Annotated in this window: 57 protein-coding genes; 33 read left to right on the top strand and 24 right to left on the bottom strand. The window is 70.5% G+C overall.

Annotation, left to right across the window (positions count from 1 at the left end):
- Nucleotides 1–26 precede the first annotated feature (26 nt).
- The 5 genes from ACIBSV_RS45145 to ACIBSV_RS45125 form a co-directional block, all read right to left on the bottom strand.
- A complete protein-coding gene (locus tag ACIBSV_RS45145) occupies nt 27–914 on the bottom strand; it encodes a helix-turn-helix domain-containing protein (protein ID WP_395873386.1) in 888 nt (295 codons plus the stop codon).
- A 230-nt stretch (nt 915–1144) separates the two neighbouring features.
- Complete coding sequence (locus ACIBSV_RS45140) at nt 1145–2083, bottom strand: TauD/TfdA dioxygenase family protein (RefSeq protein ID WP_395873337.1); 939 nt, start codon at nt 2081–2083, stop codon at nt 1145–1147.
- Complete coding sequence (locus tag ACIBSV_RS45135) at nt 2080–2817, bottom strand: helix-turn-helix domain-containing protein (RefSeq protein ID WP_395873336.1); 738 nt, start codon at nt 2815–2817, stop codon at nt 2080–2082. Before ACIBSV_RS45135 ends, ACIBSV_RS45140 begins: the two co-directional genes overlap by 4 nt.
- 85 nt (nt 2818–2902) lie before the next feature.
- Nucleotides 2903–3334 (bottom strand): hypothetical protein, encoded by a 432-nt coding sequence (locus tag ACIBSV_RS45130; protein ID WP_020556484.1) that lies wholly within the window; start codon nt 3332–3334, stop codon nt 2903–2905.
- A gap of 203 nt (nt 3335–3537) precedes the next feature.
- Nucleotides 3538–4530, bottom strand: a complete 993-nt coding sequence (locus ACIBSV_RS45125) for a hypothetical protein (protein ID WP_395873335.1) — start codon at nt 4528–4530, stop codon at nt 3538–3540.
- Nucleotides 4531–4824: 294 nt separating this feature from the next.
- On the opposite strand from ACIBSV_RS45125, the gene hemL reads away from it, so the two are divergent.
- The 6 genes from hemL to ccsB all read left to right on the top strand — a co-directional run bounded on the left by hemL (nt 4825) and on the right by ccsB (nt 11148).
- Complete coding sequence (gene hemL, locus ACIBSV_RS45120; protein WP_395873334.1) at nt 4825–6141, top strand: glutamate-1-semialdehyde 2,1-aminomutase; 1317 nt, start codon at nt 4825–4827, stop codon at nt 6139–6141.
- A 2-nt stretch (nt 6142–6143) separates the two neighbouring features.
- Nucleotides 6144–6824, top strand: coding sequence for a histidine phosphatase family protein (locus ACIBSV_RS45115; protein ID WP_395873333.1), 681 nt, complete (start codon nt 6144–6146; stop codon nt 6822–6824).
- 178 nt (nt 6825–7002) lie between these two features.
- Complete coding sequence (locus tag ACIBSV_RS45110; protein WP_395873332.1) at nt 7003–7617, top strand: TlpA family protein disulfide reductase; 615 nt, start codon at nt 7003–7005, stop codon at nt 7615–7617.
- Between the two features lie 26 nt (nt 7618–7643).
- On the top strand, nt 7644–8378 hold the full coding sequence (locus ACIBSV_RS45105; protein WP_395873385.1) for a cytochrome c biogenesis CcdA family protein: 735 nt from the start codon (nt 7644–7646) through the stop codon (nt 8376–8378).
- Complete coding sequence (locus ACIBSV_RS45100; protein ID WP_395873331.1) at nt 8378–10090, top strand: cytochrome c biogenesis protein ResB; 1713 nt, start codon at nt 8378–8380, stop codon at nt 10088–10090. Before ACIBSV_RS45105 ends, ACIBSV_RS45100 begins: the two co-directional genes overlap by 1 nt.
- Nucleotides 10091–10134: 44 nt before the next feature.
- On the top strand, nt 10135–11148 hold the full coding sequence (ccsB, locus tag ACIBSV_RS45095) for a c-type cytochrome biogenesis protein CcsB (protein ID WP_395873384.1): 1014 nt from the start codon (nt 10135–10137) through the stop codon (nt 11146–11148).
- Nucleotides 11149–11259: 111 nt separating this feature from the next.
- On the opposite strand, the gene ACIBSV_RS45090 is transcribed toward ccsB, so the two are convergent.
- From ACIBSV_RS45090 to ACIBSV_RS45080, 3 genes are all read right to left on the bottom strand, one after another.
- Nucleotides 11260–11637, bottom strand: a complete 378-nt coding sequence (locus tag ACIBSV_RS45090) for a hypothetical protein (RefSeq protein WP_395873330.1) — start codon at nt 11635–11637, stop codon at nt 11260–11262.
- A 329-nt stretch (nt 11638–11966) separates the two neighbouring features.
- Nucleotides 11967–12899: a menaquinone biosynthesis prenyltransferase MqnP gene (gene mqnP, locus ACIBSV_RS45085; RefSeq protein ID WP_395873329.1), complete on the bottom strand. Its 933-nt coding sequence runs from the start codon at nt 12897–12899 to the stop codon at nt 11967–11969.
- Nucleotides 12878–14329 carry a menaquinone biosynthesis decarboxylase gene (locus tag ACIBSV_RS45080; protein ID WP_395873328.1) on the bottom strand — a complete coding sequence of 484 codons (1452 nt, stop codon included), beginning with the start codon at nt 14327–14329 and terminating at the stop codon, nt 12878–12880. The genes mqnP and ACIBSV_RS45080 overlap by 22 nt, the downstream gene beginning before the upstream one ends.
- A 92-nt stretch (nt 14330–14421) precedes the next feature.
- Between ACIBSV_RS45080 and ACIBSV_RS45075 the strand changes: the two genes are divergently transcribed.
- The 3 genes from ACIBSV_RS45075 (at nt 14422) to ACIBSV_RS45065 (ending at nt 18669) form a co-directional block, all read left to right on the top strand.
- The gene (locus tag ACIBSV_RS45075; protein ID WP_395873327.1) at nt 14422–16533 is read left to right on the top strand and encodes a DUF4139 domain-containing protein; all 2112 of its coding nucleotides are present in this window, start codon (nt 14422–14424) and stop codon (nt 16531–16533) included.
- 2 nt (nt 16534–16535) lie between these two features.
- Nucleotides 16536–18140, top strand: a complete 1605-nt coding sequence (locus tag ACIBSV_RS45070; protein WP_395873326.1) for a mucoidy inhibitor MuiA family protein — start codon at nt 16536–16538, stop codon at nt 18138–18140.
- A 91-nt stretch (nt 18141–18231) separates the two neighbouring features.
- The gene (locus tag ACIBSV_RS45065) at nt 18232–18669 is read left to right on the top strand and encodes a PLD nuclease N-terminal domain-containing protein (RefSeq protein ID WP_395873325.1); all 438 of its coding nucleotides are present in this window, start codon (nt 18232–18234) and stop codon (nt 18667–18669) included.
- Nucleotides 18670–18821: 152 nt separating this feature from the next.
- Here the strand turns inward: ACIBSV_RS45065 and ACIBSV_RS45060 are convergent, their stop codons facing one another.
- Nucleotides 18822–19724 carry an IclR family transcriptional regulator gene (locus ACIBSV_RS45060; protein ID WP_395873324.1) on the bottom strand — a complete coding sequence of 301 codons (903 nt, stop codon included), beginning with the start codon at nt 19722–19724 and terminating at the stop codon, nt 18822–18824.
- A gap of 94 nt (nt 19725–19818) precedes the next feature.
- Here ACIBSV_RS45060 and ACIBSV_RS45055 point away from each other — a divergent pair, with 94 nt between their 5' ends.
- Nucleotides 19819–21594, top strand: coding sequence for an amidohydrolase family protein (locus ACIBSV_RS45055; RefSeq protein ID WP_395873323.1), 1776 nt, complete (start codon nt 19819–19821; stop codon nt 21592–21594).
- A 226-nt stretch (nt 21595–21820) separates the two neighbouring features.
- Here ACIBSV_RS45055 and ACIBSV_RS45050 read toward each other — a convergent pair whose 3' ends face one another.
- Nucleotides 21821–22810: a hypothetical protein gene (locus ACIBSV_RS45050; protein ID WP_395873322.1), complete on the bottom strand. Its 990-nt coding sequence runs from the start codon at nt 22808–22810 to the stop codon at nt 21821–21823.
- Nucleotides 22811–22898: 88 nt separating this feature from the next.
- On the bottom strand, nt 22899–23504 hold the full coding sequence (locus tag ACIBSV_RS45045; protein ID WP_395873321.1) for a rhomboid family intramembrane serine protease: 606 nt from the start codon (nt 23502–23504) through the stop codon (nt 22899–22901).
- A 53-nt stretch (nt 23505–23557) separates the two neighbouring features.
- Here ACIBSV_RS45045 and ACIBSV_RS45040 point away from each other — a divergent pair, with 53 nt between their 5' ends.
- A complete protein-coding gene (locus tag ACIBSV_RS45040; protein WP_395873320.1) occupies nt 23558–24241 on the top strand; it encodes a UbiX family flavin prenyltransferase in 684 nt (227 codons plus the stop codon).
- A gap of 37 nt (nt 24242–24278) precedes the next feature.
- Here the strand turns inward: ACIBSV_RS45040 and ACIBSV_RS45035 are convergent, their stop codons facing one another.
- Entirely contained in the window at nt 24279–24413 is a 135-nt protein-coding gene (locus ACIBSV_RS45035) for a hypothetical protein (protein ID WP_395873319.1), read from the bottom strand.
- A 180-nt stretch (nt 24414–24593) separates the two neighbouring features.
- On the opposite strand from ACIBSV_RS45035, the gene ACIBSV_RS45030 reads away from it, so the two are divergent.
- The 6 genes from ACIBSV_RS45030 to ACIBSV_RS45005 all read left to right on the top strand — a co-directional run bounded on the left by ACIBSV_RS45030 (nt 24594) and on the right by ACIBSV_RS45005 (nt 30787).
- Nucleotides 24594–25052, top strand: coding sequence for an Lrp/AsnC family transcriptional regulator (locus tag ACIBSV_RS45030; protein WP_026219445.1), 459 nt, complete (start codon nt 24594–24596; stop codon nt 25050–25052).
- A gap of 106 nt (nt 25053–25158) precedes the next feature.
- A complete protein-coding gene (locus tag ACIBSV_RS45025; RefSeq protein WP_395873318.1) occupies nt 25159–26118 on the top strand; it encodes a threonine/serine dehydratase in 960 nt (319 codons plus the stop codon).
- Nucleotides 26119–26198: 80 nt separating this feature from the next.
- A complete protein-coding gene (gene mqnE / locus ACIBSV_RS45020) occupies nt 26199–27362 on the top strand; it encodes an aminofutalosine synthase MqnE (protein ID WP_395873317.1) in 1164 nt (387 codons plus the stop codon).
- A gap of 93 nt (nt 27363–27455) precedes the next feature.
- The gene (locus tag ACIBSV_RS45015; protein WP_395873316.1) at nt 27456–28523 is read left to right on the top strand and encodes an SUKH-4 family immunity protein; all 1068 of its coding nucleotides are present in this window, start codon (nt 27456–27458) and stop codon (nt 28521–28523) included.
- A gap of 130 nt (nt 28524–28653) precedes the next feature.
- Nucleotides 28654–28965, top strand: a complete 312-nt coding sequence (locus ACIBSV_RS45010) for a DUF4229 domain-containing protein (protein ID WP_395873383.1) — start codon at nt 28654–28656, stop codon at nt 28963–28965.
- Nucleotides 28966–29386: 421 nt separating this feature from the next.
- Entirely contained in the window at nt 29387–30787 is a 1401-nt protein-coding gene (locus tag ACIBSV_RS45005; protein WP_395873315.1) for a dicarboxylate/amino acid:cation symporter, read from the top strand.
- 61 nt (nt 30788–30848) lie between these two features.
- Here ACIBSV_RS45005 and ACIBSV_RS45000 read toward each other — a convergent pair whose 3' ends face one another.
- Nucleotides 30849–32000, bottom strand: coding sequence for a helix-turn-helix transcriptional regulator (locus tag ACIBSV_RS45000; protein WP_395873314.1), 1152 nt, complete (start codon nt 31998–32000; stop codon nt 30849–30851).
- A 74-nt stretch (nt 32001–32074) separates the two neighbouring features.
- On the opposite strand from ACIBSV_RS45000, the gene ACIBSV_RS44995 reads away from it, so the two are divergent.
- The 3 genes from ACIBSV_RS44995 (at nt 32075) to ACIBSV_RS44985 (ending at nt 35031) form a co-directional block, all read left to right on the top strand.
- On the top strand, nt 32075–33814 hold the full coding sequence (locus tag ACIBSV_RS44995) for an MFS transporter (protein WP_395873313.1): 1740 nt from the start codon (nt 32075–32077) through the stop codon (nt 33812–33814).
- A gap of 144 nt (nt 33815–33958) precedes the next feature.
- Nucleotides 33959–34477, top strand: coding sequence for a GNAT family N-acetyltransferase (locus ACIBSV_RS44990; RefSeq protein ID WP_395873312.1), 519 nt, complete (start codon nt 33959–33961; stop codon nt 34475–34477).
- 50 nt (nt 34478–34527) lie between these two features.
- Nucleotides 34528–35031: a DUF4186 domain-containing protein gene (locus tag ACIBSV_RS44985; protein WP_395873311.1), complete on the top strand. Its 504-nt coding sequence runs from the start codon at nt 34528–34530 to the stop codon at nt 35029–35031.
- Between the two features lie 121 nt (nt 35032–35152).
- Here ACIBSV_RS44985 and ACIBSV_RS44980 read toward each other — a convergent pair whose 3' ends face one another.
- From ACIBSV_RS44980 to ACIBSV_RS44970, 3 genes are all read right to left on the bottom strand, one after another.
- Nucleotides 35153–36160, bottom strand: a complete 1008-nt coding sequence (locus ACIBSV_RS44980) for a fibronectin type III domain-containing protein (RefSeq protein WP_395873310.1) — start codon at nt 36158–36160, stop codon at nt 35153–35155.
- 115 nt (nt 36161–36275) lie between these two features.
- Nucleotides 36276–36572 carry a multiprotein-bridging factor 1 family protein gene (locus tag ACIBSV_RS44975; RefSeq protein ID WP_395873309.1) on the bottom strand — a complete coding sequence of 99 codons (297 nt, stop codon included), beginning with the start codon at nt 36570–36572 and terminating at the stop codon, nt 36276–36278.
- 49 nt (nt 36573–36621) lie between these two features.
- Complete coding sequence (locus ACIBSV_RS44970) at nt 36622–36864, bottom strand: hypothetical protein (protein WP_395873308.1); 243 nt, start codon at nt 36862–36864, stop codon at nt 36622–36624.
- 60 nt (nt 36865–36924) lie between these two features.
- On the opposite strand from ACIBSV_RS44970, the gene ACIBSV_RS44965 reads away from it, so the two are divergent.
- The 3 genes from ACIBSV_RS44965 to ACIBSV_RS44955 all read left to right on the top strand — a co-directional run bounded on the left by ACIBSV_RS44965 (nt 36925) and on the right by ACIBSV_RS44955 (nt 39907).
- On the top strand, nt 36925–37764 hold the full coding sequence (locus ACIBSV_RS44965) for a hypothetical protein (protein ID WP_395873307.1): 840 nt from the start codon (nt 36925–36927) through the stop codon (nt 37762–37764).
- Between the two features lie 73 nt (nt 37765–37837).
- Nucleotides 37838–38629, top strand: coding sequence for a hypothetical protein (locus tag ACIBSV_RS44960; RefSeq protein WP_395873306.1), 792 nt, complete (start codon nt 37838–37840; stop codon nt 38627–38629).
- A 129-nt stretch (nt 38630–38758) separates the two neighbouring features.
- Nucleotides 38759–39907, top strand: a complete 1149-nt coding sequence (locus ACIBSV_RS44955) for a cystathionine gamma-synthase (RefSeq protein ID WP_395873305.1) — start codon at nt 38759–38761, stop codon at nt 39905–39907.
- Nucleotides 39908–40225: 318 nt separating this feature from the next.
- Here ACIBSV_RS44955 and ACIBSV_RS44950 read toward each other — a convergent pair whose 3' ends face one another.
- From ACIBSV_RS44950 to ACIBSV_RS44940, 3 genes are all read right to left on the bottom strand, one after another.
- Entirely contained in the window at nt 40226–40720 is a 495-nt protein-coding gene (locus ACIBSV_RS44950) for a hypothetical protein (RefSeq protein ID WP_395873304.1), read from the bottom strand.
- A gap of 183 nt (nt 40721–40903) precedes the next feature.
- On the bottom strand, nt 40904–41596 hold the full coding sequence (locus ACIBSV_RS44945; protein ID WP_395873303.1) for a hypothetical protein: 693 nt from the start codon (nt 41594–41596) through the stop codon (nt 40904–40906).
- The gene (locus ACIBSV_RS44940) at nt 41593–42168 is read right to left on the bottom strand and encodes a hypothetical protein (protein WP_395873302.1); all 576 of its coding nucleotides are present in this window, start codon (nt 42166–42168) and stop codon (nt 41593–41595) included. The genes ACIBSV_RS44945 and ACIBSV_RS44940 overlap by 4 nt, the downstream gene beginning before the upstream one ends.
- Before the next feature lie 337 nt (nt 42169–42505).
- On the opposite strand from ACIBSV_RS44940, the gene ACIBSV_RS44935 reads away from it, so the two are divergent.
- The 4 genes from ACIBSV_RS44935 to ACIBSV_RS44920 all read left to right on the top strand — a co-directional run bounded on the left by ACIBSV_RS44935 (nt 42506) and on the right by ACIBSV_RS44920 (nt 46813).
- Nucleotides 42506–43003 (top strand): MarR family winged helix-turn-helix transcriptional regulator, encoded by a 498-nt coding sequence (locus ACIBSV_RS44935; RefSeq protein ID WP_395873301.1) that lies wholly within the window; start codon nt 42506–42508, stop codon nt 43001–43003.
- 383 nt (nt 43004–43386) lie between these two features.
- Complete coding sequence (gene ilvA / locus ACIBSV_RS44930) at nt 43387–44610, top strand: threonine ammonia-lyase (RefSeq protein ID WP_395873300.1); 1224 nt, start codon at nt 43387–43389, stop codon at nt 44608–44610.
- Between the two features lie 311 nt (nt 44611–44921).
- On the top strand, nt 44922–45953 hold the full coding sequence (locus ACIBSV_RS44925) for an ATP-binding cassette domain-containing protein (protein ID WP_395873299.1): 1032 nt from the start codon (nt 44922–44924) through the stop codon (nt 45951–45953).
- Nucleotides 45953–46813: an ABC transporter permease gene (locus tag ACIBSV_RS44920; protein ID WP_395873298.1), complete on the top strand. Its 861-nt coding sequence runs from the start codon at nt 45953–45955 to the stop codon at nt 46811–46813. Before ACIBSV_RS44925 ends, ACIBSV_RS44920 begins: the two co-directional genes overlap by 1 nt.
- Before the next feature lie 105 nt (nt 46814–46918).
- Here the strand turns inward: ACIBSV_RS44920 and greA are convergent, their stop codons facing one another.
- Entirely contained in the window at nt 46919–47416 is a 498-nt protein-coding gene (gene greA, locus ACIBSV_RS44915; protein ID WP_395873297.1) for a transcription elongation factor GreA, read from the bottom strand.
- Nucleotides 47417–47677: 261 nt separating this feature from the next.
- Nucleotides 47678–48064 (bottom strand): DUF4307 domain-containing protein, encoded by a 387-nt coding sequence (locus tag ACIBSV_RS44910; protein WP_395873296.1) that lies wholly within the window; start codon nt 48062–48064, stop codon nt 47678–47680.
- A 170-nt stretch (nt 48065–48234) separates the two neighbouring features.
- On the opposite strand from ACIBSV_RS44910, the gene mca reads away from it, so the two are divergent.
- Both mca and ACIBSV_RS44900 read left to right on the top strand, forming a co-directional pair.
- A complete protein-coding gene (mca, locus tag ACIBSV_RS44905) occupies nt 48235–49089 on the top strand; it encodes a mycothiol conjugate amidase Mca (RefSeq protein WP_395873382.1) in 855 nt (284 codons plus the stop codon).
- 121 nt (nt 49090–49210) lie between these two features.
- Nucleotides 49211–49450, top strand: a complete 240-nt coding sequence (locus tag ACIBSV_RS44900) for a hypothetical protein (protein ID WP_395873295.1) — start codon at nt 49211–49213, stop codon at nt 49448–49450.
- Between the two features lie 80 nt (nt 49451–49530).
- On the opposite strand, the gene ACIBSV_RS44895 is transcribed toward ACIBSV_RS44900, so the two are convergent.
- The gene (locus ACIBSV_RS44895; protein ID WP_395873294.1) at nt 49531–50241 is read right to left on the bottom strand and encodes a hypothetical protein; all 711 of its coding nucleotides are present in this window, start codon (nt 50239–50241) and stop codon (nt 49531–49533) included.
- Nucleotides 50242–50327: 86 nt separating this feature from the next.
- On the bottom strand, nt 50328–50549 hold the full coding sequence (locus ACIBSV_RS44890) for a hypothetical protein (protein WP_395873293.1): 222 nt from the start codon (nt 50547–50549) through the stop codon (nt 50328–50330).
- Nucleotides 50550–50742: 193 nt separating this feature from the next.
- Here ACIBSV_RS44890 and ACIBSV_RS44885 point away from each other — a divergent pair, with 193 nt between their 5' ends.
- The 3 genes from ACIBSV_RS44885 to ACIBSV_RS44875 all read left to right on the top strand — a co-directional run bounded on the left by ACIBSV_RS44885 (nt 50743) and on the right by ACIBSV_RS44875 (nt 52112).
- Nucleotides 50743–51615, top strand: a complete 873-nt coding sequence (locus ACIBSV_RS44885) for a helix-turn-helix domain-containing protein (protein WP_395873292.1) — start codon at nt 50743–50745, stop codon at nt 51613–51615.
- The gene (locus ACIBSV_RS44880) at nt 51612–51800 is read left to right on the top strand and encodes a DUF397 domain-containing protein (protein ID WP_395873291.1); all 189 of its coding nucleotides are present in this window, start codon (nt 51612–51614) and stop codon (nt 51798–51800) included. Before ACIBSV_RS44885 ends, ACIBSV_RS44880 begins: the two co-directional genes overlap by 4 nt.
- 114 nt (nt 51801–51914) lie before the next feature.
- Nucleotides 51915–52112, top strand: coding sequence for a DUF397 domain-containing protein (locus ACIBSV_RS44875; RefSeq protein WP_395873290.1), 198 nt, complete (start codon nt 51915–51917; stop codon nt 52110–52112).
- Nucleotides 52113–52207: 95 nt separating this feature from the next.
- Here the strand turns inward: ACIBSV_RS44875 and ACIBSV_RS44870 are convergent, their stop codons facing one another.
- Nucleotides 52208–52759, bottom strand: coding sequence for a class IV adenylate cyclase (locus ACIBSV_RS44870; RefSeq protein WP_395873289.1), 552 nt, complete (start codon nt 52757–52759; stop codon nt 52208–52210).
- A gap of 190 nt (nt 52760–52949) precedes the next feature.
- On the opposite strand from ACIBSV_RS44870, the gene ACIBSV_RS44865 reads away from it, so the two are divergent.
- Entirely contained in the window at nt 52950–55013 is a 2064-nt protein-coding gene (locus ACIBSV_RS44865; RefSeq protein WP_395873288.1) for a thioredoxin domain-containing protein, read from the top strand.
- Nucleotides 55014–55155 lie beyond the last annotated feature (142 nt).

Here is a 55155-nt window from a genome sequence, read left to right as displayed (position 1 = left end):
CTGCCACTACGCCGTCCGCACATGGTCTACTCGCCGCCGGTGGGCGGGTGTCCCGCGGCGGGGGCGAAGCGTTCGAGGGCGGTGTCCAGCAGGGCCGGCGCCAGGTCGCGCGAGGCCAGTTGCTCGATGCCCCAGAACGTTTCCAGATAGGACAGCGGCGAGACGGCCGGCGGATCCTCCTGGTTGCCCTCGCGGATGATCATGTCGCCCGAGGGGTTCTCGATGAACAGCACCGCCTCGTCCTCGATGTCCGGGAACTCCAGGAGCTGGTAGGCGATCCGGGCCCGCGAGTACAGGCCGGCGGAGAACGGGATCACCCGCAGGGTGATGTTCGGCCACTCCCCGAAGTCGCGCATCCGCCGGATCTGGTTGCGCATCACCGCCGCGTTGCCCACGGTGCGGTGCATCACGCTCTCGTCCACGATGAAGTGCATGGCCGGGCCGTCCGGTCGGATCAGCCGCTCCTGCCGCTCCATCCGCAGTGCGACCAGGTCGTCCAGGCCGGGGGTGTCCGGCGGGGACATGATCCGCAGCACCTCGCGCGCGTATTCCTCGGTCTGTAACAGGCCGGGGACCAGGAGCGGTTCGAAGTTGCGGATGACGGTGGCCGAGGACTCGTAGCCGAGCAGCACCTTGAACTCGTTGGTGATGTGGTTGCGGTACTGGTACCACCAACTGCGCTGCTTCGAGGCCCTGGCCATGTCGATGTACTCGGCGACCCGGGCGGGCTCGACCACGCCGTAGTGCTGGAGCAGCGCCTTCAGGTCGGTGGTCGAGATGTTCACCTGGCCGGTCTCGATCCGGATCAGCTTCGAGAGCGACCAATCCATTTCCAGCGCCACGTCCCGCTGGATGTACCCGCACGCCTCGCGTGTCTGGCGAAGAAACGCTCGGAGCCTGCGCCCCTGGAACATCGGGTCCCGTGTCGGCATCGGCCGCCCCCCAAGGCTGTCGGCAGCGATCTCGCATCTAGCGAGGGCGCAAAACGGGTGGTGCACAAACGCCACCCGGAGAACAGCATCGCGTCGAATCGGCCGACCCGACAAGCCCCCTCGCTGATGTCCGACCGGCAGATCCGACGCCCCGTCAGGTGGCGGAGCGTCGGATCCGGACGCGCGGGGTCGATCGGTGTCCCTCGGGGTGCTCAGGTGTTCAGGACGTAGGATTCCGCGCCGTCCGGGCCGACCGAGTTGGCGCCCTGGAGGGTCACCCGCTGCATCGAGCGGCGCATGCCCGGCGGCACGTCCGTGGGTACCAGATGCACCGTTGCCCGGTTGTCCCAGAACGCGATGCTGCCCGGCTGCCAGCGGAAGCGCACGCTGAACGCGGCGTCGGCGATGTGCGCGTAGAGCATCTCCAGGATGTGCGCGCCCTCCTGCCGGGTCAGTTCCAGGATGTGGCTGGTGAAGTTCGGGTTGACGAACAGCACCTTCTCGCCGGTCTCCGGGTGCACGCGCACCACCGGGTGCACCGCGCGCAGCCCGTCGCCGAGGAAGCGCTTGGCGAGTGCGCCCGGCAGTTCGCCGCGCTTGATCGGCAGCGTGTTGTGGTGCACCGCGTGCAGTCCGTCGATCAAGTCCTTGAGCGGGTCGGACAGTTGCTCGTAGGCCAGGGCCAGGTTGGCCCACTGGGTGTCGCCGCCGTACGGCGGCACGATCACCCCACGCAGGATCGAGGCGGTCGGCGGGTTGGGGATGAAGGTCACGTCGGTGTGCCAGCGGCTCTCCACGAAGCCGCCCCCGGCGTCCTTGCCCAGTTGCTCGTTGTCGAGCAGCAGGATCTCCGGGTGTTCGGGGAAGGCGGCGGGCAACGTCGGGTGTCCCGGGGCGAGTTCGCCGAAGCGCAGGCCGAACGCCTTGTGCTGTTCCTGGGTTATGTGCTGGTCGCGGAAGAACACCACCTTCCACTTCAACCAGATGGCGCGGATCTCGGCGACCGCCTCGTCGGTGAGCGGCTCGGTCAGGTCGACGCCGAAGATCTCGGCGCCGATGTTCCCGGCCAGCGGCCGGACTTCCAGGCCGAGCGCGGCGGCCGCGGCGGGGGTGGGGTCCTCGTAGGTGGGCTGTTCGATGGTGCTCGTCATGGTCGAACCTCCGGATCGGCGCGAGGCCCCGGGTCGGCCGGGACCTCTGTGGATCGTTCGAGTGCTGCCTCGGTCCGGGCGGAGACCGGGGCCAGCAACAGGGCGACGGCGGTGTCGGTCAGGCCCGCCAGGAAGACCTCCCGGTCGGTGAGGGTGCGCCCGCCGGGGTGGTGCAGCGCCATCTCGCGGTCGGCGAGGGCGTGGGTGAGATAGGACGACACCAGCACCCAGCGTTCGATCCGCAGGCGCGCGGGGAACTCGGCGAGCAGGCCGAGCATGCGCTCGCGCACGGTGTAGACGCCGCGCGTCCACTCCTCCCGGGCCAGGTCGTGCACCGCGGTGCCCTGGAGGAAGGCGGCGTGGATGCTGAATCGCAGGTACCAACTCGGTTTCCCCACCTGGCCGAGGGTGTCGGCGAGCGGGTACAGGAACGCCTCGACCAGACCCCGGGCTTCGTGCCCGTGCCCGGCCCGGTCGAGTTCGTCGAGCATCGCCAGGCGCCGCGCGTTCACCGGCTCCATCCGGTGCCGGAAGACCGCGTCCACCAGGGCCTCCTTCGACCCGAAGTGGTAGCGCGCGGCGGCGGTGTTGCGTTGCCCGGCCTGGGCGCCGATCTCGCGCAGCGAGACCCCGTTGATGCCGCGCTCGGCGAACAGCCGTTCCGCGGCCTCGATCATCAAAAGGCGTGCGCCGGCACCGCGGTCCGACGCCGAAGCGCCGTGCGTCCCTGTCATGGATCGCACGTTAAACCGCTTGGGTTAATAACTCAAGTGGGTTAATCGAGGAGGGGTCTACTCCGGTGTACCGGGTCCGGCCGCGTCACGAGTGCATCAGGCAGTACAACTGGTGCCCGGCGTGGTGCAGTTCGCGGGCGAACTTGGTCCAGTCGTGCAGCATCCGGTACAGCAGATAGGCGTCGCGCGGCACCCGCCGGTCCGGGAACGTCGACCAGATGAAGGCCGCCGCGCCCAGTTCCTCCTCGGTCGCGTTGCGCAGTACGTCCATCAGCATCGGCGGCAGCTGCATCACCGCGTGCGCGGGATGCAGCACGACCAGCTCCAGCGGTGGCGTCGCGTCCTGTGGGGTGTCCCCCAGCAGCGACAGCACCATCGCGCTGACCGTCTCCGGCTTCACGAACGACACATAGGAATTGCTGGGACGTTCCACCGTGTCGGTCGGATCGATCAGCGGAGGCACCCGCGCCGCGGTCGCGCGATCGGGTGCGCCGAAGTACTCATATGTCACGCCCACGTGTGCACCTCCCGACCGAGGTCGGCTCCGTGACACGTGCGCACACCCGTGGCGCCCGACGCCATCGCTCCCTGCTCGCTTGTCTCGGTCTGGTCGGTGATCGAGGGGACTCGTTGAAGATCGTCGCAGGTCATCCGGGCATTCCGTACCGCGGTTGAGTAACAGGTGTGCACCACTCGGAACCGGTCCCGCCCCGGCATGCGTCAGGACTCCCGGCCAGGCGGCCCGCCCGAGAAAGTCTGCCCGAGCGACAGGTCGTTCAATGCCTTGACGAATACCGCCGTTCGTACCGAACCGGCCGAACGCGCGGTGATCTTCACCACGTTCGTCTCGACCACCTCGGCTCGCACGTCGGCCAGCACCGTGCTCCACGGCACCCCCTGCGCGGTTTTGCCGCCGCCGGTGAACACCGTGCGCAGTCGATCGGCCTCGGCCCGGGCGGCCGGCTCCGAACCGGTGGCCACACACATCACGTCGGTGCCCGGGACGCCCGCCTTGCCGCTCACCCCGACCGCGATCCTGGGCCCGTTCGCCCGCTCGCCACCGGCGACGCGATCGGTGATCACCGCGGCCAGCGGCTTGCCCAGGCAGTTCGCCAGCGCGCGCACGACGGGATCGGCGCCCAGCATCGTGCCGCCCCGGCCGAGGTCGGCGCCGCGCCCGGTGGAGCCGTAGCCGATCTGCTTGTCGGTGACCCGAATCACGTTGAAGTGGTTGATGCCCAGCGGAAGTTTCTGCGCCAGCGTGTCGTCCAGGCTCAATTCGTTGTCGGGACGCAGCCGCTGCACACTCGGCTCGGCCGGCTCCGGCTTGCCACCCAGTTCCCGGAGCTTGCCGAGCACGGTGCCCTTGTCGAAGCCGCCGACGAACACCCCACCCTGGTACGGCGGTCGGCCGGCGGACCAGGCCTCGTGCGCCTTGGTCGGGTCGAAGCCCAGGGCCGGCGCCACCTGATCGCGCATCGCGGCCAGGTCGGGGTAGCCCGTGCCGATCAGCGGTCCGTAGGGTCCGGCGAAGTCACCACCGCCGTTGGCCTTGCTGATCGCGGCCGTGTCGCCGTACTCGAACCAGCCCCGGGTGGATTCGTCGTCGCGCACCCGATCCAGCGCGCCGCGCAGCCCGGTCCTGCCGTCGTCGTCCGAGTCCCCGCCGCCGCACGCGGCCGTCCCGGCCAGCGTCAACAGCGTCGCCAGCACCGGTCCGAGACCGCCGGCTATCCGGTGGTGTCGCCCGGACCGCCCACCCCGACGTGTTCTCGCCGCCACGCGCGCACCCCGATCTTCGTGCTGCACCCCGCCGGACATGCCTCACCCGTGGGCACGGGTCCGGGTCGCCCGATCATACTGCTCCCCGCCCCCGGTTTCGGTTGGCGGATCCCCGGGAACCAACGCGAATCCGCGCACACCCTCCCCGGCGCCCATGTGGTTGGTCCACCCGTCGGGCGAGCCGCGGGCGACGGATGTGCCCGGTTTGTTTGAGAGCATGACCGGGTGAGCTCTGTCAACGAGAACCCCGCACCCGCCTCCGCCGCCCTGTTCGCGCGTGCGAGGGCCGTCACCCCCGGCGGGGTCAACTCGCCGGTGCGCGCCTTCCGCGCGGTCGGCGGCACGCCGCGCTTCATGGTCTCGGGCCGAGGCCCCTACCTGACCGACGCGGACGGCCGTGAATACGTGGACCTGGTGTGCTCCTGGGGCCCGATGATCCTCGGCCACGCGCACCCCGCCGTACAGGAGGCCGTCCGCGAGGCGGTCGCGCGCGGCACCTCCTTCGGCACACCCGGCGCCGGCGAGGTGGAACTCGCCGAGGAGATCGTCTCCCGGGTCGCCCCGGTCGAACAGGTCCGCCTGGTCAGCTCCGGCACCGAGGCCACCATGTCCGCGATCCGGCTCGCGCGCGGCTTCACCGGCCGGGCCAAGGTGGTGAAGTTCGCCGGGTGTTACCACGGTCACGTGGACGCGCTGCTGGCCGCCGCCGGCTCCGGCCTGGCCACCTTCGCGCTGCCGGACACGCCCGGGGTCACCGGGGCCTCGGCCGCCGACACGATCGTGTTGCCGTACAACGACCTGTCCGCCGTCGAGTCGGCGTTCGCCGTCCACGGCGACGACATCGCGTGCGTGATCACCGAGGCCGCGCCGGGCAACATGGGTGTGGTCACCCCGCGTCCGGGCTTCAACGCGGGCGTCAAGGCCCTGTGCGAGCGGCACGGCGCGCTGTTCGTCTCGGACGAGGTGATGACCGGCTTCCGGGTGTCCAAGGCGGGTTGGTTCGGCATCGAGGGCGTGGTCCCCGACCTGCTCACCTTCGGCAAGGTGATGGGCGGCGGCTTCCCGGCCGCCGCGTTCGGCGGGCGCTCCGACGTGATGTCGCACCTGGCGCCGCTCGGCCCGGTCTACCAGGCCGGCACGCTGTCCGGGAACCCGGTGGCCACCGCGGCGGGCGTCACCACTCTGCGGTACTGCACCGACGCGGTGTACAAGCACCTGGACGCGGTCTCCCTCGCGCTGCGCACCGAGGTGTCGGCCGCCCTGGCCAAGGAGGGCGTCGCGCACACGGTGTCCACGGCCGGGAACATGTTCTCGGTCTTCTTCACCGATCGCCCGGTGCACGACTACGACCAGGCCCGCACGCAGGAGGCGTTCCGCTTCTCCGCGTTCTTCCACGCGATGCTGGACGCCGGCGTGTACCTGCCGCCGAGCGCGTTCGAGGCGTGGTTCCTGTCCGCGGCCCACGACGACGCGGCCGTGAACCGTATCCTCGACGCGCTGCCGGCCGCAGCCCGCGCCGCAGCGAGTGCCCAGGAGAACTGACGATGGCTCAGAAGCCGCAGACCAACCGCGACGTGACGATCGTCCACCTCATGCGCCACGGCGAGGTGCACAATCCGCACGGCATCCTGTACGGCCGCCTGCCCGACTACCACCTGTCGGAGCTGGGCAACAAGATGGCCGAGCGGGTCGCCGACCACCTCGCCGAGCGCGACATCACGCACGTGGTGTCCTCGCCGCTGGAGCGTGCCCAGGAGACCGCCGCGCCGATCGCCGGTCGACACAATCTGGAGATCGCCACCGACGATCGACTGATCGAGGCGGAGAACATCTTCCAGGGCAAGACCTTCGGAGTGGGCGACGGTTCCCTGAAGAACCCGACGCACTGGAAGCACCTCACCAACCCGTTCAAGCCGTCGTGGGGCGAGCCGTACATCGAGCAGGTGGTGCGGATGATGGGCGCGCTCGGCGCCGCCCGGGACGCCGCGCGTGGGCACGAGGCGGTGTGCGTGAGCCACCAGTTGCCGATCTGGGTGACCCGCTCCTTCGTCGAGCGGCGGAGGTTGTGGCACGACCCGCGCAACCGGCAGTGCTCGCTCGCGTCGCTCACCACGTTCACCTACGAGGGGGACAAGATCGTCTCCGTCGGCTACAGCGAACCGGCTCGGGATCTGCTGCCGGCGAAGCTCGCGGGCAAGACGCAGAACAAGAGCTTCGGGGCGTGACACGAAGCCGCGACTTCGGGGGATGACACGAAGGCGCGGTTTCGGGGCGGGACGAAGAACCGCGGATTCGGGGCATAGTGCCCTATTTATTTAGGACGAATCGGGATGAACTGAAGCAGTGTCAGCGGCACGACGGACCCCGCGTGGAGCGGGCGCGGAGGCATGCGAAACTTTTCACATGCTCACACGCCGCCTGCCTCGTCGTGCCGCGCTGCTCACCGCCGCGGCCCTGCTCGCACTCACCGGCTGCGGCGGGATGAGTGCCGGCGGCAAGAGCAGCGGCGACGGCAAGGGCTATGTCGACAGCGACAACAGCGGCATCGTGCGGGCCAAGGCGGGCGACCGTACCGCGGCTCCGAAGGTCTCCGGCAAGACGCTGGAGGGCAAGGACATCAGCCTCGCCGAGTTCAAGGGCAAGGTCGTGGTGCTGAACGTGTGGGGCTCGTGGTGCCCACCGTGCCGGGCCGAGGCGGCCGACTTCCAGCAGGCCCACACCGAGACCGCGGACAAGGGTGTGCAGTTCCTGGGGATCAACACCCGCGACGCCACCCAGGACAACGCGATCGCGTTCACCAACAGCAAGGGCATCACCTACCCGAGCCTGTGGGACCCGGACGCGCGCGAGATCCTCAAGTTCACCGGCAACCTGAACCCCAACGCGATCCCCAGCACGCTGATCATCGACCGTGAGGGTCGGATCGCGGCGCGGGTGTTGCGGGCGGTCACCATCGAGGAACTGCGCTCGATGATCGACCCGGTGCTGAACGAGCCCGTGCCGAACGAGAAGGCCTGATCGAGGTGCTCGTCGCAGCCGAGGGGATGAACAACACGGTCTACACGGGGTCGTTGTTCGCGGCCCTGCCGATCGCCCTGCTCGCGGGGCTGATCTCGTTCTTCTCGCCGTGCGTGTTGCCGTTGGTCCCCGGCTATGTCAGCTACGTCACCGGGGTCTCCGGGGCGGATCTGAAGGATGCCCGGCGCGGTCGACTCTTCCTGGGCACGCTGCTGTTCGTGCTCGGCTTCACCGCCGTGTTCGTCTCCATGGGCGCGGCGTTCGGCTACTTCGGCAAGACGCTCCTGGCACACCAGGCGACCATCACCAAGGTCTTCGGCGCGGTCACCATCGTGCTCGGGCTGTCCTTCATGGGCGTTCTCCCGGGCATGCAGCGCGAGTTCCGGGTGCACAAGCGGCCGGCCATAGGGCTGGTCGGCGCGCCGCTGCTGGGCATGGTGTTCGGGCTCGGCTGGACGCCGTGCATCGGCCCGACCCTGACCGCGGTGCTGAACCTGTCCGTGAGCGAGGCGAGCGCCAATCGCGGCGCGCTGCTCACCGTGGCCTACTGCCTGGGTCTGGGCGTGCCCTTCCTGGTCACCGCGCTCGCGTTCCGCAAGGCGCTCGGTGCGTTCGGGTGGGTCAAGAAGCACTACGTCTGGGTGATGCGCCTGGGCGGCGGCATGCTCGTGCTGCTCGGCGTACTGATGCTCACCGGCGCGTGGGACCAGATGATGCGTGAGATGCAGTCCTGGGCCGGGCAATACACGATCGGATTCTGATGAGCCTGGAGACCCGAACCGACGACGACCTCGCACGCGACGACGACCTCGAAGGAATCGCGAAGCCCGAGGCCAGGGCCGATGCCGGGATGTCGACCGCGCCCGCGCAGGACGACGGCGACGAGGAGATCCGCCAACCGCAGCTGGGCGTGCTCGGCTGGCTGCGCTGGCTCTGGCGGCAACTGACCTCGATGCGGGTCGCGCTGATCCTGCTGTTCCTGCTGTCGGTCGCGGCCACGCCGCCGACGCTGATCCCACAGCGGCCGGTCAGCCCGATCAAGGTCAGCCAATACTTCCGGGACCATCCCGACCGCGCGAAGATCATGGACAAGTTCCAGCTCTTCGACGTGTTCGCGTCGTGGTGGTTCGCCTCGATCTACATCCTGCTGTTCGTCTCGCTCGCGGGCTGCATCGTGCCGCGCTGCTGGGCGCACGCCAAGACGTTGCGGGCCAAGCCGCCACAGGCGCCGAGCAACTTCACCCGGCTGCCCGCGCACGCGCGCTGGGAGACCTCGGCGGACCCGGACACGGTGCTCGCCGCGGCGCGCGTCGCGCTCAAGAAGCGCCGTTTCCGGCTGAACCCGAGCTCCGACTCGATCGCGGCGGAGAAGGGCTACGCCCGGGAGAGCGGCAACCTGCTGTTCCACATCGCGCTGTTCGGCATCCTGGTCGCGTTCGCCCTGGGCAGCCTGTACAGCGTCAAGGGCGGCAAGATCGTGGTCGAGGGCGGCAGCTTCGCGAACGTGCTCACCCAGTACGACGACCGCCAGTTCGGCGCGCTCGTGGACGCGGACAACCTGGAGCCCTTCGGGTTCCGGCTCGAGTCGGTCGAGCAGAAGTTCCAGCCGACCGGCGCCAAGCGCGGCGAGCCCAGGTCGTTCACCGCGAACATCGAGTCCTGGTACGGGCACGAGGGCAAGGACAAGGCCGGGAAGATCAGGGTCAACCACCCGTTGGAGGTGGGCGACACCAAGGTGTTCATGATCGCCACCGGCTACGCGCCGGAGGTGACCGTACGCGACGCCAAGGGCAAGATCGCCTACAAGGGCCCCACCGTGTTCCTGCCCCAGGACGGCAACCGCACCTCGACCGGCGTGATCAAGGTCCCCGACGTCAGCCCCGGCCTCAAACAACTGGGCTTCGACGGGCAGTTCCTGCCGAGCGCGCCGGTGGACCAGGACGGCAACCTGCTGGTCGACCCCAGGCGCGGTCCGATCTCGGTGTTCCCCTCGCTGCTCAACCCCCGGCTGCTGATCAGCGGTTACGAGGGCGACCTGGGTATGGACTCGGGCGTTCCGCAGAACATCTACGCGCTCAAGGCCGACAAGATGTCGAAGTTCATGAACGGCTCCGACGTGTGGCGCCAGGCGCTCAAGGTCGGCGACACCGTGGAACTGCCCAACGGCGCCGGCACCGTCACCTTCGACGGCGTCAAGACCTGGGCCAACTTCCAGGTCGCCAGCGAGCCCGGCAAGGGGCTCGCGCTCTTCAGCGTGGTGGCCGCGATCGTCGGCCTCGTGCTGTCACTGTTCGTTCGCCGCCGCCGGATGTGGGTGCGCGCGGTGGAGGGTCCCGACGGCCACACGGTCGTCGAGGTCGGCGGGCTCGCCCGCACCGAGGGTGGGGGCCTCGGCGATGAGGTACAGGAGTTCGTGGACGCGTTGCGCGAGGCCGCGCCGGCGAACTCACCCGGCACCAAGGTCAAGGAGTGAGCGTGGGCGTCAACGAGAACCTCGCCCAATTCAGCAATGTGCTGATGTATTCGGCGATCGCCGTCTACCTGATGGCGTTCTTCGCCTATTGCATGGAATGGACCTTCGGCAGCAGCGGCGCGGTGGCCAAACGCTCGGCCGACCTGTCGGTCGAGGTCCTGGAGCCCGCCGCGAAGGCCGGCGCGGCCGGCGGGGTCGCGCTGGCCGAGCGGCCGGTCGTGGTGCTGCGCGAGGGCGGGCACGACGGTGCCGGCGCCGACGACCAGGGCAACGTGGCCGGCGGCGACGAACGCGCGGACCGGATCGGCCGGGTCGCGGTCTCGCTGACCGTGCTCGGCTTCCTGCTGCACGCCGGTTCCGTGCTCACGCGCGGCATCTCGGTCGAGCGGGCCCCGTGGGGCAACATGTACGAGTTCTCCACCTCGGTCTCGCTGGTGGTGGTCGCGGCCTTCCTGGTGCTGCTGTGGAAGTACCCGGTGCGCTGGCTGGGCCTGTTCGTCACGCTGCCGGTGCTCACCACGCTCGGCGTCGCGGTGACGGTCCTGTACACCGACTCCGAGCAACTGGTCCCGGCACTCGACTCGTACTGGCTGTGGATCCACGTCGCGTCCGCGATCGTCTCGTTCGGCGCATTCCACATCGGCGCGCTCGCCTCGATCCTGTTTCTGTTCCGGCAGAAGTACGAGGGCAAGGTCGCCCGCGGCGACAAGCTCGGCCGCTTCGACGAGAAGCTGGCCCGGCTGCCGAGCGCGGCGTCCCTGGACAAGACCGCCTACCGCGTCAACGCGATCATCTTCCCGCTGTGGACCTTCGCCATCGTCTGCGGCGCGATCTGGGCGGAGAACGCGTGGGGCCGCTACTGGGGCTGGGACCCCAAGGAGGTCTGGTCCTTCATCACCTGGGTCGCCTACGCGGCCTACCTGCACGCCCGCGCCACGGCCGGCTGGAAGGGCACCAAGGCCGCGATCGTCTCCCTGGTCGCCTTCGCCTGCTTCCTGTTCAACTACTACGGCGTCAACATCTTCGTGAACGGGCTGCACTCGTACGCGGGCGTCTGACGCGTCACCAACCGGAACGGGTCCGGTCCCACACCACTCGCGGTGTGGGACCGGACCCGTTCCGGGTTCGGGCGACCTGCCGATCACATGCTCTGCGTCGGGTTCGTATTCTCAGGTCCAGTCGTTCACGCGGCGGCTTCGCGGGCGGCCTCGTCCAACATCGCGGCCATCTCGGCCGCAGCCGGACGGGCGGCTGCCAAACTGTCCGCGTCGGCGATCGTCTGTTCGAGTTCGCGTAGCCGACGCGCCCGGAGCGGGCACGCGCCGCAACGCGACGAACACGGCCCAGCGTCGAAGGAATGTGTGCATGGGCACGGTGCTGTCGGTCTGCACGGCCTCCTGCCAGACACCGTGAAATTCCTGCTCGAAGCGAACAGCCGCGACCGGATCGAGCGAGAGCACTGCCACCCGCAGCGCCTGCTCGGTTACCGGTGGCATGGGAAACAACGGCTCCTTCCCCGCGAGTCCGAGATTCGGCTCACTCGCCACAACCGCCTCCTCAGCTCGTGCACCAGCGCTGTCCCACCTCATTCCCGCGCACCTCTAAGCTTCGCCGGCGCATGGCGAGACCATCGGCCGCGCTCCGCCGACGGGTGATACGCGGGCAGACCGTGCACGACCCGGGCTGTTTTTTGCCCCGAGCGGATGGCGCCTCCCATGTACCCGGGCATTCGGTGGCACATCCGATGCCGGAGCAGTGGGCGCGGTCGAAAGTTTGCGTGCGCTCGGGCGGAAAAAGTCCGGATGCAGGGGCGACGTGGGGGCCGTGGCGGGCTCGGGTGAGCGCCTCGGGCGTTTTCGGTGGCGGCCGTCCCGGCCTACGGCCGCAGGCCCCGCACGCCCAGATCCAGCAGCGCGCACACGAACAGCGCGATGCCGATGAAACCGTTCGTGGTGAAGAAGGCCCGGTTGAGCTTGGACAGGTCGTCCGGCTTGAGCAGCGAGTGTTCGTATACGAATGCCGCGCCGACGATCAGCAGGCCCAGCCACCAGAAGAAGCCCGCGCCGGTGAGCGCGCCGAACCAGATGAACAGCAGCGTGGTCACCACGTGGGTGACCTTCGAGGCGTTCAGCGCGGCGGCGATGCCCCACTTGGCGGGCACGCTCTTGACGCCGTGCGCGCGGTCGGCCGCGACGTCCTGGCAGCCGAAGATCAGGTCGAAGCCGCCGATCCAGGTGCCAACCGCCAGGCCCAGTACGACCGCCTGCCACGACCACTCGCCGGTGATCGCCAGCCACGCGCCGACCGGCCCGATCGCCTGCGCGACGCCCAGGATCGCGTGCGGGACGTTGGTGAACCGCTTGCCGTACGGATAGATCACCATCGGGACCACCGCGACCGGCGCGAGCGCCAGGCACAGCGGGTTCAGCAGCGCGGCGGCGACCAGGTAGAAGAACAGCGCGACCAGCGCGCCGATCCACGCGGTGCGCACCGACACCGCGCCGGTGACCAACTCGCGCGACGCGGTGCGCGGATTGCGCGCGTCGATCTCGCGGTCGATGATCCGATTGCAGGCCATCGCGAAGGTGCGCAGGCCGACCATCGCCACGGTGACCAGGAACAGCTCCCAGTAGTGCAGCCGTTCGTTGCTCTCGTACATCGCGGTGAAGGCCGCGATATAGGCGAACGGCAACGCGAAGACCGAGTGCTCGATCAACACGAGGCGCAGGAACGCCTTGACCCGGCCCACCTCCGAGGGAGCCCCGGGTGCGGGTAGCGCGGCGGACGTCACAGTCCGTATTCCTTCCATCGGCGGGTCACCTTGGCGGCGGTCTCGGGATCCGACACGACCATCTCCGGCCAGCCGCCGTCGCGCGTGTAGCCCTCCTCGGGCAGCTTGCGGGTCGCGTCGATGCCCGCCTTGCCACCCCAGAACTGCTGGTACGACGCGTGATCGAGGTGGTCCACGGGCCCCTCGGTCAACAACAGGTCGCGCGCGTAGTCGGTGTTGCCGAACGCCCGCCACGCGACCTCGTGGTAGTCGTGCACGTCGCAGTCGGCGTCCACCACCACGATCAGCTTGGTCAGCGACATCATGTGCGCACCCCAGATCGCGCTCATCACCTTCTGCGCGTGCTTGGGGTACTTCTTGTCGATCGAGACGATCGCGCAGTTGTGGAAGCCGCCCGCCTCGGGCAGGTCGTAGTCGACGATGTCCGGCACGATGATCTTGAGCAGCGGCAGGAAGAACCGCTCGGTGGCCTTGCCCAGCGGCCCGTCCTCGGTGGGCGGCCGGCCGACCACGATCGACTGCAGCAGCGGCTTCTCCCGCATCGTCACGCAGTCGATGGTCAGCGCCGGGAACGGCTCCTGCGGCGTGTAGAAGCCGGTGTGGTCGCCGAACGGCCCCTCCGGCAACATCTCGCCCGGGGTCAACCAGCCTTCGAGGACCACCTCGGCCTCGGCCGGGACCTGGAGCGGCACGCTCACGCAGTCGACCATCTCGATCCGCCGACCGCCGATGAAGCCGGCGAACAGGTACTCGTCGATGTCGCCGGGCAGCGGCGCGGTGGACGCGTACGTCACCGCCGGCGGGCAGCCGAACGCGATCGCCACCGGCAGCCGCTCACCGCGCTTGGCGGCCACCTGGTAGTGGTTGCGGCTGTCCTTGTGGATCTGCCAGTGCATCCCGATGGTGCGCTTGTCGTGCCGCTGGAGCCGGTACAGACCCAGGTTGCGCACGCCCGTGTCGGGGTCCTTGGTGTGGGTCAGGCCCAGGTTGTAGAACGAGCCGCCGTCCTCGGGCCAGGTGAAAAGCGCCGGGATGCGGTCCAGGTCGACGTCGTCGCCCTTGAGCACGACCTGCTGACAGGGCGCGTCCTTGATCTTCTTCGGCGGGATGTGCGCGACCGAGCCGAGCTTGCCGAACGCCTCGCGGATCCCGGTGAACCCCTGCGGCAGTTCCGGCTTGAGCAGGCCGCCGATCTTCTCCGACAACTCGTCGTAGCTCTTCAGCCCGAGCGCCATCAGCATGCGCTCGTCGGTGCCGTAGACGTTCATCGCCAGCGGCATCGAACTGCCCTTGACGTTCTCGAACAGCAGCGCCGGACCCTTGGCCTTGTTCACCCGATCGGTGATCTCGCCGACCTCCAGATGCGGGTTGACCTCCGCGCGTACGCGCTTGAGTTCACCACGCTTCTCCAGTGCCTTCAGGAAAGCGCGCAAGGTCCCGTATGCCATGCGTGCCAGTATCCGATACGGACTCGCCGGACCCGCACGCGCACCCGGCCGGTCGGGCTACCTTGGTCCCTCGTGCCGAGCAGGAGGGGTACATGCTCACGGTCGCTTCGGAATTGCGTTCGGTGGTCGTCCATGCCGTGGGGGCGGTGTGTGTGCGGAATTGCGACGTGGACCTGCCGGCCGGCCCACCGGGTCCGGTGCGGGTGCGGGTGACCGGATTCCCGCTCACCGCGTACGGCGACTGGCTGCGCGCGCGGGTGATCGGCGGCGGCACGGGGGTGCGGGTCACCGACATCCGGCCCGTGGTCGACGTCGAGATGGTCGAGGAAACGGACCTGCCCGCCGTACTGCTCGACCTGGAGGCGGCCGAGTCCCGGGTCCGGGCGCTGCGCGCGAAAAGCGCGCGGCTGGCCGACGAGCTGGCCGAGATCGCCGGGCTCCAGGCGGTACTGCCATCCGTGCGCCGCGGTGATCCGCCGCGCCCCGCACCGGTGTCCGCGCTGCTGGAGCTGGCCGCGTTCACGGACGAGCGGGCCCAGGCGCTGTACGAGCGCGTCGGCGTCTGCGACGCCGAACTGCGCGAGGCGGTCCGCGACACCGAGTTGTTCCGGGCTCGGCTGAACGCGGCGTCCGGCGCGCAGCGCACCGAACGGACCCAGGCGTCCGGCACCGCGGTGGTCACCCTGGAGCACTCCGGCGAAGCCGGCCCGGTCGAGCTGGCCGTGGAGTACCACGTGCCCGGCGCGCGCTGGGCGCCGATGTACCAGCTGCGCCTGGACGAGGCGATGACCGGCGGCACGCTGGTGATGCGGGCCTGCGTCGCGCAGCGCACCGGTGAGGACTGGACCGGCGTACGGCTCGGCCTGTCCACCGCCGACCTGGCCCGGAGCACCGACCTGCCCGAGCTCAAGTCGCTGCGCCTGGGCCGCCGGCAGAGCGCGCCCGCGCACGCGGGTTGGCGCGAGCCACCGGCTGGACTGGCCGAACTGTTCGCGGGCTACGACGTGGGGGTGGCCAAGCGCCCGGCGGCGCGGTCGGCGTATGCCGGGGCGGCTGCGGCCCCGGCCGAGGAGTTCGCCGCCGAGGACCGGGTCCTGTATCGGGCGGCGCCGATGCCCGCGCCGATCACCCCGGCCGCCCCGGGGGCGGCCATGCCACCGCCGATGCAGGTCGCCGGCGGCTTCGGCGCGCCGCCGCCCGCGCCGCGCCCCGCCGCAAGGGCGCGCCGGGCCCGAGGCGCCGCGTCCCAGGACTCGGCGCTCGAAGGCTCCGCGCCCGGCGGCGCCTTCGAACTCGCCCGTTTCGACGGGGCGGCCGACGAGGACCCGATCTCGCCGAAGGCCGAACCGGCCCCGCCGGCGCAGCCCGAGCCCGGCAGCGACCTCCTCGACTACGCGGCCCTGGAGCTGCGGGGCGCGGACGACGCCGAGGCCCGCGGCCGGCTGCGCGCCGCGCCGTACGGTTCGGGTGGAACCGCGATGGAGTACCGCCGGCGTGCCGACGAGGTGACCCGGCTGACGCTGCCCGAGCACGCGCTCGCGCCGCGCGACGCGGCCGGGTCGTACGACTATCGCTTCGACACCACGGCGCCCGCCGAGGTGGCCGCCGACGGGGTGTGGCACACCATCCCGGTGTGCGAGATCGAGGTCTCGCTCGAGCCCGAGTTCGTCTGCGTACCGGCCCTGGACGACGCGGTGTTCGGCACGGTGGTGCTCGCCAACGCGTCGGCGCACGCGCTGCTCCACGGCCCGGCGGACGTCTCGGTGGCCGGCGAGTTCCTGATGACCGTGCCGCTGCCGACGCTCGCACCCGGCGCGCGCGAACGGGTCGGCGTCGGCGTCGTGGAGAGCGTGCAGGTGTCGCGGAACGCGCACATGCGCGAGTCGACGGCGGGTCTGCGCGGCGGTACGGCCGTGCTCGACCACCGGATCGAGATCGAGGCGGTCAACCACCTCGCCCGGCCGATCCGGCTGGACATCCTGGAGCGTGTTCCGGTCACCGACGACAAGGACGTCAAGATCGAGGAGCACGCCGGCGCGCCGCGCTGGGTGCAGGACACCGAACTGCGCGACGGGCGGCACGTCCCGGGCGCGCGGGTGTGGCATGTCGAACTCGCCCCGGGCGAGCGGAAGAACCTGACCGGTGGCTACGAGATCCGGATCCCGGCAGCGAAGGCCGTGGTCGGCGGCAACAGGAGGGTCTGACCATGACTCAGCCGACGCTGGAAAAGAGCACGCCGGCCGAACGCAAGCCGGAACCGCTGCCGATCACGGCGGTGACCTGTCTGGAGGACCGGGCGCAGGTGACCCGATCCGGCCGGATCGAGGTGGCCGAGGGCGTACAGCGGGTGCTGGTCGGCCCGGTGACCCCGCTCGCCGTGGACCGGTCGCTGCGGGTCGAGGTGATCGCCGACGACGGCAGCGCGACCGCGATCGACGCGCGCGTGGTGCGGGTGTACACGCCCAGGCCCGCGACCGGCCCCGGCCCGGACGCCTCCGAGCTGCGCCGGCTCGTGCACGACCTGGACGAGCGGCGCGTCGCGCTGTCCCGGCACTCGAACCGGCTGCACACCCGGCTCACGCTGATCGCGCAGGCCCGGACCGAGCTGCGCCGCAACATCGCCGAGCAGACCGGCTTCGGTACGGCCGAGCCCGAGCGCTGGACCACCGAGCTGGATCGGCTCTCGGCCGAGGCCGAGGACCGGCACGCCGAACTGCACGCCCTGGCCGACGAGCAGTCCTCGGTGGAACGCCGGCTGCGCGAGGCGCGGGCTGCGCTCGACGTGGCCGAGCAGGAACCCGCGGAGCTGACCGCGACCGTCGAGGTGGTGATCGAGGCCGAGCGCACCGGGTCGGCCGAGTTGCGGGTGGTGCACCTGGTTCCGTGCGCGTTGTGGCGACCCGCCTACCGCGCGACGCTCGCGCCGGACCGCCGGTCGATCGAGCTCGAATGCGACGCGGTGGTCTGGCAGCGCACCGGCGAGGACTGGTCCGGCGTCGCGCTGTCCCTGTCCACCGCGCGTCCGACCCTGGCCGCGCGGCCGCCGAGCCTGGTCGAGGATCGGCTGACCCTGCGCGAGCGCACCCAGGTGGAGAAGAAGCAGGTCGAGGTGGACCTGCGCGAGGAGGAGATCGCCAGGGTCGGCCGGGTCGCAGGCGGCTCGGCCGAGCTGCCCGGGGTGGACGACGGCGGCGAGGTCCGGGTGCTGGCCGCGCCCGCGCCGGTGGAGGTGCCCTCCGACGGCCGGCCGCATCGGGTCCGGCTGACCACGTTCACCGCGGCGTGCGAGCCCGAGGCGGCCTGTGCGCCCGAGTTGTCGCAGTACGTGAGCCAGGTGGTGCGCTTCGCCAACGACGCCGGTCACGCGCTGCTCGCGGGCCCGGTGGAACTGGTGCGCGGCAGCGGGTACGCCGGCCGCGGGCAACTCGACTTCGCCGCGCCGGGCGAGGAGGTCCGGTTGCCGTTCGGCAGCGAGGACGACTTCCGGGTGGTACGCGACGTGACCGAATCGCGCACGACGGCCTCGCTCACCGGGCGCACGGTGGTCACCCGTACGGTGACCGTCTTCCTCTCGCACATCGCCGCGCCGGAGGCCGAGTCGCCCGGGACGGTGGTGTTGCGCGAGCGGGTGCCGGTGTCCGAGGTGTCGGCGGTCGAGGTCAAGGTGCGCGGTGACCTGTCGGAACCGGCGCCGGACGCGGTCGACGAGCAGGGAATCGTCCGCTACGACGTGCGATTGACGGCGGGCGAGCGGCGCCGGATCACGCTCGTGTACGAGCTGCACGCGTCGGGCAAGGTCACCGGGCTGTGAGGGGTCCGGTGTTCATGGAGCCGACCGTTTACGCTGGACAGGAGACGCATCCGAGTACCAAGCGCCGAGTACCTGCCTGGGAGACCGCCACATGATCAGGGTTCTGCTGTTTCTGCTGCCCCTGGCCGTCGGGATCTACGCGTTCATCGACTGTCTGACCACCGATGAGCAGAAGGTCCGCAGCCTGCCCAAGATCGCCTGGGTCTTCATCATCTTGTTCTTCTGGCCGGTCTTCCTCGGCCCGATCGGCTGGTTCGCCGCCGGACGCCCCAAGCGCGAGTACACCCCAGGCAGCTCCGGCGGCTTCGGGTTCGGCGGCCGGGCCCAGGGCCGGCAGCTCGCTCCGGACGACAACCCGGAGTTCCTGTCGTCCCTGAGCAAGGACAACCGCAAGCCGAGCGACCCGTCGTCGAGCAGCGACGAGGACGAGATGCTCAAGCGCTGGGAAGAGGACCTCAAGCACCGCGAGGACGACCTGCGCAGTCCCGACCAGGACAACCCGGAAGGGCGCGCGAAGGACAAGGACTGAGCCGGGCTTCGGCCGCACGGCCGGTCGGGACGCGTATCGCGGCCCGGCCGGCTTTTGTGTGTCCGGGTCTTGGGCGGCGGCGTGTGCGCGATGCGGCCGTAGGACCGCGGTGGTGGACGTGCGGCCGGCGGCGGGGTGCGGCGTTAGGCCGCTCAGGTCGCGGCGGCCACCTCGGCCGCCGCGTCCGCGAGCAGCCGGCCGGTCTTCTCCAGCGTCCGTCCGTCGGTCCGGGGGGCGAAGCCGCGCAGGCTCAGGATCAGGACCAGGTCGCCGTCCCGGTCGTGCACCGGCGCGCTGATCGCGCCCACCCGGTAGTCACGGTCCGGTTCCAGCTCGTCGATCTGTCCGCCGTCGGAGCCGCCGATCTCGGCCGCGATCTCCTCCAGGAGCGTGCGCAGCCGGGCAGCCGACGCGCCCGCGCCGAGCGTGTCCAGCCCCTCCAGGTGCTCGTCCAGTTCGCCGAGCGTCTCGCCCAGCCGGGTCTCCACGTCGGTGACCAGTTCGATCGCGAACCCGCGGTGCCGCGCGTTGTCGATCGCTCGCGACATCCGCCCGCGCGCGGCCGGGCCGTCCGCCTCGTCGAGCCAGCGCCGGATCGTCTGCTCGTCCGCCCAGGGTACGTAGCCGATGCCCAGCGGCGGGGTGATCGGCGCCTGGGCGCCGACCCGCAGCCGGTGCGACTCGGGACCCGGCGCGCGGACCACCTCGGCGATCGCCACGTGGTGTTCGCCGGGCGTCATCGCGAAGCAGGACAGGCCGGTCTCGTCGCGCAGCCGCGCCATGATCGGCCGCGCCACGTCGAGCACGCCCAGCCCGCGCGCGGCGGCCCGGCCCACCGCGACCAGCGCCGGGCCGAGCCGGTAGGTGCGGCGGGTCGGATGGCGGATCAACCAGCCCAGCGAGGTCAGGCTCGCGAGCATCGGATGGCAGGTCGCGGGCGTCACCGCGAGATGCCGGGCGATCTCGGACAGGGTCAGTCCCTCCGCCGGCCGTTCGGCGATCGCGTCGATCAGCGAGACGAGTCGGTCGGTCTGCGGGGACGGTCGTGGGGCCATGGCCGGCACCCTACTGGATCTTTTCGCATAGTGCGCATATTGACTCGCACAATGCGCAGCCGTACGGTCTGCCCACGTTACCGGGGAGGCTCATATGTACGACCTCAAGATCATCAACGCCACGATCGTGGACGGCACCGGCGCGGACCGGTTCGTCGGTGACATCGGTGTCCGGGACGGCCTGATCGTCGCGGTCCGCCGGCACGACGGCCCGGATCCGGCCCTGGACGGCGACGCGGTCGAGACGATCGACGCGACCGGTCACCTGGTCACGCCGGGTTTCGTGGACATCCACACCCACTACGACGGCCAGGCCACCTGGGACGAGGTGCTCGACCCGTCCACGTCGCACGGCGTGACCACGGTGGTCTCGGGGAACTGCGGAGTCGGCTTCGCGCCGGTTCGCCCGGGCCGCGAGGACTGGCTGATCCGGTTGATGGAGGGCGTCGAGGACATCCCCGGGACGGCCCTCGCCGAGGGCATGACGTGGGGCTGGGAGACCTTCCCTGAGTACCTGGACGTACTCGAGCAGCGCACGTTCGCCGCCGACATCGGCGTCCAGGTCGCGCACGGCGCGGTGCGGGCGTACGCGATGGGCGACCGGGGCGCGCGCAACGAGCCGGCCACGGCCGAGGACATCGAGGCGATGGCGGTGATCGTCAAGGAGGCGATCGAGGCCGGAGCGCTGGGCTTCTCCACCTCGCGCACGGTCGCGCACAAGGCGATGGGCGGCGAGCCGGTACCCGGCACCTTCGCCACGGAGGACGAACTCTTCGGCCTGGGCCGGGCGATGGCCGCGGGCGGGCGGGCCGTCTTCGAGTTGGCCCCGACCGGCTCGTCCGGCGAGGACATCGTCAAGCCCGCCTCCGAGGTGGCCTGGATGCGTCGACTCGCCGCCGAGATCGGCATGCCGGTGTCGTTCGCGCTGCTCCAGGTCAACGCGGCGCCGGAGCTGTGGCGCGAGTTGATGGCCGAGTCGCAGGCCGCGAACGAGGCGGGCGCGCGGCTGCATCCGCAGATCGCGGGCCGCCCGTTCGGGATGCTGACCGGGTTCGGCACCCGCAACGCGTTCAGCAAACGACCGACGTTCCGGGCGATCGACGACCGGCGGGTGGCCGGCGAACTGGACGACGCGGCGTTCGCGGCCGAGTTGGCCCGGCCCGAGGTCAAGGCGGCGATCCTGGCCGAGACCGACCTGCCCAGCGACCCGAACATCCCGGGCGACTCGGTCAACCTGGCGATGCAGTTCATGCTGGACCGGATGTACCCGATGGACACCGTCCCGGACTACGAGCCGCTGCCGGACCGCACGGTGACCGCCATCGCCCGGGCGCGCGGCGAGGACCCGCTGTCCACGCTGTACGACCTGCAACTGGAGGACGACGCGCGGACCACGCTGATGGTCCCGATGTTCAACTACTCGGACGGTGACCACGAGGCGATCCGAGAGATGCTCACCCACCCGGCGAGCGTCTTCGGCCTGGCCGACGGCGGCGCGCACTGCTCGATGATCTGCGACGCCTCCCAGCCGACCTTCCTGCTCACCCACTGGGCCCGCGACCGCACCCGCGGCGAGCGCCTGCCGCTGGAATTCCTGATCCGCAAGCAGACGATGGACACCGCCGCCCTGTACGGCCTGTCCGACCGGGGCGTGCTGGCCGAGGGCAAGCGCGCCGACCTGAACGTGATCGACCTGGACGCCCTCACCCTGCACCGCCCCCGGATGGTCCACGACCTCCCGGCCGGCGGCGGCCGCATGCTCCAGAACGCGACCGGCTACCTGGCCACGATCGTCGCGGGCCAGGTCACGAGGCGAGCGGGCGTCGACACCGGCGCGAGGCCGGGCCGCCTGGTGCGTGGGGCCCGGTAGCGCCGGTTCGCCCACAGGCGTCGGTCGGCGTGCTCCGCTCCCGGCCACCCCACGGCGAGCCGCGGATCACCCGCCCGACCCGCGCCGCCGTTTCATGTGGAACACGTCGGCCCCGGCTCCCGTTACGGGCGTCGGGGCCGACGCACCGGGAACCGCGTCCCGATGGCGAAGCGAGGGTGGCCGACAGGCCGGGCGGTCAACGGGTCGTTGCCGCCCGCCGGCCCGGTCAGGCCGTCTTGTTCTCGCCGAACAGACCGCCGCCGCCGAAGGACTTCAGGAGGCCGTTGAGGTCGATCGTCTCGCCGGCCGGCGGGGCCTTGGGGGAGATGCCACCGGAGAGCTTGGAGTACTTGAGGTCGAGGGAGACCTCGTTGGTGCCGTCGCTCTTGTCGTCGGCGGTGACGCGGACCGGGAAGGGCTTGCCGTTGGCCGCGATGTAGATGGTGAGGGTCGCGCCGTCCTCCTTGGAGATCAGCGGGATCACCTTGGTCCCGTTGATCTCGGTGGTCTCACCCTTGGTCAGCTTCGGCTTGTCGCCCGAGTCCGAGTCCGAACCGGAGTCCGAGTCCGAGTCGGAGCCGAACGGCGAACTGTCCGAGCCACCGAACGGCGAGCCGTCCGACCCGCCGAACAGCCCGTCCAGCGACGGCTTCTTGCCGCCCTTGAGCAGGTCCTGGCCGAGCTTGCCCGCGCTCCCGTCGCCGAGCTTGATGTACTTGCCCTCGACCAGCTTGGCGCCCTCGACGAACATCTTGGTGAACTCGTCGCCCAGTTCCAGGTCGTCGGCGGACGGGGCCTCACCGGACGCGGCCTCGGCCCGCTTGCCCAGGTCCACGAGGGTCTGCACGGTGCCGGGCGCGATCCGCACGTAGACGGTCTTGTCGACCCCGATCAGGTCCACCGGCTTGTCCCCGAGGGTGATCTTGCCCTCGACCTGCTCGGGGGTGCCGATCTTGACGTCCAGGCCGAGCGGGGTGTCGTAGATCTTCCCGGTGCCCTGGACGCGCAGGTTCGTCAGGTCGTCGAAACCGGTCTCGGCCTGCTTGGAGAGCGCCTCGACGCTCAGTCCCTCGTTCGACGGGCCCTTGGGGTCCAGGGCGTCACCGCCACCGCCCAGGCTGTTGAAGGGGTCTCCCGAGGACGACTCGCCACAGCCGGCGGCGAGCAGGACCAGCGGTACGGTCAGGGCCGCGGCGGATATCCGGAGCGAACGCACAGTTGAACTCCCGGTCGAGAAACGATCGATGGCACGGCGAAGCGTGCAAGGGTGCCTACCCGAATGGTAGGCAGCGATGTCCACCCCATTACCCGACGGGCAGGTCCGCGGGCGAGAGCTGCGACACATCGCGTCGGCGGCGGAAGGCCAGCGCCGCCAACACGCCGCCGATCAGGCCGAACAGGTGGCCCTGCCAAGACACTCCCTCCGCGAGCGGGGTGACCCCCATCGCGAACGAGCTGCCGTACAGGCCCAATACGGCGAAGCCGATCAGCACGTCCAGCACCCGGCGGTCGGCGAACCCGCGCACGATCAGATAGCCGAACAGACCGAAGACCAGGATGCTCGCGCCCGCCGTGTTCGATCGGTCCGGCGCGGTCAGCCACACTCCGAGACCGCCGATCAGGGTGATGGTGAGCAGTACGGCGAGGAAACGGGCGACCCCGCGCAGCGCGGCCAGGAAGCCGAGCAGCATCAGCGGGAAGGTGTTGGAGACGATGTGTCCGGTGCCGAAGTGCAGGAACGGCGCGCTGAGGATGTCCGGCAGTTCGTCCGCCCGCCGGGGGGCGATCCCGTGGGTGAGCAGTGAGTCGTCGGTCGTGTAGTTGACGAGCTGGACGACCCAGACGGCGCCGATCAGCACTGCGGTGATCAGGGCCGCGTCGCGGACCCCCGACACGGATATGCGGGACATGCACACCCCTCCCCTGCGGCTGGTGCCGCCGCTACGAAGCCACAATAGGAGCCATGGACCAGGAGCGGGACAGTACGGGACGACGTCCGTGGATCGTCGGCGTCTCGGGGGCCTCGGGCACGCCGTACGCCGCGGCGGTGTTGCGCGGGCTGCTCGACGCCGGTGAGCACGTGGACCTGGTGGTCAGCCGGGCCGCCCGGCTGACCCTGATCGACGAGACCGGGATTGCGTTCCGCGACGCGCACTGGCGCGACGACCTGGCCGCGTGGACCGAACTGGACCCGGACACGCTGGCGCGGGTCCGCTACTGGGCGCCCGGCGACCTGGGCGCGGGACCCGCGAGCGGGTCGTACCCGGCCAAGGGCATGGTCGTGGTGCCGGCCAGCACGGCCTCGGTCGCGGGCATCGCCATCGGCCTGTCCAAGGACCTGCTCCAACGCGCCGCGGACGTCACGCTCAAGGAGCGTCGCCCGCTCGTGCTGGTGCCGCGCGAGACCCCGCTCACCGGCACCACGCTGCGCCATCTGGTCCGGCTCGACGACGCCGGCGCGGTGATCCTGCCGGCCTCCCCGGCCTTCTACGCGGGTGCCCAGGACGTGCGGCGCCTGGTCGACTTCGTCGCGGGCAAGGCGCTGGACTCGCTCGGCGTCGCGCACACCCTCTACCGACGCTGGGACGGCGAACTGGGCGGCGCCCGACGCGAGGCGGCCGGAGAACCAAAAAGGCCCCCGCGGTGACGGGAGCCTTGACGGTCTTGCCGGATCCGCCGGGCGATCAGCGCCCGGACTTGCGGCGGCCGACCAGACGCTTCACACGCTTGAGCGTGCTGGACGGCTGGGTGGCACGTGAGCGTTCCGCGATGGCATGCAGTTCCTGCATGTGTGCGCGGGCCATCTCCAGGGTGTACACGGTTTTGTCTCCCCACGAGTCGTCATCGGAGGCTTGTAGCTCCCGATGCCTTTGATTCTAAGGGTTAGAATCAGAATCGTCCAATGAATTACAGGCCCCATGCGGGTTTGCGCCTCTGTCATGTCGCAGACCCCTGACGGCCCCCCGGTGGACACCATCGATTACCTGGAGGAAACGGACATGGATGCCGTCGACCGCAAGCTGATCCAGGCGCTGCGCGGCAACGGGCGGGCGTCGTACGCGGAGCTGGGTCGACTCGTCGGCCTGTCCGGGCCGAGCGTCACCGATCGCATCAACCGGCTCGAACAGGCCGGCGTGATCACCGGCTACCGCGCCTCCGTCGACCCGGTCTCGCTCGGCCTGGGCGTGACCGCGCTGATCGGGATCCAGCTCTCCGACGCGGCCGACCACGACGACGTGAGCCGCCGGCTGCGCGACCTCGACGAGATCGAGGACTGCTGGTTCATCGCCGGAGACGACTCGTTCATGCTCAAGGTCCGGGTCTCGGACATGGAGGGCCTGGAGAACGTGGTCCGCCGCCTCTCCGGCACCCGCGGGGTGGCCCGTACCCGCACCACCGTGGTGCTCTCGACCAAGTGGGAGTACCGCGCGGCCGAACTGCCCGAACCCACGGAATAGCCGTGCCGAGCCCCGCACGGCCGTGCCCGACCCGCCGAGCGGCCGCGCCGGCCGTGCCCGGAAAAGATCGGCGGTCGCGCCCACGCCTGCTCGTAGTGTGGCGGACATGACGAACCTGGTGACTCTCGAAGACCTCGAGGCCGCACGGAAGCGGATCGCGGGCACGGCCGTACGCACCCCGTTGCTGCCGTCCCTGCACGGTGACGCCGACCGACCCCTCTGGCTCAAGCCGGAGGGTCTCCAGGGGATCGGCGCGTTCAAGATCCGCGGCGCGTACAACGCGATCGCGGGGTTGACCGAGGCCGAGCGCTCGCGCGGGGTCGTCGCACACTCCAGCGGCAACCACGCGCAGGCGGTGGCCTACGCGGCCCGCCTGTTCGGTGCCCGGGCGGTGATCGTGATGCCGGACACCACGCCGACCGTCAAGATCGAGGCCACCCGCGCGCTGGGCGCCGAGGTGGTCATCGTCACCCCCGAGCGGCGGGACACCGCGGCCGGCGAGTTGTCCGCCGAGCACGGCTACGCGTTCGTGCCGCCCTACGACGACGCGCGGATCATCGCCGGCCAGGGCACCGCCGGCCTGGAGATCATCGAGGACCTGCCCACCGCGGACACCGTGCTGGTCCCGGTCAGCGGCGGCGGCCTGATCTCCGGCATCGCCGCCGCGGTCAAGCTGACCAGCCCGCGTACCAAGGTGATCGGCGTCGAGCCCGAACTGGCCGCCGACGCGGCCGAGTCCCTCCGTACCGGCGTGCGCACCACGTGGTCCAGCACCGACACCCACCGCACGATCGCCGACGGCCTGCGCAGCACCTCGGTGGGCGTACTGCCGTTCGCGCACATCCAGGCGTACGTGGACGACATCGTCACGGTGACCGAGGAGCAGATCCGCGAGGCGATGCGCTTCCTGGGTCGGCGCGCGCGCCTGGTCGCCGAGCCCTCGGGCGCGGTGGCCACCGCGGCCTACCTCTTCCGCCAGGACGCGCTGCCCGCCGGCCGCGAGCACGTCGCCGTGGTCAGCGGTGGCAACGTCGATCCCGCGCTGTACGCCGAGGTGATGGCCTGAGCGAGGGCTCGGCATACCGGGCGTAACCTCGTAGCAGCCGTGCAGCGGCGGACGAGAAGATCTAGAGGGAGTGCCGACACATGGACGCGGGCCTGCGCAAGGAGATCGAGGACAAGGTTTTCGCCGGGGAGCGCTTGAGCCGTGAGGACGGCATCGCGCTCTACGCGAGCGACGACCTGGCGTGGCTCGGCGGGCTCGCGCACCACGTGCGGACGGTGAAGAACGGCGACAAGGTCCACTTCAACGTCAACCGTCACCTCAACATGACGAACGTGTGCAACGCCTCGTGCGCCTACTGCTCGTTCCAGCGCAAGCCGGGCGAGAAGGACGCGTACACGATGCGGATCGAGGAGGCGGTGCGGCTCGCGAAGGAGATGGAGCCGGACGGCATCACCGAACTGCACATCGTCAACGGCCTGCACCCGACCCTCCCGTGGCGCTACTACCCGAGGTCGCTCAGCGCGCTCAAGGAGGTGCTGCCGAACGTCGCGCTGAAGGCGTTCACCGCGACCGAGATCCACTGGTTCGAGAAGATCTCCGGCCTGTCCGCGTCGGACATCCTCGACGAGCTGATGGACGCGGGCCTGGAGTCGCTCACCGGCGGCGGCGCGGAGATCTTCGACTGGGAGGTCCGGCAGCACATCGTCGACCACGACACGCACTGGGAGGACTGGTCGCGGATCCACCGGCTCGCGCACTCCAAGGGCCTCAAGACCCCGAGCACGATGCTCTACGGCCACATCGAGGAGCCGCGGCACCGGGTCGACCACGTCATCCGACTGCGTGAACTCCAGGACGAGACCGGCGGGTTCCAGGTCTTCATCCCGCTGCGCTACCAGCACGACTTCCACGACAGCAAGGACGGCATCGTCCGCAACCGGCTCCAGGCCCGGACCAGCATGGCCACCGGCGCCGAGGCGCTCAAGGTGTTCGCGGTCTCCCGGCTGATGTTCGACAACGTTCCGCACGTGAAGTGCTTCTGGGTCATGCACGGCCTGGCCACCGCGCAACTCGCGCTCAACCACGGCGCGGACGACCTGGACGGCTCGGTCGTGGAGTACAAGATCACCCACGACGCGGACGACTTCGGCACGCCGAACAAGATGACCCGCGACGACCTGCTCGACCTGATCCGGGACGCGGGCTTCCGTCCGGTGGAACGCAACACCCGTTACGAGACGCTGCGCGAGTACGAGGGCCCCGACCCGGCCCGCCGCGACACGCCGCAGCCGATGAAGCTCTGACGTCGCGCCGGCGGGTGCGCCCGGACTCGGGCCCGGGTCCGGACCGCCCGTCGTGGCCGAACGTGTTCGACGATGGCTCGGGAGGGCTGCCGGATGGCTGACGCGCTGCGGATCCCGCTCACCCGGGCGCAGGTCGAGGAGTGGTTCGGCGACGTGGTCCGGCGCGATCTGCCGGAGATCGCGCACGCGCCCACCCGGCGCTTCCTGGCCGAGGTGGGTCTGCCGCGCGAGGCCGCGCTGATCCGGTTCGACCCGGGCGGCACCCGGGACCACCTGATCGTGCTCGGCACGTACGGCTCGGCGCACACGCCGTCGTACGCGGTGCTGCTCGAGGGCACGACCGGTCGGGTGTTCGTCGAGCAGCGCTTCGGCGATCCGACGCCGATGTCGATGGACGTGTCCACCCTGGTGCGCAACGCGGGCCTGGTGGAGGCGATCCGGGCCGGTCGCGGGCCGGTGCGCACCGGCGAGGAACTGATCGACCTGCTCGGCGAGACCGAACCCGAGTTGGATCCGAGGCACTCGTTCTGGCACACGTCCTTCGCGCTGTGGCAGTTGCGCCGGGCGGCGGTGCCGGGCGAGGGCCTGGCCGTGCGGATCACGCCGGCGATGCTGGACCTGGTGTACGAGAACGAGTTCTCCGGCTACGACGAGCGGCAGTTGCCCGCCGCGATCACGCACGAGCCGACCCGGCGCTTCCTGCTCGACGTCGGGTTGATCGACGCGTGGGCCTACCTGGACATGCGCAGCGACGACAAGCCGCTGGTGACCCTGGCCGAGTTGATCGCCGAGCGCCGGGCCGACTGGGACGACGAACCCGAGCCGCCCGCGGACGCGGAGCACCTGGTCGTCCTGGGCTACGTCAGCGAGGACGGCGACCTGCTCGTGGACGGCCGTACCGGGGTGGTCCGGCGCTGGTACACCGGCGGTGACGAGCCGGCGATGGACACGCTCAACACCGATCTGTCCACGCTCGCCTTCACCATGTGGGTGATCGGGCGGATGCGCCGGCAGGGCGAGCGGTTCGGCATCGGCATCCACGACGTGTGGGAGCCGATCGTGGTCGACCTGCTGTCGTCGGTCGATCCGCTCGCGTGGGCGGAGCCGGGAGGCTACTGGGAGTACATGATCCTGGACGGCATCAACGGCCTCGGCCCGTGAGAGGACCGGTCGGGTTCCGAGTCGGGGCCCGGCTCGGCGTCTCGAATACGGGATGCTTGACTGGAGGGGACGGCCCGGCTCGCGCCCGCCGCCACTCGTACCGCTCTGGCTAGGGGAACCGAAGGTGACCATGTCGAATCCCGCGCTGCGCTACTCGCTCTACCGGCTCGGCATCTTCGCCGCGTTGTTCGGCGTGGTCATGGTCGTGTTCGGGTTCTTCGACCTGGACGGTCGGGGGAACGTCTTCATCGCGATCGCCATCGCGGCCGCGGCTTCGGCGGTGATCAGCTACAAGTTCCTGAACGCGGAGCGGGACGCGATGTCCGAGGCCCTGTACGAGCGCATGCAGCGGGCCAAGCAGCGCATCGCCGAGGACAACCGCGCCGAGGACGAGGCGGTGGCCCCGATCACCCGGATCGCCAAGACCAAGGAAGCCTCCTAGGCCGCCTGTTGGTCGAGGGGGCCGTGCGGCACGGGACGTCTTCCGGTCGAGGAAGCCTCTTAAGCGAGGTGTGGCCGGCTAAGCGAGGTGTGGCCGGCCGTGTCCGTGGGTGTCCGGCGGTGTCCGTTCCGTAATTCTTTGCGTTTATCGGTTTAGTGTCGCTATCCTCATTTCCATGATTGGTGCAGGCGACACGCAGTTGACGGACGCGGCGGTGGGTTTCCCGCTCGTGTCCCGTCGGCACGTCGACCTGGGCCGTTGCGCCACCGCGCTGTGTCGCGGCTGACCGCCGCCGTGCCCCTGCCGGGCTGACGTCTCCACGCTCGTCGCCCCGACCGCCCGCACGCCGGCCCTCCGCGGCCGTTCTGCGCGAAGTATCGCTTCTTCGTAGTCCTTCCTGCGGGCACACGTGTGCCTATTGATGCGCAGGTTCACGGCCGCTCCGTACCGCCACCCCCGTCCCCCACGGTGCCCGTTCAGGAGCCCTGCCTTGTCTGCTGTCGATTCACTCAAGACCCTGAAGAGAACTCCCTTCTGGGCCCAGATAGCCGCCGGCCTCGTGCTCGGCGTGGCCTTCGGCTTCATCGCCAAGGAATACAACGTCTCGTGGCTGACCCAGACGCTCGACCAGATCGGCACGATCTTCGTCCAGCTGCTCAAGCTGGCCGTACCGCCGCTGGTGTTCACCGCGATCCTGGTCAGCGTCGTCAACCTACGGAACGTCAACAACGCCGCGCGGCTGGCCGCGCGCACGCTGCTGTGGTTCCTGATCACGTCGCTGATCGCGGTCGCGATCGGCCTCACCATCGGCCTGGTCACCAACCCCGGCGACGGCTTCAAGCTGCCGGCCGACCCGGGCAAGGCGCCGAAGACCAACGGTGACTGGCTCGACTTCATCACCGGCATCGTGCCGACCAACATCGTCACCGCCTTCTCCGAGGTCAAGGTCCTGCAGATCGTCTTCCTGGCGGTCGTGCTCGGCTCGGCGATCCTGTCGGTCGGCGCCAAGGTCGAACCGCTGGTCAAGGGCGCCGAACTGGTCCTGGAGATCATCCAGAAGGCGCTGTGGTGGGTGATCAAGCTGTCCCCGCTGGGCACGCTCGGTCTGATCGGCACCTCGGTCGCCACCTACGGCTGGGACCTGATCAAGCCGCTGGGCACCTTCACCGCCGACATCTACATCGGTTGCGCGCTGGTGATGTTCGTGGTCTACCCGCTGCTGCTCGCGCTGGTCGGCAAGGTCAACCCGCTGAACTACTTCAAGGGCGCGTGGCCGGCCATCCAGCTCGCGTTCGTCTCGCGCTCGTCGGTCGGCACCATGCCGGTCACCCAGAAGGTCACCGAGCGCCTCGGCGTCCCGAAGGACTACGCCTCGTTCGCGGTGCCGTTCGGCGCCACCACGAAGATGGACGGTTGCGCCGCGGTCTACCCGGCGATCGCCGCGATCTTCGTCGCCGAGGTCTACGGCGTGAACCTGGGCATCAAGGAATACCTGCTGATCGCGTTCGTCTCGGTGATCGGCTCGGCGGCCACCGCCGGTCTCACCGGCGCGATCATCATGCTGACCCTCACGCTCAGCACGGTGAACCTACCGCTGGCGGGCGTCGCGCTGCTGCTGGCGATCGACCCGATCCTGGACATGATGCGGACCGCGACCAACGTGGCCGGGCAGATCGTGGTGCCGATCCTGGTCTCCGCTCGGGAGAAGACGCTGGATCTGGAGAAGTACAACAACCCGCGTGATCTGGAAGCGCCCGACGAGCCGGCCACGCCGCACGTCCCGCTCCAGAAGACGGCGGAGCGCGAACCGGTCTCGGTCTGACGCTCCCGCTCGACCGGCGCCCCCGATCCCCTCGTGCCGAAGGGGTCGGGGGCGCTGTCGTTCATCGGCGGGGAGCGGCGGGGGCGTCCTCGGGGTCCTCGACAGGCGCGGGCGCAGGCGCGGGTGCGGGGCCGGGGATGTCGGCGGTGGTGGTGACCGCGGGGCCTGTCGGCTCCGCCGCGGTCGCTCCCTCCGTGGTCGCTCCCTCCACGGTCGTCCCCTCCGCGATGGCCGTCGCCGCGTCCGCCGCGTCGGCGACCGGGGTCGCGCCGCTGTAGCGTCGGGCCAACCGGCGGATGTAGGCGACCAGTTCCGGCGGGTCCTCGATCTCGAAGTCGGCGTCGAGCAGGCTGATGTAGACGGCCAGGTTCTCGATGCTGGACGCGCTCGTCTCGAACAGGCAGGTGTCGTCGTCGACCACCGCGAACGCGCCGAAGGCGGGCGGCACCTTCTCGGCGACCGAGCCGATCGGGGCGCGCACCAGCACCCGGGCGCGGAACTGCCCGCGCGCGCTCTGCACACCCTGGTTCACGAAGGCCGCCACGTCGCCGTCGGCGGGCAGTTCGCGCGGGGTGAAGCGGGGGCCGTGCGGCGGACGCGGGGTGATCCGGTCCATCCGGAAGGTGCGCCAGTCCTCGCGCTTGACGTCCCACGCCACCAGGTACCAGCGGCCCATCCGGTGCACGAGCCGATAGGGCTCGACCACGCGCGAGGTCTCCTTGCCGTCGTGCGAGCTGTACCGGAAGCGCAGTTGCTCGTGGTCGCGGCAGGCGCCGGCCAACACGGTCATCACGTCCATGTCCACGGCCGGACCGGTCTGGCGGACCGGGACGGTGTACTTCTGCAGCGCCTTGACCCGGCGATGCAGCCGGGACGGCAACACCTGGTCGAGCTTGGCGAGGGCGCGTAGCATCGCCTCGTCCATGCCGTCCACCACGCTGCCGGCGGCGATCCGCAGTCCGACCACGATGCTCACCGCCTCCTCGTCGTCCAGCAGGAGCGGCGGCAGCGCCTTGCCGGCGCCGAGGCGGTAGCCGCCGACCACGCCGCGGCGCGCGTGCACCGGATAGCCCAGGCCGCGCAGCCGCTCGATGTCGTAGCGGACCGTCCGCCCGCTCACGCCGAGCCGTTCGGCGAGTTCGGGGCCGGTCCAGTCGGGCCGCGTCTGCATGAGCGAGAGCATGCGCAGGAGTCGCGCGGAGGTTTCCAGCATGCGTCGAAGTCTGCCGGCTCCGGGGTGATCAATCAGGAACGAACATTGCCTGTTTCGAATCTAGTCTCGGAGTTGTGGAAAACAGCGGCGAGAAGACCCTCGCGACCCCGACGTCCCAGTCCCCGGTAGGCCCGCGGCAGCGCTGGCTCGGTCTTCTGGCGGTGCTGGCCGCCACCTTGATGAACCTGCTCGACTCCAGCGTGGTGGGCGTCGCGGCCCCCGCGATCCGCGGCGATCTGGGCGGGAGCTACGCGAGCCTGCAGTGGATCGCGGCCGGCTACACGCTCGCCCTCGCGGTGGGCCTGCTCACCGGCGCGCGGCTCGGCGACATGTACGGCCGCAAGTTCATGCTGATGGTCGGCGTGGTCGGCTTCGTGGTGCTCTCGGTGGCCTGCGCGATCGCCTGGTCGCCGGAGACGCTGATCATCGCGCGGGTGCTCCAGGGGCTGCTCGGCGCGCTGATGATCCCGCAGACGTTCGGCCTGATCCGGGACCTGTTCCCGCCGGCCGAGATCGGCAAGGCGTTCGCGGTGTTCGGCCCGGCGATCGGACTGTCCACGGTGCTCGGGCCGATCGTCGCGGGCGTGCTCGTGGACGGCGACGTGTTCGGCACCGGGTGGCGGATGATCTTCCTGATCAACATTCCGCTGGGCGCGTTCGCGTTGCTGATGGGGTGGCGGATGTTGCCCGACGTGGCGCCGAGCGAGGCGGGCGGGCGGCTGGACGTGGTGGGCATGGCGCTCGCCGGTGTCGGTACCTTCATGCTCGTGCACCCGCTCGTCCAGGGTCGCGAACTGGGTTGGCCGGTATGGTCGTTGGTCGAGTGTGCGGCGTCGCTGCCGATGCTTGCCGCGTTCGCGGTGTACCAGTTGCGCCGCGAGGCGGCCGGCAGGGTGCCGCTGATCAAGCTGGGCGTGTTCCGGCGTCGCTCGTACGCCTCGGGCGTCGGCTTCGTGATGGTCTTCTTCGGCGCGATCGTCGGGATCTCGATGGCGATCGGCCTGTTCCTCCAACTGGGCCTGGGCTACAGCCCGACCCGGGCCAGCCTGACGATGGGCGTGTGGGCGCTCGGCGCGTTCCTCGGCTCCGGCTTCAGCGGCGTGGTGATGGGCAAGCTGGGCCGGCGCATCCTGCACATCGGGCTGGCCGTGATGGCGGCCGGCATCGCCTGGATGTACCTGGTCTTCGCGAACGCCGGGGCGGACATCGGCACCGGCGATCTGCTCGCGCCGCTCGGGCTGTTCGGGCTCGGCATGGGGATGATCTTCGTGCCGGTCTTCGACATCATCATGGGCGAGGTCGAGGACCACGAGGTCGGTTCGGCCTCCGGCGTGCTCGAGTCCGTCCAGCAGTTGGGTGCCTCGCTGGGCATCGCGATCCTGGGCACGGTGTTCTTCGGCGTGATCGGGGCCCAGGCCACGCACAACTTCGACGAGAGCGCGGCACCGAGGCTGCGTACGGAGCTGACCGCGGCGGGTGTGCCGGTGAGTACGCAGGACGCGATCGTGGCCGGGCTGCGGGCGTGCGTGGACGCCCGGGAGAACGCGACCGACCCGGACCGGCTCCCGGCGAGCTGCACGACCGTCCCGATCACCCCGGCCTCCGCCGAGCCGGTCGCGAAGGCGGGCGCCGAGACGCACACCCGCTCCTCGATCGACGCGGTCAAGCGCACGACTCTGCTGGCCTTCGGCCTGACCGTGATCGCCTTCGCCCTGGGCTTCCTCCTCCCCAAGCGAGCCCGGGAGAACCAGTTCACACCGGCGGAGCCGACGTCGCCCTCCTCGACCCGGGAACGCGAGCCGGCCCTGGCCTGACCCCAGGCACCGTCACCGAGCGGCGCGGGACACCCACCACGGGTCCCGCGCCGCTCGCCGTTCCCGCCGGCCTCGGCTTTCGCCCGCCCGGGGCCGGATCCCGGGGCGGTTCGAGGGGTGGAGCGGGCGCGGGAGAATGGTTGTATGACAACGCCCGTCCGGCTTTCCGCGATCGATCTCGTCACGTACACCCCCGGTCTGGCCGCGCTGCTCGTGGACGCGGTCGAGGACGGGGCCGGGGTCGGCTTCCTCGCCCCGCTGCCGATCGACGCGGCCGCCGAGTGGTGGGCGGCCCAGGGGGCCGAGATACGCAGCAACCGCACCATCGTGTGGGTCACCTCGGACCACGAGGGCGTCACCGGGACCATCCGGCTGCGCCTGGCCGGCATGCCCGACAGCCGACATCGCGCCGCGGTCGCCGGGCTGCTGGTCCACCGCCGTGCCCGGGGCAACGGGCTGGCCCGCGAACTCCTGGCCACCGCGGAGCGGTTCGCCGCCGCCGCGGGACGCAGTCTGCTCACCCTGGACGCCCCGACCGGCAGCGGCGCGGAGCGCCTGTACAAGCGCGCCGGCTGGATCGAGTCGGGCGCCATCCCGGCTTACGCCGCCGACCCCTCGGGCGTGCTGCGCTCCACCACGATCTTTCACAAGCAACTGGGCTGACGGGCCGAAGGTACGCGGGCCGACCGGGACCGGTTACCGTTGAAGGCGATATGACAACCAAGACCTCCAAGGGCGCCAGGCCCGAGCCGCTCGACGCCCGCCTGGACGCGATCGGCAAGCTCCCCTCCCGCGCCAAGTTCCACCTGCCCGGTCGGGAGCGTACGGTCGCCCAGACGCTGGGTGAATCCGGTGTGCGCTGGTACGCGTACGATCTGGTCGCGCGCCGCCTGGGCCCGGCGCGGCCCAGCAAGGAGGGCCGCCAGACGCCGTACCGGGGCCACCCGGTCTTCGTGGCCCAGCACGCCACGGGCACGTGCTGCCGAGGCTGCCTCGAGGAACTGCACGCCATCCCGCAGGGACGGCAGCTCGACAAGGCCGAACTCAACTATGTCGTCAACGTGATCTGTTTGTGGCTGACCCGCGAGATCGGCCCGGTCGCCAAGCCGAGCGGTCGCGCGGCCCGCACTCCGCGCTCGGCGATGCCGACCATCCCGGAGAACCCGACGGGCTCCACCAGGTCCACCCGCGCGACCCGCGCGTCTCGGTCGCGCTGACGGCTTCCCGGCCGCCGGGGGACCGGCTTCCGGGTAACAACTCCCGGCGAAGCGCTCAAGTGCGGGTCGACGTGGCCGACGGCGTCGACGGGTCCTCGGGTGTCCACCCCGGGCGAAGCGCTCAAGGGCCGGTCGACGCGGCCGACGGCACCGACGGGTCCGTGCCGCCGGCCGGCGCGTCGGTGAGGGTCAGGTCGGCGGAGAAGGCACCCCACTTGCCGTCGGGCAACTGGCCCCGGATCTTCAGCACCCGCCCGGCCACCGGCTGATCACCCAGCGGAAGGCTGTACTGCGCCGTACCGGACGGCGGCGCCACCCCCCACATCACCGTGGTCAGGAACTTCCCGTCCAGGTACACCTCGTAGCTCGCGACCGCCCCGTCGACGTCCGGCGGCGTCCAGCTCAGGTCGACGTACGTGCCGTCCACCGCGACCCGAGGCACCGCGCGCAGCCCGGTCGGCGCGGTGTCGCGACTATCGCCGGTGCCCTGCTCGGTGAGCACCGCCGCGGCGTTGCTCTCCGGCGACTTGTTGTCCGCGGCGTCGCGCGCGGTGACCGTGAAGCTGTACTCGGTGCCCGGTCGGAGCCCACTGACCACCGCCGTGGTCAGGTCTCCCGCGACGCTGTGCACCCGCACACCGGCCTGCCACACGTCGTACGCGGTCACCCCCACGTCGTCCGTGGCGGCCTCCCAGGACAGCGTGGCTCCGCCTGAGCCCCGGGCCTGCCCCCGCACGTTCCGCGGCGCGGTCGGCGGTACGCGCTCGCCCTGGGCCACGGACAAGGTCGTGGCCGGCACGACCGCGCTCGCCGGCGACACGTTCCCGGCCCTGTCCCGCGCCCGCACGGAGAACGAGTACGCGGTCCCGGGGGTCAGTCCGCCGACGTCGACCATGTGCCGCCCGCCGGTCACGTCCAGCACCTTCGCGTCCCCGCGATAGACCTCGAACACCGCGACGTCCGGATCCGCGCGCCACATCACGTGCACCGATACCGAACTCGACGCGAGTGCGGTGACCTCGCCGGGCACCGCCGGCGCCGAGGTGTCCTTCCCGTCCTCGGAACACCCCGTCACCACGAGCGCAACGGCCAACCCGGTCAAGCCGATCCATGCCATTCGTCGCGCCACGACGCCTCTCTCCACCGAGAGCAAATTGGTCTAGACATATATGGCACAGCACCCGGCCCGCGAACAAGACACGAGTCGGCACGGACTCACCCGGAGCAGTCCCCCCACCGCTCGTTCAAGCCGCCGTGTGCGGCGCCAGGCGCACGATCAGCTTGGCATCCAACGCTCTCGCCAGCCGCTCCAGCACCTGGATCGTCGGCACGGTCCCACCTGCCTCGAAGCGAGCCACGGCCGACTGGGTCATCCCGGCGGCGTCGGCGAGGACGGCCTGCGTGAGCCCGTGTCGCTCGCGCATCTCCCGAACGCTGCGCCCGAGCTCGAACGCGATCCGAGTCGCCTCGTAAGCCTCGTCGGCGCCGGCTTCCGCCATGCGCCGCGAGCGGATCTCCTGCCAGTCACTGCGGCCGGTCATACGCTTACTCCTCGCTTTATAGCGCTGATGCTATGAACGTGGATCCGGTTCACCCGTCGAAAGCCGAGCCGTTCGCCCGACCGTGTTCGTAGTGGATGTTCACAGTGGGACGAAGCGGTCGAAGGAGTGCGTGCGCGGGGTGGGGCGGCGCCTCGTGCGTGCACTCACACGGAACTCCCATGAAACCCGCGTAGACCCCGGCCAGGGCTCGTGCGGTGACCGTGGCGAGCCTGCCCGTGGCGGCGAAGTAACCCTCGTAGTAGCGCTGTTCCCGCACGCGAGGCGTCGCCACCGGCTTCAATGGTTGTCGAGGCGAACGTTTCGGAAGCGGGGGCGGTCCATGATGCGCGTGGTGGCTGTGGGGGCGGCCCTGATCGTGAGCGGCGCGCTCGTGGTCGGGTGTCAGGGCGGTTCGTCCAAGGGGGGTTCGTTCGGCCTGAAGAGCGACCCGCCCACCACGAGCGCGAGCCAGGGGGACCACACCGATCCGCCCCCGCCGCCGGCCCCTCCCTCGCCGGATCCGGTCACCCCCGCGCCGCCGGTGTCCATCACCCCGCGCCCGACCGCGACCACGCGCGCCGACGTCGCGCTCACCACCCCGCAGGCGCAGACGCTGGTCGCGGCGGTCGTACTGGTGCCCAAGGACTGGGGACCGACCTACGTCCCGCAGGAACGCAACTACGAGTACACCGGGCTGCACCGGGTGGTCACCGGCACCGACTGCAAGCAGGTGGTCCAGGGCACCACCCCGGGCGCGCTCGCGACGATGGTGCGCTACGTGTACATCCCGGACGGCCAACCGAGCGTGGACAACCTCAGCAAGACGCTCGCGACCTCCTCGGCGACGGTGTACGCCAACACGGCGGCGGCCCGGACCGACATGAAGATCGGGATCGACGACGGGCGGCGCTGCCCGAACCAGGTGCTCGCCGGCGACGAGAAGCTGACCGGCATCCAGATCTTCGACCTGACCGTCGAGGGCATCGACGAGGTACACGTCGCGCGCGCCCAGTGGGTCAGCGGACGTGGCGGCGCGCCGTTCCAGTACGTGTGGGTGACGGCCCGTCAGGGCCAGATGGTGCTCACCGCGGCCGTCGTCGACCGGGGCGACAAGACCTTCGAGTCGGCCAAGAACCAGGCCGTCGACGCTCTTGCCAAGATGGTCGCGCGTACCCGGGTGCAACTGCGCTGACCCCCGCCAAGCGTGGTGAATACCATGAGGGTTCACGCACACGGGGGGCATCGGGATGTACGGCATCAGAAGAGTGGCGGTTCACGCGGTCGGTCCGATATTCGGCGCCCTGTTGCTCGCGGGCTGCGCCGACGGTGGTGACGATCCGTTCGCGGTGGCTCCCGAGGCGGCGCCCACCAGCGCCGACCCGATGGTCAAGGGCCCGGGGACGAGCGGTTCCCCCTCACGCCCGAGCGCTTCCGCCACCCGCCCGGTCGCCACCACCGCGCCGCCGAGCCGTACCCCCGAGCAGGCACAGGCGCTGGCCACGTCGCTCGCGCTCGGCCCGGAGGACTGGGGGACCGGCTTCGTCCGGCAGAGCACGTACGAGTTCTCCGGCGAGACCTGGACCGACTACGCCGCCGACTGCACGCAGCAGACCGTGCCCCTGGCGCCGAGCATCGTCGGCCAGTGGGTACGCCAGGTGCAACTGCCGGATCCCGGCCGGCCCGCGCAGCTTTCCAGCGGCAGCACCACCGTGATCGTGCACAAGGACGTGCGCGGCGCGCGTGAGCAGGCGCAGAACGCGCGCCAGGTCAAGGACCGTTGCCCGACCCGCACCTACCCGGACGGCACTCAGGCAAAGGACACCCCGGGCGCCCGACAGCCCGCGTTCCCGGAGGCGGACGAGGTGTTCGCCGAGGAGGGCCTGATGTACCCCAAGGCCGGCGGCGGACCGTACCCGTACGTCGTGCTGACCCTGCGCAAGGACACCGTCGTGATGTCCTCCTACTTCAGCGGCCCCACCGCCGAACGGCTTCCCGAAGTACGCACCCGCGCCGGCCAGGCCGGCCGCCTGATGCTCGACCGCCTGCTGCGGTCCTGATCGGGCGCCCGGCCCGGCCCGGGGAACTCGCCGCCACCGCACGGTCGGGCGGACCCCGGCCTCGGTCCCGGCCGGCGCCCGTGCGGTGGAAGTGCGCCGGAGGCCGCCGGGGCGACTAACGTTTCGGTCATGACCCAATCGCACGGCTTTGAGACCCTGGCGATCCACGCCGGGCAGGAACCCGACCCGCTGACCGGGGCCGTGGTTCCGCCGATCTACCAGGTGTCCACGTACAAGCAGGACGGTGTCGGCGGACTGCGCGGCGGTTACGAGTACAGCCGCTCCGGCAACCCGACCCGTACCGCGCTCGAGGAATGCGTCGCGGCCCTGGAGGACGGCACCAGGGCCCTGACCTTCGCGTCCGGTCTGGCCGCCGAGGACTGCCTGTTGCGCGCCCTGTGCGCGCCGGGCGCCCACGCGGTGATCCCGGACGACGCCTACGGCGGCACGTATCGGCTGTTCGCGAAGGTCGCCTCCCGCTGGGGCATCGACTACACCCCCGCGCACGCCGGCGACCTCGACGCGGTGCGCGCCGCGATCCGGCCGGGCGTCACGAGGATCGTCTGGTGCGAGACGCCGAGCAACCCGCTGCTGGGGGTGGCCGACATCGCCGCGCTGGCGGCCGTCGCGCACGACGCGGGCGCGCTGTTCGTGGTGGACAACACGTTCGCCTCGCCCTACCTCCAGCAGCCGCTGACGCTGGGCGCCGACGTGGTGGTGCACTCGACCACGAAGTACATGGGCGGACACTCCGACGTCATCGGCGGTGCCCTCGTGGTCCGGGACACGGGCCTGGCCGAGGAGTTGGCCTTCCACCAGAACGCGATGGGCGCGGTGCCCGGGCCGTTCGACGTGTGGCTGACGCTGCGCGGGCTGAAGACCCTCGGAGTCCGGATGGACCGGCACTGCGCGAACGCCGAGCGGGTGGTGGACCTGCTGTCCCGGCACCCGCGGGTGAGCGAGGTGCTCTATCCCGGGCTGCCGGGACACTCGGGCCACGATGTCGCGGTCAAGCAGATGAAGGCGTTCGGCGGCATGGTGTCGTTCCGGGTGGACGGTGGCGAGGAGGCCGCCGTGCGGGTGTGCAACCGGACCGAACTGTTCACGCTCGGCGAGTCGCTGGGCGGCGTCGAGTCGCTGATCGAGCACCCGGGCCGGATGACCCACGCCTCCGCGGCCGGCTCCCCCCTGGAAGTCCCCGGCGACCTGGTCCGCCTGTCTGTGGGCATCGAATCCGCCGACGACCTCCTGGCGGACCTGGAACGAGCCCTGGGCTGAACCCGGCAGCCATCCTGCGGCCCGCGTGCCCCCGAACGCCGGACGGCCCGACGTGGTCGGGCCGGGCCGACATCAGGGCTCGCGGGCCGCCGAGTTCACCGAGTAGGCACGGTTGCTACTTCGGTGCGGGTTGCACGGCGGTACCGGGACACCAGTTGTTCACGTCGCCCGGACGAGTGTGCCTGTTGGCCTTGCCGTTGCCGTCTACGCCGACCCGCTGTTTGCAGGTCGTGCATTGCCACTCGGATACCGCTTGCCTGGAGGCCACGTGTTTGCCTTCCTGACGCAGGTACGTGCAGGGGCGCGCCGTTCCTGGATTCAGATGGTGTCCGGACACTGGTAGGCCGCGCCGGGGCGACCACCAGAGCTGTAGGCGTCGTGGAAGTTCAGGCGGATCTTCGCCCCGCTGTGCCAGCGGAGTTCGAGGCCGTAGGGGATCGCACCCAGCGGGTCTTCCTGTGAGTAGCGCGTGCTCACTTGCAGGAGCTCGGGACTTCCGCTGTTGACCACCAGAGCGGCCAGCCACTCCTCGATGTCGGCAACCTTGACCTTGGCCCCGTCGATCGTGGGCACCGATTCGATGCGTGCCGGCGGCTCACCCTGAACCTCGGTCTCCGGTTGGGCGTACTGGTCGCCCTGTGCGGACTCCGCGGTGATGCTCAACTCGACTGTGGCCCCGTTCCTCAGCCGGAACGAGACTCCGTACGGACCCGGGCGAGGAGCCTTCTGCTCACCGGCCTCGGTGCGGATCGCAACATCGGTGACCGCGCCGGACTGCCTGAGCAGCTCGGCCAACCAGGGCTCAAATCGCACGGGACGCATGAGTACCTCTCGACGGGGGGTGGGATTCAGCAGTCTAGATTGGGGGGCCGACTGCTCGCGGGATGTCGAATACGAGGCGAAGCTCTTGTGCTCCGCCGGTCGGTCCGGGCGGCGACGGTCCGCCCGAAATCGACGGGTGGAGTCGGCGGAGACGGGCGAAGTCGGCCGAAGGGGTCAGCGCAGCGGGTCCGTGCAGGAGGCGCAGGCGGTGACCAGGTTGCCGTTTTCGTCGTAGACGGTGATCGAGATCGGGGTGTCGGTCGCGTAGGTCCACAGGTAGGCGACGCCGGGGAGGCCGGTCGGTCGGATCAGGCGCATCTGTCGGGCGCCCGAGGGGTCGCGCAGTTCGCCGCGCACCGCCGGGGCGGGCATGCTTTGGCCGACCAGGATCGCGACCACCAGGCGCTGACCGGTGGGCGCGTACACGCCCGGGTCCAGGGTCGCCGTGTCCAGCCGGCCGGGCGTGGGCAGGAATCGGCACGTCGACGGCTCCTCCTCGGCCGCCCCGCCCAGACACCACGACGAACCCCGCTCCGGACCCGCGTCGCCGAACCACACCGAGCCGCCCAGTCCGACGTCCGTGCGAATTCGCAGTGGCGCGATGTTCTCGATCGGCCCCACGGGTGTGGGCGTCGGCGCCGGTGGCAGGCCGCCCCCGCCGCCGGTCCCCGGCGTGGCCAACCACAACCCGCCGGCCAGCGCGCCGGCCAGCGCGCACGAACCGAGCACGTGCCACAGCCGTCGCCGGTACGCCCGCCGGCGCGCCCGCCGCGCCAGGTTCGCGGGCAGCGGCCGATACGGGAACTCCGGCGGCTCGGGCACCTCCTCCGCGTCCGCCGACCCGGGCGGCGACACCGTCACGCTCATCGGACCGGCTCCGCTCGGACCGGTTCCATCCGAACCGTCTGCGTCCGAGCCGGTTCGACCCGAACCGGCTCCGCCCCGACCGGCTCCGTCCGAACCGTCCCCACGCCCGCTCCCTGCCCGGACCCGCCGCGCGAGAGCGTCCCGTCGGCCAGTACCTCGGCCATCCCGCGCCGCCACGCGCGGGCCACCGTCTCGATCGGCAGCCCCAGCGCCTCCGCCGCGTCGTACTCGTCCAGGCGCGCGTACAACCGCAGCACCACGGTGGCCCGCTCGACCCGGCCGAGCCGGTCCAAGGTGGTGAACGGCTCGCCCGCGTCGGGGTGTTCGCCGCGATACCCGCGTGGTCCCGGACGCCACGGGTCCAGGTAGCCGGCCAGCAGCGCCCGCCACGCGATGCGTACCGGATCCTGGTCGGGTAGCCGGCTCCAGTTCACACAGGTGTGCGCCAGCGCGCGCTCGACCCGGCGTTCGGCACGTTGCCGGTCGCCGGTGAGCAGGTCGGCGGCTCGGAGCAGTTGCGCGCCGACGCTGTGGACGAAGACGTCGAACTCGCGAGCGTCGCGCTTGTGCACGGTGCCTCCCGCAGATCCGCCGAGCGGATGTCCGGCCGGCCCGATGCCGTCGCCGCTCACTGTGAGGCTGCCCCGCACCCGTTCGGGTAGTCGCGAGTCGCGACATATCGGTTCTCGACATCACGACGCCGACCGCGTGCCCCACCCGACGCCGACCGCGGCCTCGCCCGCCGACGACCGCGATCCCACCCGCCGGCGACGGCGACCACACCTCCCGCTGCCGGCGCGGCAAGAACCGGGACGGCAATGCGGGGTGGAATCACCCGGTCGAGGCCCGGTGATCCCGGTCCGCGCAATATCCTTCGGAGCACCACATCCGATCGACGAACGAGCGGCGATGACACCGGACCAGGCTCATGACGACCCCACCGGCTCTGCCGACCCGCTCTACGACCGCCTGCAGCACGAGGTGGCGCTGTTCGCGCGTCGTGCCGAGCAGACCCGGCTCGGTGCCGTCGGCGAACTGCGCAACTCGATGGACCGCGCGGCCTATCTGCTGCTCGGCCGGCTCGAAGCCGGTGGGCCGATGGGCGTCAAGGCGCTCGCGCAGGCGATGACGATCGATTCGTCCACGGTGACCCGGCAGGTCACCCCGTTGGTCGAACAGGGCCTGGTGGATCGGGTGCCCAATCCCGACGACGGCCGCGCCGTACTGCTCGAACTCTCCGCCGAGGGCCGGGACCGGCTGCACCAGGTGCGGCACGCCCGGCGGCGCCTGATGGCGGAGATCTGCGAGGGCTGGAGCATGGACGACCGCGAGCGGTTCACCGAACTGCTGACCCTCTTCAACGCCTCGATGGAACGCCGCCAGAGCCGGAACCCGGGCGGCTCCTGACCCGGCTCCCGACCCGGCTCCCGACCCGGCTCCTGACCCGGCTCCCGACCCGGGCCCGACCCGGCTCCCGACCCGGCTCCCGACCCGGGCCCGACCCGGGCCCGACCCGGCTCCCGACCCGGCTCCCGACCCGGCTCCCGACCCGGCTCCCGACCCGGGCCCGACCCGGGCCCGACCCGGCTCCCGACCCGGCTCCCGACCCGGCTCCCGACCCGGGCCCGACCCGGGCCCGACCCGGCTCCCGACCCGGCTCCCGACCCGGGCCCGACCCGGGCCCGACCCGGGCCCGACCCGGGCCCGACCCGGGTCCCGAACTCCCGTGACCACCGGGACGGGAGGAGACCCGGCGCATCCGCACGTGCGGTTGGTGCGACACTCGGCGTATGAGCAGTCCTGCCCCGGCCACGGTGACCCTGCACGACATCCGGATCGCGCGAAAGATGCTGGAGAGCGTCGTTCGCGAGACCCCGATGAGGTCGTGTCGGGCGTTGACCGACCGCATCGGCGTGCCCGTGCACCTCAAGTGCGAGAACCTCCAGCGCACCGGATCGTTCAAGATCCGCGGCGCGTACGTGCGGATCGCGGGCCTGTCCGAGTCCGAGCGGGCGCGGGGCGTGGTGGCGGCGAGCGCCGGCAACCACGCGCAGGGCGTCGCACTCGCGGCCCGCACCCTGGGCGTCGCGTCCACGGTGTTCATGCCGGCCGGCGCGCCGCTGCCCAAGGTGGCCGCGACCCGCTCGTACGGCGCCGAGGTGATCCTGGGCGGCGAGAACGTCGAGCACGCGCTGGCCGCCGCGCGGGCCCACGCGGACCGGACCGGCGCGGTGTTCATCCACCCGTTCGACCACCAGGACGTGGTGGCCGGCCAGGGCACGGTCGGCCTGGAGATCCTGGAGCAGTGCCCCGAGGTCAAGACCATCCTGGTGGGCACCGGCGGCGGCGGCCTGCTGGCCGGAATCGCGGTCGCGGTCAAGGCACTTCGCCCCGACGTCAAGGTGATCGGCGTACAGGCGGCGTCCGCCGCCGCGTACCCGCCCTCGCTCGCGGCGGGCGCGCCGGTCTCGCTGCCCTCGTTCGGCACGATGGCCGACGGCATCGCGGTCGGCCGCCCCGGCGAGGTGCCCTTCGCACTGATCCGGGAGCACGCGGACGATATCCGTACGGTTGGTGAGGAATCCCTGTCGCAGGCCCTGCTGCTGTGCATGGAGCGGGCCAAGCTGGTGGTCGAGCCGGCCGGAGCCGCGTCGGTGGCGGCACTGCTGGAGGCCGGCGAGCCGATCGAGGGGCCGGTGGTGGCGGTGTTGTCCGGCGGCAACGTGGACCCGCTGCTGATGCTCCGGGTGCTGCGACACGGTCTGGCCTCGGCCGGCCGCTATCTGTCGTTGCGGGTGCGGATCCCGGACAGCCCCGGCGCGCTGGCCACCCTGTTGGTTCGCCTGGCCGAGACCGACGCCAACATCGCCGCGGTGTCGCACGTGCGCACCGACGCGACGCTGCGGGTCGGCGAGGCGGACGTGGACCTGCAACTGGAGACCAAGGGCCGCAGCCACTGCGCGGCGGTGGTGGAGGCGCTGTACAGCGCGGGATACACCGTCGGCAAGAGCTGAGTCCACGCAGCGTGAAAGCGCCGCCTCGCCGCTGCGAGGTCGCAACGGGCGGCGGGGTGGGGCGAGTCGGCGATGTCGGTGTCGTGTGCTTGGCTGTTGGGCCAAGCCATGTCCGTCCACGGAGGACGCGGCCGAGAGGTATCCGGAGTTCGCCGGCGCACGGCCGGGCGATTCCGGTGGGCTGTCTCCGGACACGAAGAGTTACGCTTCCGGAGAAAAGCGGTCGCATGCTCGGTGCGTTGGGCGCATGGTGGAGATCTGAATCGATCGGCCCCCCATGCCCCCATCCGCACGAGGAGTGATCCACCGACATGCAGGAAGCGATCGTCGCCGAAGGTCTGGTAAAGACCTTCGGCTCGGTCCGAGCGCTCGACGGCGTGGACGTGAGTGTGCCCACCGGCACCGTCCTGGGCCTGCTCGGACCGAACGGCGCAGGCAAGACGACATGCGTGCGAGTACTGACCACATTGCTCAAACCCGATTCCGGGCGAGCCGTGGTGGCCGGTCACGATGTGCTCAAGAATCCCAACGCGGTCCGCCGCTCGATCGGCCTGTCCGGCCAGTTCGCGGCCGTGGACGAATATCTGACCGGCCGCGAGAACCTTCGCATGGTCGGCGAGTTGTATCAGCTCAGCGGTCGCGACGCCAAGCATCGGGCCGACGAACTGCTGGCCCAGTTCGACCTGTCCGAGGCGAGCGATCGGCCCGCCAAGACCTATTCGGGCGGCATGCGCCGCCGGCTCGACCTGGCCGCGGCGCTCGTGGTCAGCCCGCCGGTGATGTTCATGGACGAGCCGACCACCGGGCTCGACCCGCGCAACCGCATGGCGCTGTGGCGGGTGATCGAGGAACTCGTCGCGGGCGGCACCACGTTGCTGCTGACCACGCAGTATCTGGAGGAGGCCGACCACCTCGCGAACGACATCGCCGTGGTCGACCACGGCAAGGTGATCGCGCGCGGCACCGCCGACCAGCTCAAGGCCAAGGTCGGCGGCGAACGGGTCGAGGTGGTCGTACACGACGCGGAGCGCATGGCCGACGCGAGCGAGATGCTGACCTCGTTCGGCAAGGGCGAGTTGGGCGTGGTCAAGCTCCAGCGGCGGATCACCGTCCCGGTCACCGGCGGCGCCAAGCTGCTGGCCGAGATCATCCGCGAGCTCGACGCGCGCGGGATCGAGATCGACGACATCGGGCTGCGCCGACCCACCCTGGACGACGTGTTCATCTCGCTCACCGGCCATGCCGCGGAGTCCGAGGCCGGCAACGGCACGGGCGAGAGCGACTCCGACGAGACGACCGAGGACGGCCCGAAGCGCGGCCTCGACAAGGCGGTGAAGCGGTAATGGCCGTACTGACCAAGACCTCCACAGCCGCGCCCGTGGTCCGCGGCGGCGTGGCCCAGTCGCTGCGCGACTCCCTGGTCATCGCCCGCAGGAACCTGATTCGCATGACCAGGATTCCGGAGATGATCCTCTTCGGGGTCATTCAGCCGGTGATGTTCGTGGTGCTGTTCACGTACGTCTTCGGCGGCTCGATGAAGATCGGTGACAGCACCGACTCGGACGTCTACAAGAACTTTCTGATGGCGGGCATCTTCGCGCAGACCGTCACCTTCGCCACCGCGGGATCGGCCGCCGGTATCGCGGACGACATGCAGAAGGGGCTCATCGACCGGTTCCGCTCGCTGCCCATGGCGCGAGGTGCCGTCCTGACCGGCCGCACGGTCGCAGATCTCGCCCAGACGGCCATCACGATGCTCGTCCTCGCGAGCGTTGCCCTGCTCGTGGGTTGGCGCACCGGCTCCGCCGAGCCGACCACCGCCGGGCGGATCATGGCCGGCTTCGGCCTGCTGCTCCTGCTGGGATACGCCTTCACCTGGATCGGAGCGCTGATCGGCCTGTCCGTGCGCACTCCGGAGGCGGCGACCTCGGGCGGAATCATCTGGCTGTTCCCGGTGACGTTCATTTCGAACGCCTTCGTGGACTCCAGCCAGATGACGCCCTGGGTGCGGCACATCGCCGAGTGGAACCCGTTCAGTGCGACGGTGCAGGCGGCCCGAGTGTTGTTCGGCAATCCGGGGGTCGTGCAGTCCGACGCGTGGCCCATGCAGCACCCCGTGTGGGCGTCGCTGATCTGGTCGGCCCTGATCATCGTGCTCTTCCGCGCGCTCGCGGTGCGCAAGTACCTCCGCGCGACCGGCTGACACCTCGCCGCGCAATCCACGAGCAGGTCCCGCACTCCGGTGCCCCGGAAAAGCAAGCGGCCCGGCTCCCGAATACCGGGAGCGCGGGCCGCTCGGGGTCGGTGCTCAGCCCTTGTAGGGCTTGGCCGCCAACACCTCGACGCTGGTGCTCTTGCCGTTGGGCAGCGCGAACGTGGCCTTGTGGCCGACCGTCCTGCCGTTGATCGCCTTGCCCAGCGGCGACTGCGGCGAGTAGACGTCCACGTCGCTCACCGCGTCCTCGCGCGAACCGAGCAGGAAGGTCGTGGGGTCGTCCTTGTCGCCGTTGAAGATCACGGTGACGACCATGCCGGGCTCGACGACGCCGTCGTCCGCGGGGGCCTCGCCCACCTTGGCGTTCTGGAGCAGGCCGATGAGCTGGCGGATCCGCAGCTCCTGCTTGCCCTGTTCCTCCTTGGCCGCGTGGTAGCCCGCGTTCTCCTTGAGGTCGCCTTCCTGGCGGGCCTCTTCGATCTTCACGGCGAGCTCGGAACGGCCGGGACCCGACAGGTGTTCCAGCTCGGCCTTGAGCCGGTCGTACGCCTCCTGGGTGAGCCAGGTGACGCTTTCGCTGGTCTGGGTCACGGGGTGCTCCTCGTAGGTCTGCGACAGGGGTTGCGTACACGGTGCGTACGAATGAGGTACACGCGGTCCGACCGGCCGTCCGGGCGGGCCCGGTCGGCGGAGGGGGTCACATATACCAGCGCCCCCTCACCGTCCGCGGTGTGAACACCTCGGGTCGTGAGGGGACGAAGCTTCGAGAGTAACAATCTCCCGACGTCTCGGGCAGTCACGCACACCCGGGTGACACGGGACACGATCGGCCGACGGCATCGGCACCGCCGCTCAGCCGACGGTGTGACAGTCCTCCAGCTCGGCGGTGTTGGGCCGGCCCATGGTCTGCAGCGTCTCGGTGCGCTCGATGTGCTTGTCGCCCTTGGCGAAACGCAGTTCGCGGCGACCCACCTCGGCGCCGCCCTCGTCGCGCGAACGCAGCACGCAGACGGCTTCCTTGTCGCTGTCCTTACGGATCTCCACCTGGACCTGCACCGAGGAATCCGAGGTGACCTTGAAGCTCGGAATAGACCCGCGTACGCCGGGGTTCGCCACATCGAGGCCGATCCACACCGTCCCGGCCACGAGCACGACCATGAAGACCGCGAACGCGATCCGCAATTTTCGATCGCTTCGGGTGGCGCCCTTGCCGTAACGGGTGACGGGCGTTGCGCTCACCGGGTCTCCTGCGGGACGGGCCCGGGTTTGTGCCCGAGCGAGATCTATCGGCCACTATATGTCCGGTGCAAGAGCGGCCCTCGACAGGTCCCGGCGGTACGACCCGGCGGCTGGGACACGGGGCACGGATGAGGAGCGACGTTCCGGTGAGTGACGATCGGCTGAGGCTGATGGCGGTGCACGCGCACCCCGACGACGAGTCGAGCAAGGGCGCGGCCACCATGGCGCGCTATGTCGCCGAGGGGGCCGAGGTCCTCGTCGCGACCTGTACCGGCGGCGAACGCGGCTCGGTGCTCAACCCCGCTCTCCAGGGCGACCCGGAGATCGAGGCCAACATCCACGAGGTGCGCCGCAAGGAGATGGACGCGGCGCGCGCGATCCTGGGCGTGGAGCAGGCGTGGCTGGGTTGGGAGGACTCGGGGCTGCCCGAGGGCGACCCGCTGCCGCCGCTCCCGGACGGCTGCTTCGCGGTGCTGGACGTGGACAAGGCGGCCGAGCCGCTGGTCCGGCTGATCCGCGAGTTCCGTCCGCACGTGATCACCACGTACGACGAGAACGGCGGCTACCCGCACCCCGACCACATCCAGACGCACAAGATCACCATGGTGGCCTTCGACGCGGCGGGCGACCCGGACGCGTATCCGGAGTCCGGCGAGCCGTGGCAGCCGCTGAAGCTGTACTACAACCAGGGCATCTCGCGCGCGCGGATCGAGGCGCTGCACGAGGGCATGCTCAGCCGCGGCCTGGAGTCGCCGTACGGCGAGTGGCTGGAGCGCTGGGGCGACCGCGACGAGCGCGACATCACCACGCGCATCCCGTGCGCCGACTGGTTCGAGACGCGCGACCGGGCGCTGATCGCGCACGCCACCCAGGTGGACCCGGACGGCTTCTGGTTCCGGGTGCCGCTCTCGGTGCAGCGCGAGGTGTGGCCGACGGAGGACTACGAGCTGGTCCGTTCGCTGGTGGACACGGATCTGCCGGAGGACGACCTGTTCGCGGGCGTACGGGTGGGCGTGCGGCGCTGACCACCCGCGGATGACCGTACGAGGGCCCGGAGCACGATTCTCCGGGCCCTCGGTGCATACGTCCCGCCGATCGGATGTCACTCTTGTTCACAAGGGGTTCCGATCCAGGAGGTAGTTCGTCATGACACCGCTCGCGCTCCAGCTCGCGGTCGAGGAGAGCAAGGTCACGCCCGGCCTGCTCGGGTTCGTGGTGGTCGCCGCGATCGCGGTCGCCACCTGGCTCCTGCTCAAGTCGATGAACAAGCAGCTCAAGCGGGTGGACTTCGACGAGGACGGCAAGCCGGGCGCCACCGCCGACCGGGCGGCCGAGCCCGAGCGGACCGCCGAGTCCAAGCGGGACAAGGGCGCGCCCGTCGCCTGACCGACCGAATCACCCGCGATTTTCGCCCCGCGCCTCGTGCCTCGCGTGCGGAGCGCAGGTGTGGTGCGCGGGTGCAGTGGTCACGGATGTGATGGGGACCTGTCCGGGTCCGGGCCCGCGTCTTCGTCCTCGGCGTGGTGCGGGATGAACGGGGGATCGTCCCAGTCGGCCACGGGGCCGGCCGGGAGGTCGCGTTCGAGATCGGCGAGCAGGGCGAACCAGGCCGGGCCGGTGCGTGGTTGCACGGTCGCGAGCGTGCCGTTGGTGACGGCCCACGTCTCCATGATGTCGCCCGGTGGGCGGCGGGCCGGGTCCTCCTTCCCGACGTAGCGAACCCGCCGGTACAGGCGCGGGGGCGGCAGCCGGACGATCACGAGTGTCGGCAGTCGGCAGGTGAACTCGACGCCGTTCATGGCGCGCAGGTAGGCGCTTCGACCGTTGACGGCGGTGAGGGTGCCCTCCCGCCCCGTGCGGCCGTCACGGCACCAGGCGTCCCGGTAGCGCTCGACGAAGGCGGCGGCCTTGTCGATCTCCTCGCCGGTCGACCAACCCGGTACGCGGTGCGCCGTCGTCTCCGGGCGGAGTCTCGGCCGTGCCTCCCGGTAGGGCGGCTCGGCGCGCACCAGGGCGGTCGACGTACCGAAGGCCCGCCAGATGGTGGATGTGTTCGTCGGCTTGGGCCCACTGCGGGCCGCCTCCGGAATGGGAAGCCGCAGCCGCGCGTCCGGCACCCGTTCGAGTGCCGAAATCCCGGTCGGGCCGAGGCGAATGTCGTCGCGATCATCTGTCATCGTGGGGAAGTGTCCTTTCACTTGGGGGCACGAGGGGGGTGGGGCAAGCTGTCCAGGTCCGCCCCGCCCCCTACGCCCGTCGGCACTCAACGCGCCTGTCCTTCGGCCGTGTTGGCCGGAATCGCTGCGATGCACCCGATGGGCGCCCGCCACTCCAACGCGGACGGCATCCGCGCGTAGGCGGTGGACCCGATGACGTCCACCAGGACGCCACACACCCCCGATCGGGTGTCGCACACCTGTTTTCCCACCAGCTCGTCCAACAGCCGACGCCCTTCGGGGCTCGGCTCCAACGCATCAGATTTCACGCGCTGATGCCCTTTTTGGGACATGCCCGTACCTCCGTTCGCGACGTTCCGTGTGCATGGGGTCGCTGACAGCAGTCTGGCTGGAAACACGACCGGAACGCAACGTTTCCGTAGGAAACGTGCGTCGCGTCCGGATCGGTACCAGGTGCGCAGGCGGAACGGGCACACTGTCGCTGGAGGGAGAGGGGATCACGTGGCCGCAGAGCAGCCGCCGACCGTCCGACGTCGCAAGCTGGGATCGGACCTGCGCCGACTTCGAACGGGAGCGGGGAAGTCATTGGATGACGCTGCCGCAGTCCTTGAATGCCACAAGACGAAGGTGTCGAGGATCGAGAACGGTCGCCTGGCCGTGAGAGCGCGTGATGTCCGGGATCTGTTGGATCTCTACGAGGTGACCGACCCGCAACTACGGGCCACGCTTGAGAGGCTTGCGCGCGAAGGCAAGAAGCGTGGGTGGTGGGAAGAATTCGGCACTCTGCTGCCGCCCAAATCCGTTGGCTACCTCGGGCCGGAATCGGATGCGAATTACATCCGAGCATTTCAGATGGTTCTGATCCCGGGGCTGCTTCAGACCGACGAGTACACGCGTGCTGTCGTCAACGCCAACCCGGATTCGAGTCCGGACGCGGTGGAAGCGCTGTTGCGTGTCCGCAAGAAGCGGAAGGCGATTCTGACCAGGGATGACCAGCCCGTCCGCTTCTGGGGAATCGTTGCGGAGTCGGCCCTGCGGCTGCCTGTCGGTGGACGCGACACCATGGCCGCTCAACTCCGGCACCTGTGGGACATGACGCAACTTCCGAATGTCACACTCCAGGTACTCCCCGAGTCCAGGGGCGCGCATCCGGGAATGAGTGGATCATTCGTGATTTTCTCATTCCCTCTCGTCGGTGACACGGACGTCGTGTACGTGGAGAATCTGACGAGCGCGCTGTATCTAGAGGAAATGACGGACACGCGAAACTTCACTCTCGTTTTCGACGAACTGCGGTCGATCTCTCTCGCGCCTGCGGAATCGGTAGAGTTCATTGAAAACGCGGCCAAGCTACTAGCCAAGGAATCATCATGATAGAGAGCAACGTCGGGCCGTGGCGAAAGTCGAGCTACAGCGACCACTCCGGCGAATGCGTAGAAGTCGCACCGACTCACACGACTACGGATGTACGTGACAGCAAGGATCCCGGCATCGGGCGTCTGGCCTTCCCGCCCGCGTCGTGGTCCGCCCTGACCGACGCGCTGCGGCTCGACGCCTGACGGGTGTGCCCGGCCGTTCGGCCTCCGGAAGGGACGCGGGCGTATCCCCGATCCGACGACCGGATCGGGGTATGGCCAATCCAGGACGCGAGCGTGCTCGACAAGGGAGATGACATGAGCACCGACCCAATCAGCCTCGCAGGCGCGGAGTGGTTCAAGTCCAGCCACAGCGGATCCAGCGGCTCTTGTGTCGAGGCGGCGATCCTGCCGGCCATCGTCGGGACCCGGGACTCCAAGCTCGACCGGAGCCCCGTACTGACCTTCGGCCACGACCAGTTCCGCGCGTTCATCGCGGGCGTTCACCAGGCCTGACCACCCCGCCGCCGGTCGATTTCGGGTGAGTGACCGTCGCCCGGACCGACCGGCGGAGCACCAGGTCCCGTCCGGTGGGAAGGACGGCCTCTCCGCTACCCGGCGTTCGGGAAGAGGAGGGTGGGCTCGGCGAGGATGTCGCGCCCCGCCTCGCTCTTGTAGATCTCGTCCACGCTGCCGAACCTGGCCTCGGCGTAGTCGAGTTCCACCAGCGCCGCGCCCCGGCGGACGGATGCCTCGTCGGGGCCCTCGATCTCCACGAAGGTGGGGAGATCGGGCCAGGTGTCGAAGTCGAAGGCGATCTCGCCCAGACGCCACTCCTCGCGATAATTCTCCTGGTGGCGGACCTCCCGGTGGCCGAGCCGGCGAAGGATCTCCGCCATCGCGCGCAGGTCCGCGATCTCGGTCTCGATCTCCGTCGTGCCGTCGATCCTGGTGGAGTCGGTCACCTGCTTGAGGGTGAGCGTGGACCGGGTGCCCTCGTCCCGCAGACGCAGCCACGCACCGCCGTCGAGCGCTTCGCTCTCGAAGATCCAACGGGTGAGGAGAGTCCGGGGAAACGCCTGGACGGCACCCAGCCCGATCAGCTTGTCCCGGAGGCCGGCGACGTCGACGGCCAGGAACTTCGCCTCGTACTCGTGCTTCATCGATCCTTCTTTCCGTATCGGAGCAGGGTGGGTGTACCGGCCGCGACGGGAACCGGGCCCGTGCGGTGCGCCCCCCGCAGGCCCCCGGCACACGCCGACGCGAGGGCCGCGCGATGCGGACGCCGGACTCGACTCGCTCGGCGCGGGCCGGTTGGTGGGTCGGTGGGGTTCGGCGCGCGAGGATGGTGCCATGCCGAATCGTCTCGCTGGGTCCACATCGCCGTACCTCCTCCAACACGTCGACAACCCCGTCGACTGGTGGCCGTGGGGTGAGGAGGCGTTCGCGGAGGCCCGCCGCCGTGATGTCCCGATCCTGCTCAGCGTCGGGTACAGCGCGTGCCACTGGTGCCACGTGATGGCCCACGAGTCCTTCGAGGACGAGGCCACCGCCGCGATCGTCAACGCGAACTTCGTCGCCATCAAGGTGGACCGCGAGGAACGCCCGGACGTGGACGCGGTCTACATGGAGGCCACCGTTGCGATGAACCACGGCCAGGGCGGCTGGCCGATGACCGTCTTCGCGACGCCCGACGGCGAGCCGTTCTACTGCGGCACGTACTACCCGAGCGAGGCGCGCCGGGGCATGCCCTCGTTCCGGCAGGTGATGTACGAGATCAACAAGGCCTGGGTCGACCGCAACGACGAGGTGCGCCGCACCGGCCTGCAAATCGCCACCTCCCTGGCCGCCCCGCGCGACCTGCACACGGAAGGCGACGCGCCCACCGCCGAGGACCTGGACACCGCGCTGACCCTGCTCGCGCGCGAGTACGACCGCGTGCACGGAGGGTTCGGCGACGCGCCCAAGTTCCCGCCGTCGATGGTGCTGGAGTTCCTGCTGCGCCACCACGCCCGGACCGAGTCCGAGGCGGCCCTGGAGATCGCCCAGGAGACCTGCGAGGCGATGGCCCGGGGCGGGATCTACGACCAACTCGGCGGCGGCTTCGCGCGCTACTCGGTGGACGCGGCGTGGGTGGTGCCGCACTTCGAGAAGATGCTCTACGACAACGCCCAGTTGATCCGGGTGTACACCCACCTGTGGCGGGCCACCGGAAGCGAGTTCGCCCGCCGGATCGCGCTGGAGACGGCCGACTTCCTGGTCCGCGAACTGCGGACCCCCGAGGGCGCGTTCGCCTCGGCGCTGGACGCGGACAGCCCGGACGCCGAGGGCAGGTCGGTCGAGGGCGCGTTCTACGCCTGGACCCCGGCACAACTGGTCGAGGTGCTGGGCGAGGCGGACGGCACGTGGGCGGCCCGCGTGTTCGCGGTCACCGAGGAAGGCACCTTCGAGCACGGCATGTCCGTCCTGCAACTGCTCGACGACCCCGAGGACGTCGAGCGACTGACCGACGTGCGGGCCAGGTTGCTGGCCGCGCGCGAGGAGCGGGCCCGGCCGGGCCGCGACGACAAGGTGGTGGCCGCGTGGAACGGGCTGGCCATCGCGGCGCTGGCCGAGGCCGGCACCCTGTTCTCCCGCCCCGACCTGCTCGATGCCGCGCTCGCGGCGGCCGACCTGCTGCTCGCGGTGCACCTGGGCGGCGACGAGGACGACGAGCTCGGCGACCGGCTCGTGCGCACGTCGCGCGACGGCCGACCGGGACCGAACGCGGGCGTCCTGGAGGACTACGCGGACGTCGCCGAGGGCTTCCTCGCGCTGTACGCGGTGACCTCGGACGACGCGTGGCTGACCTTCGCCGGCGTGCTCGTGGACGTGGTGCTGGGGCACTTCGTGGACGAGGACGGCGCGTTCTACGACACCGCCGACGACGCCGAGAAACTCTTCCGCCGACCGCAGGACCCCACCGACGGGGTCACCCCGTCCGGCTGGACCGGTGCGGCCGGTGCCCTGCTCGGCTACGCGGCGCACCTGGGCTCGGAGGACCACCGCGAGGCCGCCGGCCGCGCGCTCGGCCTGGTACGGATGCTGGCCGCCCGGGCGCCGCGACAGATCGGCTGGGGCCTGGCGGTCGCCGAGGCGTGGTTGGACGGGCCGCGCGAGATCGCCGTGGTCGGCCCCCGCGACGACGACGCGACCTGGGCGCTCTACCTGACCGCGCTGATGTCCACCGCCCCGGGCGCGGTGGTCGCGATGGGCGACCCGGCCGAGGAGTCGCCGGTACCGCTGCTGCGCGACCGGCCGCTGGTCGGCGGCCTGCCGGCGGCGTACGTGTGTCGGCACTTCACCTGCGACGCCCCGGTGACCGACCCGGAGCAACTGGCCGAACAGGTGCTGGCCAAGGCGGTGGCCCGAGCCTGAGCCACCCCGCACGCGGGGTGGCTCGGCCCCTACGGGGCCGGGTGCGCGTCCGCCGGTCGCTCCGCGCTGGGTTGCTCGGTCCCTACGGGGCCGGTTGGTGGTGTGGGGGTGGCGGGCGCGTAGCGGACGTGCATCCCGGGCG

The sequence above is a fragment of the Embleya sp. NPDC050154 genome (genome assembly GCF_044460165.1).
In the GTDB taxonomy this organism is placed as follows: domain Bacteria; phylum Actinomycetota; class Actinomycetes; order Streptomycetales; family Streptomycetaceae; genus Embleya.
The sequence above is the reverse complement of the archived record's forward strand: the minus strand, read 5'-3'. Positions and strand labels throughout refer to the sequence as shown.

Excerpts from the sequence above, each read along its gene's own strand:
- ACIBSV_RS44990 (WP_395873312.1), top strand. The coding sequence starts at position 33,959 with ATGACAACGCCCGTCCGGCTTTCCGCGATCGATCTCGTCACGTACACC.
- ACIBSV_RS45140 (WP_395873337.1), bottom strand. The coding sequence starts at position 2,083 with ATGACGAGCACCATCGAACAGCCCACCTACGAGGACCCCACCCCCGCC.
- ccsB (WP_395873384.1), top strand. The coding sequence starts at position 10,135 with ATGTATTCGGCGATCGCCGTCTACCTGATGGCGTTCTTCGCCTATTGC.
- ACIBSV_RS44880 (WP_395873291.1), top strand. The coding sequence starts at position 51,612 with ATGATAGAGAGCAACGTCGGGCCGTGGCGAAAGTCGAGCTACAGCGAC.
- ACIBSV_RS45115 (WP_395873333.1), top strand. The coding sequence starts at position 6,144 with ATGGCTCAGAAGCCGCAGACCAACCGCGACGTGACGATCGTCCACCTC.
- mca (WP_395873382.1), top strand. The coding sequence starts at position 48,235 with ATGGCGGTGCACGCGCACCCCGACGACGAGTCGAGCAAGGGCGCGGCC.
- ACIBSV_RS45015 (WP_395873316.1), top strand. The coding sequence starts at position 27,456 with ATGGCTGACGCGCTGCGGATCCCGCTCACCCGGGCGCAGGTCGAGGAG.
- ACIBSV_RS45000 (WP_395873314.1), bottom strand. The coding sequence starts at position 32,000 with ATGCTGGAAACCTCCGCGCGACTCCTGCGCATGCTCTCGCTCATGCAG.
- ACIBSV_RS45060 (WP_395873324.1), bottom strand. The coding sequence starts at position 19,724 with ATGGCCCCACGACCGTCCCCGCAGACCGACCGACTCGTCTCGCTGATC.
- ACIBSV_RS44945 (WP_395873303.1), bottom strand. The coding sequence starts at position 41,596 with ATGAGCGTGACGGTGTCGCCGCCCGGGTCGGCGGACGCGGAGGAGGTG.
- ACIBSV_RS44870 (WP_395873289.1), bottom strand. The coding sequence starts at position 52,759 with ATGAAGCACGAGTACGAGGCGAAGTTCCTGGCCGTCGACGTCGCCGGC.
- ACIBSV_RS44935 (WP_395873301.1), top strand. The coding sequence starts at position 42,506 with ATGACACCGGACCAGGCTCATGACGACCCCACCGGCTCTGCCGACCCG.
- ACIBSV_RS45075 (WP_395873327.1), top strand. The coding sequence starts at position 14,422 with ATGCTCACGGTCGCTTCGGAATTGCGTTCGGTGGTCGTCCATGCCGTG.
- ACIBSV_RS45145 (WP_395873386.1), bottom strand. The coding sequence starts at position 914 with ATGTTCCAGGGGCGCAGGCTCCGAGCGTTTCTTCGCCAGACACGCGAG.
- ACIBSV_RS45065 (WP_395873325.1), top strand. The coding sequence starts at position 18,232 with ATGATCAGGGTTCTGCTGTTTCTGCTGCCCCTGGCCGTCGGGATCTAC.
- ACIBSV_RS45045 (WP_395873321.1), bottom strand. The coding sequence starts at position 23,504 with ATGTCCCGCATATCCGTGTCGGGGGTCCGCGACGCGGCCCTGATCACC.
- ACIBSV_RS45080 (WP_395873328.1), bottom strand. The coding sequence starts at position 14,329 with ATGGCATACGGGACCTTGCGCGCTTTCCTGAAGGCACTGGAGAAGCGT.
- mqnE (WP_395873317.1), top strand. The coding sequence starts at position 26,199 with ATGGACGCGGGCCTGCGCAAGGAGATCGAGGACAAGGTTTTCGCCGGG.
- ACIBSV_RS44925 (WP_395873299.1), top strand. The coding sequence starts at position 44,922 with ATGCAGGAAGCGATCGTCGCCGAAGGTCTGGTAAAGACCTTCGGCTCG.
- ACIBSV_RS45135 (WP_395873336.1), bottom strand. The coding sequence starts at position 2,817 with ATGACAGGGACGCACGGCGCTTCGGCGTCGGACCGCGGTGCCGGCGCA.
- ACIBSV_RS44865 (WP_395873288.1), top strand. The coding sequence starts at position 52,950 with ATGCCGAATCGTCTCGCTGGGTCCACATCGCCGTACCTCCTCCAACAC.
- ACIBSV_RS44985 (WP_395873311.1), top strand. The coding sequence starts at position 34,528 with ATGACAACCAAGACCTCCAAGGGCGCCAGGCCCGAGCCGCTCGACGCC.
- ACIBSV_RS44955 (WP_395873305.1), top strand. The coding sequence starts at position 38,759 with ATGACCCAATCGCACGGCTTTGAGACCCTGGCGATCCACGCCGGGCAG.
- ACIBSV_RS44975 (WP_395873309.1), bottom strand. The coding sequence starts at position 36,572 with ATGACCGGCCGCAGTGACTGGCAGGAGATCCGCTCGCGGCGCATGGCG.
- mqnP (WP_395873329.1), bottom strand. The coding sequence starts at position 12,899 with ATGGAAGGAATACGGACTGTGACGTCCGCCGCGCTACCCGCACCCGGG.
- ACIBSV_RS44895 (WP_395873294.1), bottom strand. The coding sequence starts at position 50,241 with ATGACAGATGATCGCGACGACATTCGCCTCGGCCCGACCGGGATTTCG.
- ACIBSV_RS45025 (WP_395873318.1), top strand. The coding sequence starts at position 25,159 with ATGACGAACCTGGTGACTCTCGAAGACCTCGAGGCCGCACGGAAGCGG.
- ACIBSV_RS45110 (WP_395873332.1), top strand. The coding sequence starts at position 7,003 with ATGCTCACACGCCGCCTGCCTCGTCGTGCCGCGCTGCTCACCGCCGCG.
- ACIBSV_RS45105 (WP_395873385.1), top strand. The coding sequence starts at position 7,644 with ATGAACAACACGGTCTACACGGGGTCGTTGTTCGCGGCCCTGCCGATC.
- ACIBSV_RS44875 (WP_395873290.1), top strand. The coding sequence starts at position 51,915 with ATGAGCACCGACCCAATCAGCCTCGCAGGCGCGGAGTGGTTCAAGTCC.
- ACIBSV_RS45100 (WP_395873331.1), top strand. The coding sequence starts at position 8,378 with ATGAGCCTGGAGACCCGAACCGACGACGACCTCGCACGCGACGACGAC.
- ACIBSV_RS45055 (WP_395873323.1), top strand. The coding sequence starts at position 19,819 with ATGTACGACCTCAAGATCATCAACGCCACGATCGTGGACGGCACCGGC.
- ACIBSV_RS45070 (WP_395873326.1), top strand. The coding sequence starts at position 16,536 with ATGACTCAGCCGACGCTGGAAAAGAGCACGCCGGCCGAACGCAAGCCG.
- ACIBSV_RS44920 (WP_395873298.1), top strand. The coding sequence starts at position 45,953 with ATGGCCGTACTGACCAAGACCTCCACAGCCGCGCCCGTGGTCCGCGGC.
- ilvA (WP_395873300.1), top strand. The coding sequence starts at position 43,387 with ATGAGCAGTCCTGCCCCGGCCACGGTGACCCTGCACGACATCCGGATC.
- ACIBSV_RS44900 (WP_395873295.1), top strand. The coding sequence starts at position 49,211 with ATGACACCGCTCGCGCTCCAGCTCGCGGTCGAGGAGAGCAAGGTCACG.
- ACIBSV_RS45030 (WP_026219445.1), top strand. The coding sequence starts at position 24,594 with ATGGATGCCGTCGACCGCAAGCTGATCCAGGCGCTGCGCGGCAACGGG.
- ACIBSV_RS45010 (WP_395873383.1), top strand. The coding sequence starts at position 28,654 with ATGTCGAATCCCGCGCTGCGCTACTCGCTCTACCGGCTCGGCATCTTC.
- ACIBSV_RS45040 (WP_395873320.1), top strand. The coding sequence starts at position 23,558 with ATGGACCAGGAGCGGGACAGTACGGGACGACGTCCGTGGATCGTCGGC.
- ACIBSV_RS45005 (WP_395873315.1), top strand. The coding sequence starts at position 29,387 with ATGCGCAGGTTCACGGCCGCTCCGTACCGCCACCCCCGTCCCCCACGG.